The following is a 56801-nucleotide window of genomic DNA, read 5'->3' as shown; positions in this document are numbered from 1 at the left end:
GCCTAGGAACCAGGGAATCCGGATCGACCACCTTCTGCTGTCGCCCCAAGCGGCCGATCGCCTCGTCTCGGCCTCGGTCCAGCGCCACCTGCGCGGTCTCGAAAAGCCCTCCGACCATGTGCCCGTGACGGTCGAACTCAGCGACGGCTGACCCCCTTCGACCTCGCTTCGGGACAGGTCGGTTCGGCCGGCCTTAAAGGTCGATTCACGCAGAACCGTTCTACTCGTCTGCAGTAGCGTTCCGCGTAAACGAAGTGCCATGCCCGCATCGGTCTCCGCCGCGCCGGACCTGTCCGGCCTCATCGAGCTGTCGCGCGATCCCGCGCTCGACCTCAAGCCCGTGATCCTGCGGGTGCAGACCGACATGTTCGTCGCCGCCCCCAATCGCGACCGGGCGATGATCCACGCCTTCGAATCCCTGGCGGCGGGCCTGATCCCGACGGTGGACGACGCGACGGCCACGATCGTCGCCGACAAGCTCGGCGGCTGTCCCGACCTGCCGGACGCGGTCCGCGCCGCCCTCGCCGCCCGCGGTCTCGATGTCGCCCCGCCGCGTCCGCCCCAGGACCAGGCGGAGGCCGACCGCGAGCTCGCCGAGAATCCGGGCGTCCTGATCGGCACGCGGGTGCTGGAGCGTCTGCTGGCGCGGGCGCGCCGCGACGCGGATCTGGCGCGCATCCTGCTCGCCCGGCCCGATATTCCCGCCGCCGATCTCGCGCCGCTCTGGCTTCATGCCGATGCGGATGGCCGCCGGGCGATCGGCGAGGCGGTGGAAGCCACCGCGGCCCTGCGCCCCTGCCCTCACGCTCCCCGGGCTCTCGCCTCGGCGTTGGTGCAGCTCTCCCATGCCCGAGACGTGAACGGCTTTGTCACGGCCCTCGGCGAAGGCCTCGGCCTGCCCCAGGATTATCTGACCGCTGCCCCCGACCCGGCGTCCCGCTACGACCTGCTGACGCTGGCCTTGCGCGCCGCCGACCTCAGCGAGGGCGAGGCGGTCTTCGTGTTCCTCACCCTCAACGACACCGTGGCGCGCTCGGTGGACCGGGTCTTCTCCCTCGTCACGCTGTTTCGCGAGACCAGCCGGGCCGGCGCCCGCGATCTCCTCGTGGCCATCCTGGGCGCACCGGTCCTGGAGCGCGGCGCCCAGGCCGAGCATCGGCCGTTCCACGGCCCGGAGGCCGCCAAGTCCCGCAGCGCCGCGACCGCCGTGCGCCCGGCCCTGCCGTCCCGGCTGCGCCGCACGAGCTGACCCGCTGAGGACCTGAAGCGCGGGTACGACCCCGCAGAGGCCGCCCCCTGTCGATCCTGGCCTCCCCGGTCAGAGCGACTCGGCGAGGGGGAGCGCGTGGCGATCCTGGGCATCGTCGATCTCCACGATCCAGAGATCGGAATCGAAGCGCATCTCGCGGGTCAGGCGCTCCTCCACCTCGAAGGAGGGCACGGCCGCCAGAAGCGGGCTGAACCGGCGGTCACCGTCGTCTTCCGCGTCGATCAGGGATTGCGGAGCCGGGCCGAACAGGTCGGCGGTGCCGTCGAGCCGATCGACCTTGATGAAGATCGCCCCCGCCTCCGCGGCGCCGCGCCGACGCAGCACCGCGGGCACGCCCTCGCCGTTCAGGCGACGCAGATGGGCCGAGACCCAGAAATCGGAGCGCAGGCGTGCCATGGGGGCCTGATAGGCCCCCTCCCCCGCCCCGTCGAGGCGGATATCAGCCCTGGGCGGCGGAAGCCTTGGCGGTCAGCTCGCGGAGGGTGCGGCCCGCGGCCTCGCCCTTGACCGGCAATTTGCGATCGCGCTCGAACCGCTCGATCGCCGCCTTGGTGCCGGGCCCCATCATCCCGTCGTCCTTCAGGGGGCCGTAGCCGAGCTTGGCCAGGGCGCGCTGAACGCGGGCGACCTGGGGATCGGGCTTCGCGGGATCGGGCTTCGCGGGATCGGGCTTCGCCGCATCGGATTTGGCCGCTTCGAGCTTTGCCGGATCCGGCTTCGTCACCGCCGGCCGGGCATTCTCGCGGACGGACGGCTTCGGCGTGACCGAGGCGGTGGTCTCGCTCGAACGGAGCATGTCGGCGATCGGATCGCGCGGTGCCGGCGCGGGTGCTTCCGTGCGGACCTCCCGCGGCGGGGCGGTCCGGGCCGGCACCGGCTTGGCCTCGGCCAGCTTCGGATCGCCGGCTCGGGCCGGAGCGGGTTTGGCCGCCTGAGTCTTGGCGTCGAGGGCTTTCGCCTCGACCGTCGGCAGGATCGGCGCCGGGTGACGGCCCTCCTGAAAGCCGACCGCGTTGAGACAGACGGTGAGCGCCGCACCGGCCCCGAGGACGGTTCCGAGCGCTCCGCCGGGATGGCGCAGGCAGAATTGCGCCGCCGTGCGGGCGAAGGTCATCACGGAGCCCAAGGCACCCTGGGGCGCCGTGGCTCGGGGCATCCGGCGCGGACCGGCCCTGCCGGAACGCCCGTCTCTCATGTCGCCCGGCACGACGATGTCCCGTCGATCCCGTCCGGCGGGTGTCTCCCGCATCATCCGACTCCTCGTTTGGTCGTCTTCAGGTCCGCTTTTGATCGCTTTCGCCCCTCACGGCCCGTTTCACCCGGCCCGCCGCATCGGCGGGTGGGCCGTGGAGACAGGCGCGGGATCGAACAGCCCGACCGGCAGGCGGATCGGCCCCGCGGCGATCTCCGGGACCGCACCCCGCACCGAGGTGCGGATCGGCGCGGGCTGGCTGCCGTTGCGGACGCGGCTGCAATCGAGCGGCAGCGTCACGGCCACCAGGGTGCCCTTGCCCGGCGCGCTCTCCACCGAGACCGAGCCGCCATGCAGCCCGGCGAGGCCACGCACCACGGAGAGACCGAGGCCGGTTCCCTCATGACTGCGGCCGTAGCCGCCGCCGACCTGGAAGAAGGGGTCGCCCAGCCGCGGCAGATCGGCCTCGCCGACGCCGATGCCGTTATCGGCCACGACGAAGTCGAGATAGCCGCCACCGCGGCGCACCAGAACCTCGACGTGCCCGCCCCGCGGCGTGAACTTCACGGCATTGGAGATCAGGTTGATGAGCATCTGACGGCAGGCGCGGGCATCGGCGATCAGGGCGCTGCCGGCCGGCACGGGCGCGAAGGTCAGCGCGACCCCCGAGGCATCGGCCTTGAGCCGCATCAGGTCGCAGCAGCCGCGGATCAGCGCCTCGACGTCGATCGGCTCCGGCTGGAAGTCGAAGTGACCGCTGCGAATGCGCGAGATGTCGAGCAGGGTGTTCACCACGTCGAGGAGGTGGCGACCGGAATGGCCGATGATGCCGGCATATTCCTGGGTCCGCTCCGGCGACAGGCTCATGGAGCCCTCGCCCGCCAGCACGTCGGAGAAGCCGATGATGGCATTCAGGGGCGTGCGCAGCTCGTGGCTGACGGTGGCGAGGAAGTGCGTCTTCACCTCGTCGGCCCGTTCGGCCTCGGCGCGGGCCCGGTCGAGTTCGGCCGCGTGGCGGCGATGCTCGGACACGTCGCGCGTCACCGCCACGACGGTGCCGCCATTGGCCCCGGCGAGCGCGGCCTCGATCCGGTGGGCGCGCATCTCGGCATGGATGGTACGGGCGCCGTCGGCACGGGCGGCGTCGAGATGAAGGCGGAAGGGCACGGTGGCCGGAACACCCGTGGCGGCCACGTCGCTGATCGCCTGGAGCAGAGCCGGACGGTCGCCGATATGGACGCGGTCGAGCAGGCCGTGCCCCCGCAGGCGGCCCGGATCGGCGCCGACGAAGCGGGCCGACGAGCCGCTGGCCTCGAGCACCCGGCCATTGGCATCGTGCCACGTCACGAGGTCGTCGATGGCCGAGAGCAGCAGGCGGTCGCGGGCCTCGTTGTCCCGCATGCGGGCGCGCCACTCGCCCTCGCGGCGGATATGCTCGATCGCCTGGGCGGTGATGTGGCCGATCGCCGTGATGGCGAAGACCGGGATCGCCACGGAATTGGGCCAATCGAGATCGGGGCCGCCGAGGGAAAGATGGCCGGAGAAGGCCACGGCGATGGCGCCGAGGCCCGCGATGATCGCGGCGGCGAGGGTCGCCCGGCGCGAGCCGGACACCATCGCCTCCAGCGGCACCGCCACGAGCCAGATCGCGGCGGCCGAACTCGGTCCCCCGGTGAGTGCGGCGAGGCAGACGAGAAGACCGGTGAGCCCCGCCGAGGACAGGGCATGGGCGACCCAGAGCGAGCCGGTGCGCGACAGCACGACGGCGGCGAGAACCGGCAGGAACAGGCTGGCGATGGCCAGGGCCTCGACGCCGCTCGGAACGCCGCGCCAGAGGAGGTAGGGCGGCATCGCCGCCATCATCACGGCCCCGGTGGCCAGACGCGAAACGAGGAAGCGCTCGTGGCGGAAGCGGATGCCGGGCTCCGCCAGGGCCGAGGCATGGACGAGACCGGCAAGCCGGGCGTCGAAGAGAGAGGCTAGGGTACCGTCGTTACGCAACACCACCACGCACAGCACAGGATCCAGGGCCTGAAGTCCCTCAGGACGCTGCCGTCGCGCCCTCCGTCCGAAGAAGGAAGGGCACCGCTCGGAAGCTTTCAGAGGCACTCTTACGCTGGCCGGATCTCGCGCCCCTCGACTGCTCGTTACAACGACGAGAACCGTCGCAGAGGCGGTTTAAGCGAGGATGAAAAGGGTCGGTCGCTTGCCGTCCATCGGGGCCTCGGACGGGCTCCGGCACACCCGTTTCGGGAGCGTTTTCCGCCCTTGTCCACAGAGCCTGGCAGAGCATCGTGAAGGGCGAACGGGGCAGAACAAGGCTTCGTTCACCACGTCCACGCATCGCCGCGCTTTCGTGCGCCGGCAACCTCGGTCCGTGCACCGGCCGGTGCCATTCTCAGGGCCGATCCCGAGGCGGCCGCGGCCGCGAGCCCGGACCGGACCCATGACCTTCCTCCTGCGCGCCGCCCTGGTGATCGGCGTCCTGTCCTACTTGGCCGCCACGCGGCAGGGCGCGACGCCCCCAGCGGTCGACACCGCCCAACTGCGCGCGACCGTGGAACGGACCACGCAGGGCCTCGCCCATCTCGCCACGGCCCTGCCGCCCGAAGCGCGGGCGGAAGCCCTGCGGATCGGCAGCGAGGCCCTGTCCAGCCGGATCACCGGCCACGCGACCTCCGCCGACACGCTCTCGGCCAGCGACCGGCTGCCGCCCTGGCGGGGGACGGGCGAAACGCGATGAGGATCCCGGCACCCATTCCAGGGCTGGTTACCCCCACAGCTCCGGCTCCGGCGGGTGCACCGTGCTTCCCTCGTAGAAGAGGGACGGCGCGCGATCCTGCGCCAGGAGAAGCGGCCCATCGAGATCGACATAGGCGGCGTGGTGGGCGATCAGCATCGCGGGGGCCATGGCGAGGGAAGTGCCGACCATGCAGCCCACCATGATCTCGAAGCCGCGGGCCCGGGCCTCGTGGGCCAGCCGGATCGCCTCGGTGAGGCCGCCGGCCTTGTCGAGCTTGATGTTGATCGCGTCGTAGCGCTTGGCCAGCGCATCGAGCCCGGCCCGGTCGTGCAGGCTCTCGTCGGCGCAGATCGGAATGGTGCGCGGGATCTCCGCCAGCAGGCCGTCCTCGTCGGCGGGCAACGGTTGCTCGATCAGCGCGACGCCCGCCGCCGCACAGGCGGCGAGATTGGCCTCGATCGTCTCCGCCCGCCACGCCTCGTTGGCATCGACGATGAGGCGGGACTCCGGCGCGCCGCGACGCACGGCGGCGATCCGCTCGGGATCGCCCTCGCCGCCGAGCTTCACCTTGAGCAGCGGCCGGTGCGCGGCGAGGCGGGCCGCCGCCTCCATCGCCTCCGGCGTGCCCAGGCTCAGCGTGTAGGCGGTGGTGACGGGACCGGGCTCCGACAGGCCGGCGATGGCCCAGGCCGGACGGCCCTGGTGCTTGGCCTCGTAATCCCACAGGGCACAGTCGAGGGCGTTGCGGGCCGCGCCCGGACCCAGGCGCTCGAACAGGTCCGAGCGGGTGCCGCTGCCGGCGAGCCATTCGGCCTGGGCCTCGATGGCGGCGACGACGCTCTCCACGCTCTCGCCGTAGCGGGCATAGGGCACGCACTCGCCCCGCCCGCGCGCGGCCCCGTCCTCGACGGTCGCGGTGACGACGACGGCCTCGGTGCGGCTGCCACGGGCGATGGTGAAGGCTCCGGCGATGGGGAAGCGCTCGACGGCGACGGTGAGGCGGCGGGGCATCGGGGTCTCCCCTCCTCAGGCCGGGAACTCGGTCGCGAGACGATCGAGGATCGCCTCGACACCGAAGCGCACCGGATCGGTCGCGGGCAGGCCGTGGGCCGCCTCCGCCTCTTGGAGCAGCGTGCGGGCCTGCGGCTCGGACAGGCTCTCGGTGTTGACGGCGATGCCGACGGCGCGGATCGACGGATTGGTGAGCCGGCCGCAGCGGATCGTCAGGTCGATCACCTCGCGGATCGAGGGCAAGGAGGCCTCGACGCCGCGCATCCGGGTGCGGGTCGGCTCGTGGCAGACCACGAAGGCGTCCGCCTGCGCCCCGTGCAGCAGACCGAGGCTGACCCCGGCGAAGGAGGGGTGGAACAGCGAGCCCTGACCCTCGATCAGGTCCCAGTGACCGGGATCGGCGGCGGGGGAGACCCACTCGACGGCACCGGAGATGAAATCGGCCACCACGGCGTCGATGGCCACGCCCCGGCCGGAGATGAAGACCCCGGTCTGGCCGGTGGCGCGGAAATCCGCGTCGAGCCCGCGGGCGCGCATGCCCTTCTCAAGGGCGAGCGCGGTGTACTTCTTGCCGACCGAGCAATCGGTGCCGACGGTGAGCAGGCGGCGGCCGGACCGCTTGGTACCCTTGCCGGTCGGGAAGGTCTCGGTGGTGTGGCGGACATCGTGCAGCGCCCGGCCGTTGCGCTCAGCGGCCTCGGCGATCCGCGGGATCGATCCGAGCCGCACGTGCAGGCCGCTCGCCACGTCGAGCCCCGCTTCCAGAGCCGAGACGATCTCCGCCACCCAATGCTCGGGCAGGACGCCGCCGGCATTGGCGACGCCGATCACCATGGTCTTGCAGCCGTGCTCGACGGCTTGGGCAAGCGTCAGGTCGGGGATGCCGAGATCGGCGGCACATCCCTCCGTGCGGACTTGCCCGACACACCATTCGGGCCGCCAATCATTGATGCCGTAGGCCGTCTTGGCAGCGAGGCGATCCGGCACGTCGCCGAGGAACATCAGGTAGGGCGTGGCGATCTGCATCGATTCGGTCCCGTCCGGCGTGTGAGGCCGCCCGATTCGTCTATGCGCGATCCGTGCCCGATGCGCGAGAGGCAGACGCGCCCGCGCAGAGCCGATCCGCCACCGCCTCGGCGAGCGACAGCGACGAGGTCAGTCCGGGACTCTCAATGCCGAAGAGTTGAACGAGGCCGGGCAGGCCGTGCTCGGCCGGGCCATCGATGACGAAATCGGCGGCGGCCTCGCCTGGACCCGAGAGCTTGGGGCGGATGCCCGCATAATCCGGCGTCAGCCGATCCTCGGCGAGGGCGGGCCAGTAGCGCCGGATCGCCGCCGCGAAGGCTGCCGCGCGGCCGGGCGCGACCGCGTAATCCTCCGTCTCTACCCACTCGACATCGGGGCCGAAGCGCATGCGGCCGGCCAGATCGAGGGTGAGATGGATGCCCAATCCCCCCTCGACCGGAGCGGGGTAGATCAGCCGTGAGAAGGCGGGGCGGCCGGTGCAGCCGAAATAGCTGCCCTTGGCCAGGACCTGGCGCGGCACCCGTTCCGGTGCCACCCCCGCGATCCGCCGGGCGAGCGCCTGCGCTCCGATCCCGGCGGCATTGACGAGGACGTCGACCGCCAGCGTGTCGGGCGCCTCGCCGCCGAAGCGCACGCGCCAGCGCCCGTCGCGGCGTTCCGCGGACAGGATCGGCGTGCGCAGCGCCAGCGCGCCGCCCGCATCCTCGATCTCGCCGAGCAGCGCCAGCATCAAGGCGTGGCTGTCGACGATGCCGGTGGCGGGGGAGTGCAGCGCCGCCACGCAGGACAGGGCCGGCTCCAAGGCCACCGCCGCATCGCGCTCCAGAAAGGCCAAGTCCTCGACCCCGTTGGCCTGCCCGCGGGTGAAGATCGTCTCGAGCGCGGCCCGCTCCGTCTCGGAGGTCGCGACGATCAGCTTGCCGCAGAGGCGGTAGGGCACGCCGTGGCTCTCGCAGAAGGCGACGAGACGGCGGCGTCCCTCGACGCAGTGGCGGGCGCGGAGCGAACCGGGGGGATAGTACATCCCGCCATGGATCACCTCGGAGCTGCGGGCGGAGACGCCGGTGCCGAACGCCTCGGCGGCCTCGGCGACGATGACCGAGGCTCCGCGTCGGGCGAGCTCCCGCCCGACCGCGAGACCGACCACCCCGGCTCCGACGACGAGCGCTTCCATGCTCAGCGGCTCCGTTGCGTGCGCCGGGTCCGTTGCGTGCGCCGGGTCCGTGGCCACGGACGGAGGCGCGTCGATCTCGGGCGCAATTCTGTCGGTCCCTTAACCCTTCTTGTCGAGGGGACGGCCGAGCAGGCGAGCGAATTCGGCCTCAATTTCCTCGACGGAGAAGGGACTCTGCCCGGGGGCTTCCGCGCTCGGCGCCGCGGCCTCGGGCCTCGACGGATCCGGCTTCGGCGATCCGGACGGGGGGACGGGCCGCGCCTCGGGTTCCGGCACCGTCCTCGGGGCCGGCGCCACGTCCGCAGGCCGCGCGGGCACGGGCACGGGCACGGGCACGGCGGGCGTGGCTCTGGCGGGTTCGGGCTTCACCTCCGGATCGGGCCGGGGCACCGGGGCACCTTGTCCCTCACCCGCCACCGGGTTGGCCGAGGCGGGCGGCGGCGGCGTGGGGGCAGCCGGGGGCAGCGGGTCGGCCTGGGCGGTCGCCATCGCCGCGGCGAGCGGATTGGGCTGGGCATCCGCCGCGACTGGCGCCGGCGATGCGGCGGCCTCCGCAGCGCCTGGTGGCGGCGTCACCGCGGAGGACGGGCGCTTGAGCGCGACCTGCAGCTGGCGGGCCATGTCGGACAGGACCGCCGGATCGACCGGGCGCGGCCCTCGGCCCGCGATGACCGGCGGGGTCTCGGGAACCGGCTCGGAGGCCGGTGGGGGCTCGGGCGTGGGGATCGGCGTGGGGGTCGGCGCAGCGATGATGGGCGCGGCGGAGGACGCAGCCTCGGGGGTCGCGCCGGCGAGGGGCGGCGCGGTGCGCCGGATCAGGCGCCCGACCGGCGAGGCCGGACGGGCGCGGGCGGGCGCGGATGGCGCAGGCGGGGGGACGACGTCCGGCTCGAAGAGGCCAGGATCGAGCGGCGGCGAGCGCTCCGGATGCGGCGGCTCGGCGCCGGGCACGGCGGGCGGCACCACCTCGGGCATCGCGAAGGCCGGCGGCGCCGGGCTGTCGAGGAATTTTTCCGTCCGCGCGGTCTCGTGCGTGGGATCGGCGGCGAGTTCGGGTTCCGGCGCGAAGCGTGGGCCGGAGCCGCGCTGGATATGGCGCTCGATGACCACATCGTTCGGCCCGCCGACCAGGAGCAGATGTTCCACGTTGTCCCGCCGCAGCAGGATCAGCTGACGCTGCCGGTCGAGTTCGTAGATGTCGACGATGCCGAGCCGCGGCTGGCGGCCGCGCCCGTTCGCCCCCCCGTTGAGGGACGTTCCCCGCCCGGACAGCCGCCGGAACAGCAGGACCGCCCCGACCAACAGAACCAGGATGATCAGGAAGATCACCAGGAACTGCACGACGAAGGAGCCGTCGGAACTGAAGAACGCTTGCAAGACCGCTGTCTTTCGCCGTCGATCGGGGTCTGGTTCGGACCCCTCGTGGGACCGCGTGATTATTGCTGCCGCGCGGTAGACCCGCAAGAAATCCGAATCATTCGTTAACAGCTGCTTGGAGGGTACGCCGCTTCGTTTTGGGACATCGGCGCCGGCCGCCAGGCAGGATTTGCCCGGTTAACGCGTCCTTAACCATCAGGACGGCAGATTCTGCCGGGTCCGGATCCCCTCCCCGTCCCACAGGGCAGGCCCCGGGCGCCTCGGCAAGGTCCCCTCATGTCCCTCACCGACCTGCCCATCCTCGGCATGCTGCGCACCCGGATGCACTGGCATCAGGCCCGGCAGGCGTTGCTCGCCGAGAACGTCGCCAACGCCGATCTGCCGGGCTTCCGCCCGCGCGACCTCGCCGAGCCGGCCGGCAACGGCACGGCGGCCGGGCTCGCCGCGCCCGTCGGCGCCTCGGTCGGCGGCGACGGCCTCGCCCGCACCGAGCCCGCCCATTTCGGCCTGTCGACGCAGGACGGCCCCAATGCCGACCCGCGCCGCTTCAAAGGCTTCGAGGTGCGTCCCTCGGGGAACGGCGTGAACTTGGAAGAAGAGATGATGAAGGCCGGCGACAATCAGTCGGACTATCAGCTCGTCGCCTCGCTCTACCAGAAGAGCCTCGACGCCCTGAAGATCGCCGTCGGCAAGCGCTGATCGAGGACCATCATGGATTTCCTGAAAAGCCTCGGCATCGCCGCGTCCGGCCTCAAGGCGCAATCGGGGCGGATGCGCATCATCGCCGAAAACATCGCCAACGCCGATTCCACCGCGACCACCGCCGGCGGCGAGCCCTATCGGCGCAAGATCCCGACCTTCTCCAGCCGGCTCGACCGGGAACTGAACGCCAACGTGATCGAAGCCGGGCGCGTCCGCCGCGATTCAGCGCCGTTCCGCACCAAGTACGATCCGGGCAACCCCGCTGCGGACGCCCGCGGCGAGGTACGGCTGCCCAACGTCAACGGGCTCATCGAGAACATGGATATGCGCGAGGCCCAGCGCTCCTACGAGGCCAACCTCAACATGGTCACCGCGACCCGGCGGATGATCTCCAAGACCCTCGAGATCCTGAAGGCCTGACCATGCCGACCTCCGCCTTCGCCGCGGGCGCCTACGCCGCCGCCCAGGGCATCGCCCGTCCGGGCGGGCCGAAGCCGGTCCAGGCGACGGGCGCCGGCAACGGCTTCACCGGCCTCCTGCAGCAGACCCTCGACGGGGTGGCGCAGTCCGGCGAGAAGGCCGACCGGGCCGCCCTCTCGGCCGCCGCCGGCAAGGCCAACGTGGTCGATGTCGTCACCGCCGTCGCCGAGAGCGAGACCGCCCTCCAGACCCTGGTGGCCGTCCGCGATCGCGTGATCTCGGCCTACGAAGAGATCATGCGGATGCCGATCTGATTTTTTTTGAGAACGTCCCCTCCCATCCATCCCCCTCATCCTGAGGTGCCGCGTCAGCGGCCTCGAAGGAGAGCTCCAGCACCCGCCGCGCTCCCTGGAGCCCTCCTTCGAGGCTCCGCCTTCGGCTTCGCACCTCAGCATGAGGGCACGGGTGAGAGCGGGGGCATCTCGAAAGATTCGCGCGTCATGACCGGCCTCGCCATCCTCGACATCGCCCGCGACGGCATCTTCGTCTTCCTGAAGGTGGCCGGGCCGCTCATGCTGGTCGCGCTCGTCGTCGGCCTCGTCGTCTCGCTGTTCCAGGCACTGACGCAGATCCAGGAGCAGACCCTGATCTACGTGCCCAAGATCGTGACGGTGTTCGGCGTGCTGCTCCTGATGCTGCCCTTCATGGGCGACGCGATGGCGTCCTACATGGCCCGCATCGCCGCCCGCATCGCGGCGGGCGGATGATGCGCCGCGCGGCGCAGTGTAGAACGGCCGGGAATGGCCGCTTCGCTCAATCTGCTGCTGCCCGGCCTCGCCGCGGCCTATCTCCTCACCTTCGCCCGGGTCGGCACGCTGATCATGCTGATGCCGGGCGTAGGGGAGCAGCTCGTCTCCGCGCGGCTGCGGCTCGCCCTGGCGCTTCTCGTCACGCTGGTGCTGTTCCCGGTGGTTCGGCCGATGCTGCCGGCGATCAACGGCGCGCTGGCCCCGCCCACCCTGATCGGCCTTCTGTTCAGCGAGATCCTGATTGGGCTGATGCTGGGTCTGTGCGTGCGCATGGTGCTCGCCGCGCTGACGACCGCCGGCAACGTCATCTCGCAGCAGCTCGGCCTGTCCTACGCCATGACGGTGGACCCGACGATGGGCGGGCAGCAGGCGGCGGTCGGCAACTTCCTCTCGCTCCTCGGCATCACCCTGGTGATGGCGACCGACCTGCATCACTTGGCGCTCGAAGGGATCGCCCGCAGCTACGTCGTGCTGCCCCCCACCGGCCTGCCGGCGATGGGAGATGCGGCCAAGCTCGCGCTCGACGCCTTCGCCCGCAGCTTCGCCCTCGGCGTGCGGATCGCCGGCCCGTTCATCGTCTTCGCGATCCTGTTCAATCTCGGGCTCGGCGTGCTGTCGCGGCTGATGCCGCAATTGCAGGTCTTCTTCCTCGCAGTGCCGGCCTCGGTCATTCTCGGCATGCTGATCCTGGTCGGCGCGCTGGGCCTGCTCATGAGCCTGTTCCTGGACGATCTCGGCCGCTATCTCGGCCAGCTCGTCGGGCGATGAGCCGACGCCATCACGCCGCGCCCATGGTCGGAGCCTGATCGATGGCCGAGGAAACCGACCAGGAAGACAAGACCGAAGAGCCGACCTTCCGACGCATCGAGCAGGCGATCGAACGCGGCGACGTGCCCAACAGCCCCGAGATCTACACCTTCTTCATCCTGGCGGCGCTGACGCTGGCGCTGATCCTGTCGGCCAAGCCCATGGCGGAGGGCCTGTCGCGCGACATGCGCGGCTTCCTCCTCCATGCGGGCGAATTGCCCGCCGATTCCGGCACCTATCTCGGCGTCGGGATGCGGGCAGCCTGGATCAGTCTGAAGGCGCTCGCGGTACCGCTCGGGCTCGCCCTGGTGGCCGCGATCGCCGCAGGTTTCCTCCAGCACCGGCCGATCCTGACCGCGCAGAGCCTGATGCCGCAGATCTCGCGCATCTCGCCGATGGCCGGAATGAAGCGGCTGTTCGGGATGGAGGCCTGGGTCAACTTCGGCAAGGGTCTGGCCAAGATCCTCCTCGTCGGCGTCGTGGCTGGGGCGATCCTGTGGGCCGAGCACGACCGCGCGGAGTCGTTCGCCCAGCTCGAACCCGGCGCCGCCCTGGCCGCGACGCTCTCGCTCGCCGTCAAGATGATGGGCGGGATGCTGGCGATCTACGCGGTGATCGCGCTCGGCGACGCGCTCTACCAGCGCCATCGCTGGCGGGCGCGCCTGCGCATGTCCAAGGAGGAGATGAAGCAGGAGCACAAGGAGAGCGAGGGCAGTCCCGAAGTGAAGGCCCGCCAGCGCCAGCTGCGCCAGGCGAAGGTGAAGAAGCGGATGATGGCCGCCGTGCCGACCGCCACCGTCGTGGTGACGAACCCGACCCACTTCGCCGTGGCCCTGCGCTACGAGGCTGGCATGGCCGCGCCCGTCTGCGTCGCCAAGGGCGTCGATTCCCTGGCGCTGCGCATCCGCGCGGTGGCGAAGGAGCACGGCGTGCCGGTGATGGAGAACCCGCCGCTGGCGCGCGCGCTCCACGCCACCGTCGAAGTCGACGACGAGATTCCCGCCGAGCATTATCGCGCGGTTGCGGAGGTGATCGGTTTCGTGCTTCGCCTGCGCCGCCGGGCCGCATGAGCGACCGGCGCACCGAAACCGGCGAAGTCCCTCAGACGCCACGGTTTATGCACCATTGTCGGGCAAATCTGATCCGACGGCGCGCCGAAGGCGGGCGTGAGGGGATGGGTAGGGCCTGATGGCTGAGGTCAGCGGACCAGCGGTGCCGGCGTCGGGCTCGATCGACCGCTCGGAGCGCCCGGGCCGGGTCGGGTTGCTGCTGATGCTGGCGGGCGTCCTCGTCGGCGCCGCCGTGGGACTGTCCTTCGTGGCGAACGAGCAGGCGCAGCCGCTCATCCTCGGCCTCCTGGCCCTCCTGGCCATGGCCGGGGTATTCTTCCTGTTCGCCCTCGCCATCGGGGCGATCCAGCTCGCCGGCCCGGCCTCGCGCGACGACATCACCCGCGCCATCGTCGACGCCGCCCCGGAGAGCAAGCTCGTCGTCGAGGACGGCGGCCGGATGATCTACGCCAACGAAGCCTATATGCGGCTCGCCGGCGGCGACAACTTCTCGAACCTGCGCCCCATCGAGCGCATCTTCGTCGGTGCGCCGGAGGTGTCGGAGGCCGTCTACCGCCTCGCCCAGGCCGCGCGGGACGAGCGCGCCTATACCGAGGAGATCCGGATGTCGCCGCCCCCCGGCGGGGCGGCGGAGCGCGATTTCGCGTGGTACCGCATCGCCGTGCGGCCGATCCCGCGCCCGCGCGGCGCGGCGGCGCTCTGGACGGTGAGCGACGTCACCCACGAGCGCGAGCGCCAGGAGAACGTCTTCCAGGAACTCCAGCACGCGATCGACTACCTCGACCACGCCCCCGCGGGCTTCCTCTCGATCGATGCCGCGGGCGCGATCGTCTACATGAACGCGACGCTCGCCTCCTGGCTCGGCTACGATCTCGCCACCGTCGGCTCGGGTGGCCTCAAGCTTCTCGAGATCGCGCCCGGCGCCGACGTGCTGTCCGCCGCGCCCGGCCTGCCGGGCGAAGTGCGCACCGACCGCTTCGACATCGACCTGCGCCGCCGCAACGGCCAGCCCCTGCCGACCCGGCTCTACCACCGCGTGGCCTATGGCCAGGACGGGGCGCCGGGCCCCTCGCGCACCTTCGTGCTCAACCGCTCGGCCGGCTCGGATTCCGACGAGCCGCAGCGGGCGGCGGAGGTGCGGCTCGCCCGCTTCCTGAACACCAGCCCGATCGCCATCGCCACCCTCGACGGCGAGGGCCGGGTCATCCGCGCCAACGCCTCCTTCGTGCGCCTGTTCTCCGGCATGCCGCGTCAGCCCGCCGCCGAATCCGGCCGCGAGGCACAGGAGCCGCTGATGCGCGACGCCGTGCTGGAGCGCGACCGTCAGGGGATCGAGGCGGTGCTGGCACGGGCCGCCAACGGCTTCGGCGGCCTCGACCCGATCGAGGTCGGCCTCTTGGGCGAGGGCGAGCGCTCGGCGCGCGTCTGGATGAGCCCGGCCGATGCCGACGGCACCCAGCGCGCCGAATCCGATGCCGACCGCGAACGGGTGATCCTCTACGCGCTGGACACCACGGCCCAGAGGCAGCTGGAGCAGCAGATCGCCCAGACCCAGAAGATGGACACCGTCGGGCAGCTCGCGGGCGGCATCGCCCACGACTTCAACAACGTCCTCCAGGCGATCATCGGCTACTCGGACCTGCTGCTCGCCAGCCACCGGCCGACCGACCACGCCTTCCAGGACATCATGCAGATCAAGCAGAACGCGAACCGGGCCGCGAGCCTGGTGCGCCAGCTGCTGGCCTTCTCCCGTCGCCAGACCCTGCGGCCGGAGGTGATGGATGTCGGCGAGGCCCTGTCCGACCTGACGCTGCTGCTCAAGCGCCTGCTCGGCGAGCGGGTGCAGCTCGATTTCCGCCACGGGCGCGACATCTGGCCGATCAAGGCCGACGTGAACCAGTTCGAGCAGGTGATCGTGAACCTCGCGGTCAATGCCCGCGACGCGATGCCCGGCGGCGGGCGCCTGCTGATCCGCACCACCAACTGCGCGGTGGATGCCGAGCGCCCGGTCGGCATCCCGGCGGGCGACCACGTGATGATCGAAGTCACCGATACCGGCGAGGGCATCCCGCCCGCGGTGCTCCAGAAGATCTTCGAGCCGTTCTTCACCACGAAGGAGATCGGCAAGGGCACGGGGCTCGGCCTCTCGACGGTGTTCGGCATCGTCAACCAGTCGGGCGGGGCCATCGACGTGCAATCGACCGTGGGCGAAGGCACCACGTTCCGCATCTACCTGCCGCGCCACGAGCCCGGCGCCGAGGCCCTGCCGGAGCCCGAACCCGCCCACGCGCTGCCCAAACCCGAGCGGACCGCCTCCGAGCCGAGCGAGGCGACGCCGACCGTCGGCGAGACGGCGGCTTCGCTCGAGGCCAAATCGGACGCGAAGCCGGCCCCGAAGCCCGCGCCGGAGCCGCAGAAACCCGCCGCCGACCATACCGGCCAGGGTACGGTGCTGCTGGTCGAGGACGAGGATCCGGTGCGCGCGGTCAATTCCCGCGCGCTCTCGGCCCGCGGCTACACGGTGCTGGAGGCCGCCTCCGGGGTCGAGGCCCTGCGCCTGATCGAGGAGCATGCCGACGGCATCGACGTCGTCGTCTCCGACGTGGTGATGCCCGAGATGGACGGCCCGACCCTGCTGCGCGAACTGCGCAAGCATCGGCCCGACCTCAAGGTGATCTTCGTCTCGGGCTACGCGGAGGATGCCTTCCGCAAGAACCTCCCGGAAGGCGAAGCCTTCAACTTCCTGCCGAAGCCGTTCAGCCTCAAGCAATTGGTCGAGACGGTGAAGACCACGATGGCAGGGTAGGACGGAACGCCTCTTCCCATACGCGCCCTCATCCCGAGAGACCCGCGCCCGCGGGCTTCAGGATGAGGGGGTGGGACGGCTGACGGTGCCTCACACGCGTCCGTGCACCAAACCGTGGATGAAGCCCAGCTTGCGCATCACCGGCGGGGCGATCACGAAGGGGTAGAGGTCGCCCTCGCCCATCGCCCGGTTCATGCTGTTGAGGGCGAACACCAGGGGCAGCCACGCATCCACGATCTGCTCGATGGTCTCGGCCGCGTAGGGGTCGAATCCGATCTTGGCGGTGATCTCGCCGGAGCGATCGACCTCGGGCTTCACCTCCAGGCCGAAGGCGCTCGCCATCTCCAGCGTGTCGACGATGTGGAGGTAATGCGCCCAGGTCTCGGCGAAATCCTCCCAGGGATGGGTGGTGGCGTAGGCGGAGACGAAGTTCTCCTGCCAGTCGGCCGGCGGGCCCTGGTTGTAATGGCGTTGGAGCGCCTCGCCGTAATCCTGAGAATCGTCGCCGAACACCGCCCGGCAGGCATCGAGCTTGCCCGCGTCCCGCACCAGCAGATCCCAGTAATGGTGTCCGACCTCGTGGCGGAAATGGCCGAGCAGGGTCCGGTAAGGTTCGCCCATGCTGGAGCGGCGCTTCTCGCGCTCGGCCGGATCCGCCTCGACGAGGGCGATGGTGATCACGCCGTTCTCGTGACCGGTCATCACCTTGGGGCCATCGGCGGAGGGCGGGTCGGCCAGGAAGTGGAAGATCAGGCCGTGCTCCGGATCCTCCGCGCGGGTCTTCAGCGGCAGGTTCCAGCGCAGCAGGGTGTAGAACAGCCGGTGCTTGGCCAGCTCCATCTCCTGCCAGCGCTGCAGGTTCATCGGGTCGGACACGTCCGGCACCGTGCCGTTGTGGCGGCAGGCGAGGCAGAACGCGTCGGTCGAGCCCGGCGGCACCATCCAGTTGCAGGTGTCGTGCGCCGCGTTGGTGCAGAGGAAGCTGGGGTTCTCAGGGATCGCCAGCGGGGTCCATGAATTGTTGTCGCCCGCCGGCGCCAAAGCCGAGAGCGTGCCGGCCTGGGGCAGGTAGCCGAGGCGGTGGCCGCAGCGCTGGCAGGTTCGGTTCTCGAAATACAGGATGTTGTCGCAGGACTGGCAGCGGAAGAGCTTCATCGGATCACGGGTGTCCTGAAGGCGTTGGGACGCCTTCCGTGCAACGGGCGTGCAAGTCCAGGACGCCGAGGAAGCGGGCAGTCAGTCCGGCCAAGCACGGGTGGGAGCGCGGCCAGACAAGCCGCGACTCCCTTCACCGTTCCGTGAGCGAAACCCTTTTTGTGTCTCCGCCCTTCGCGGGGCGCATCAGGCCGCCGCCAGTGCCTCGGCGATGGCGGCGAGCGCTGCGTCCGCCCCCTTGCCGTCGGGACCGCCGGCCTGGGCCATGTCCCGGCGTCCGCCGCCGCCCTTGCCACCGAGATGGCCCGCGCCCGCCCGCACGAGGCCGACCGCGTCGTAGCGCTCCGTCAGATCCTCGGTGACCCCGACGACGAGTCCGGCCTTGCCGTCCGGGGCGACGCCGACGATGGCGACGATGCCCGATCCAAGACGGGTCTTGCCCTCGTCGGCGAGGCCCTTCAGGTCGCGCATCTCGACGCCCTCGACCACCCGGGCCATCAGCTTCACGCCGTTGACCTCGCGCGCCTCGTCGCCCCCGCCCGAGCCGCCGCCCATGGCGATCTTTTTCCGCGCATCCGCCAGCTCCTTCTCGAGCCGGCGGCGCTCCTCGATGAGCGAGGCGAGGCGGTCCGGCACGTCGGCGACGGGCGCCTTGATCAGGCCGGCGAGCTGGCTCAGCGTGCGGCTCTCGGCCTGCCGGTGGCGGCGCGCCGCGTTGCCGGTCATCGCCTCGATGCGGCGCACGCCCGCGCCCACCGCACTCTCGCCGAGCACGGTGATCTGGCCGATCTGGCCCAGATGCGACACGTGGGTGCCGCCGCACAGCTCGATCGAGAAGTTCGGCAGGCGCCCGCCCTCGACCTCGCGGCCTTCGTCGTCCACGGGTCGGCCCATGGAGACGACGCGCACCTCGTCGCCGTACTTCTCGCCGAACAGCGCGCGGGCGCCGGACTCGATCGCCTCGTCCACCGCCATCAGCTTGGTGACGACCGGGGCATTCTGGAGCAGCACCGCGTTGGCGATCTCCTCGACGCGGGTCAGCTCCGTCTCGTCGATGGGCTTGGGATGGCTGATATCGAAGCGCAGGCGCTCGGGGGCGACGAGCGAGCCCTTCTGCGCCACGTGATCGCCGAGCACCTGCCGCAGGGCCTCGTGCAGCAGGTGGGTCGCCGAGTGATTGGCGCGGATCGCGGCGCGGCGGGCGTGGTCCACCTTCAGCTCGACCGCCGCCCCCATCGCGAGCGTGCCCTCGTCCACCGTGACGTGGTGGACGAACAGGTCGCCGAGCTTCTTCTCGGTGCCGGAGACGCGGGCCTTGAGGCCCGGTCCGGTGATCGTGCCGGTGTCGCCGACCTGACCGCCGGATTCGCCGTAGAACGGCGTCTGGTTGACGACGACGAGGCCGGTTTCGCCGGCCTTGAGAGCCTCGACCTCGGCTCCCTCGCGCAACACGGCGCCGACGACCGCTTCCGCCGCCTCGGAATCGTAGCCGAGGAACTCGGTGGCGCCGGTGCGCTCCTTGATGCCGAACCAGACGGTCTCGGTCGCGGCCTCGCCCGACCCCTGCCACGCGGCCCGCGCCGCCTGCTTCTGGCGCTGCATGGCGGCGGAGAACGCCTCCGTATCGACGCCGATGCCGCGGGATTTCAGGGCGTCCTGCGTCAGGTCGAGGGGGAAGCCATAGGTGTCGTAGAGCGTGAAGGCGGTCTCGCCCGAGAGGTTTTGCCCATCGCCGAGATCGCGGGTCTCGGCGTCGAGAATGGCAAGGCCCCGCTCCAGGGTCTTGCGGAATCGGCCCTCCTCCAGACGCAGGGTCTCCGAGATCAGCGCCTCGCTGCGGGTCAGTTCGGGGAAAGCCTGGCCCATCTCGCGCACCAGCGCGGGGACGAGGCGGTACATCACCGGCTCGCGGGCGCCGAGCAGTTCGAGATGGCGCATGGCGCGGCGCATGATCCGGCGCAGCACGTAGCCGCGACCCTCGTTCGAGGGCAGGACGCCGTCCGCGATGAGGAAGGAGGTCGAGCGCAGATGGTCGGCGATCACCCGGTACGAGGCGCGCGTCGCCGGCTCCGGCGCCTTCGACACGGCATGCGCCACGGTGTCGATCAGCGCGCGAAACAGGTCGGTGTCGTAGTTCGAGTGGACGCCCTGAAGGATCGCCGCCATGCGCTCCAGGCCCATGCCGGTGTCGATCGAGGGCCGCGGCAGCGGATTGCGCACCCCCGGCTCGATCTGCTCGTATTGCATGAACACGAGATTCCAGAACTCGAGGAAGCGGTCGCCGTCCTCGTCCGGGGAGCCGGGCGGGCCGCCGGCGAGCGCCGGGCCCTGATCGATGAAGATCTCGGAGCACGGGCCGCAGGGGCCGGTGTCGCCCATCTGCCAGAAATTGTCCGATGTCCCGATCCGGATGATCTTCTCGTCACCGAACCCGGCAATCTTCTTCCAGAGGCCGGCCGCCTCGTCGTCGTCGGCATAGACCGTCACGAGGAGCTTCTCGGGCGAGAGGCCGAACTCCTTGGTGATCAGGGTCCAGGCGAGTTCGATCGCGTCGGCCTTGAAGTAATCTCCGAACGAGAAATTGCCGAGCATCTCGAAGAAGGTGTGGTGCCGGGCGGTGTAGCCGACATTATCCAGATCGTTGTGCTTGCCGCCGGCCCGGACGCACTTCTGCGAGGAGGTCGCCTTCACATACGGGCGCTTCTCGACGCCGGTGAAGACGTTCTTGAACTGCACCATGCCGGCGTTCGTGAACATCAGCGTCGGGTCGTTCTTGGGCACGAGCGAGGACGACGGCACCACCGCGTGCCCGGCATCCCTGAAGTAGTCCAGGAAGGTCGATCGGATCTCGTTGACGCCGCTCATCGGATAGGCTCGGAAATCAAGTCGCGTCGGGGGACCGGCTCGGAAGAGCGCGGCCGCATCCGGCCCTCATACGGTCCGCCGCCCTGCGAGTCACGTCGGCAGGTGAGCTCGGCGGTTTACCGAGATCCGTCCCCTCGTCTCTCCTGCGGATCGGCGCTCGCCGCGCGGGTCGCGCCGGCGCGGCGCAGTTCGGCGAGATAGTCGCGCAGCAGGGCCGCCCGTCGCGGCCGGAAGCTGATGCCCGTGGCCGCGACCGCGCGGATACGATCGAGGCGGAACATGCGGAACGCCTCCCGCAAGGTGCACCACGCCAGCAGGGTCATCTGGCTGTCGAGATAGACGATGGAGAGCGGCAGGATGGTCCGCTCCGTCGGGGCGCCGTCCTTGTCGGCGTAGCGGATGGCAAGCGCTTCCTCGCGCCAGCAGCCGGACCGGATCGTCGCCATGAATCCCACGATGTCGGGCATCGCGGGAAAGCGCGCGGCGAAGCGACGGGCTTGGCTGACCGCGTGAAGCAGATGCTGCTCGGCCCGGTCGGGCAGGGTCGCGGCGACCTTGGCCAGCACCGAGGCCGCGGCCTCCGCCAGCGCCGGGTCGCCCATCTGGCGCACCTCGGACAGGCCGAGCACCAGCGCTTCGATCTCGATGCGCTCGAAGGTCTGCGGCGGCAGGGCCACGTCCTCGATCAGGCGGTAGCCGTAGCCGCGCTCGCCCTCGATCCGGGCACCGGCGGCGCGCAATGCGTCGATGTCGCGATAGAGCGAGCGCAGGGACACACCGGTCTCCTCGGCGAGCCGGGCCGCCGTGACCGGGGCGGGCAGGACCCGCATGGCATGCAGCAGGCGGAAGAGCCGGTCGGTGCGGGCCATCGCGCTCCTGACGGAAACTGGCAGGTGGGGTGGCGTACATCATCGTCGGCTGCCCGGCCACAGGCGCCGACCCGCAGGAGCCCTTCCATGATCACGCTCTACCACTCGCCCAACAGCCGCTCGACCCGCATCGTCGCGCTCCTGAAGGATCTCGACGCCCTGGACACCGTCGGCATCGAGGTCGTCACCATTCCCCGCATGGACGGCACCGGCGCCCGCGACCCGCGCAACCCCCATCCCGACGGCAAGGTCCCGCTGCTCGACCATGACGGTGTGCTGGTGTGGGAATCGAGCGCCATCGTTCAACACCTCGCCGAGCTGTTCCCCGATGCGGGTTTGAGCGTTCCGGCCGGCGATCCGCGGCGGGGGGCCTATCTCAGCTGGCTCGCCTGGTATGCCGGCGTGGTCGAGCCGGTGCTGACGCTCCAGGCGCTCGGGATCGATCATCCGGGCCTATCCCGGACCTTCCGCACTGCGGACCATGTCAAAGCCCGGCTCGCCGCGGCGCTGGCGGACCGGCCCTATCTCTTGGGCGAGCACTACACGGCAGCCGACCTGCTGCTGCACTCGCCCTATGCGTGGTTCGGCAAACCCGGCCTTCCGGCGATCGACGCCTGGGTGGACCGCTGCACGGACAGCCCCGGCGCCCGCTTCGCGGCGGAGTTCGACGCGGCACAGGGACGCTGAGCGTCGGGCTGAGCGCGCGTCGGCCCACCCTTTCCCTCATCCTGAGGTGGCGCTGCGAAGCGGCGCCCTCGAAGGAGGGCTCGAGCGCGTCGCGCGATCCCTAAAGCTCTCCGTCGAGGCTCAGCCTTCGGCTGAGCACCTCAGGATGAGGGGGCTGGGTGGGACGGGGCGAAGAAAAGGCCATCAATAATTGACCTGCAGCTGCGCCCGGAACAGATCGCCCTCCGCCTGTCCGAGGCGGCGCTCGTCGGCCTCGCGGCGGTTCATGCGAGCATAGGCGAGAGTGATCTCGATCGGCTTGATCGGCTGGAACTCGATGCCGATCTCGACCTCGTCGGTTTCGAGGCGCGGCGCGTTGGTGGCGACCTTCCAGCCGCCGCGATAGGTCTGCCAGCGGGCATAGGGCATGAACGGGCCGACCCACGAATGGTCGATCCGGACCATCGCCTGGACGTAGCCACCCTCCAGCGGTTTCGTCGTGATTGCTTGGGCGACCGGATCGAATTCCGGCCCCCGGCCCCAATTCCACTCGGCCTGGAGACCGAAGGGTTGGGGATAGAGGATGGCGTGGATGCCGACGCGGCTATCGTCGAAGCTCGTCGCAGTGACGCCGCCGGCACGGGTCTCGGGTTGGAACTGGTTGTGGTAGGCCGAGCCCCCGACCTCGACGACTTGATCCTTGAACGCGGCGCCCAGCCCATCGAGCAGGAAGGGCCACGTGACCATTCCGGCGACCATCACGCCGTTGTTGCGCTCGATCCGGTTGATGGTCTGGCCGTTATAGACCCCCAGCCCGAAGGCGCCGTAATTGCCGAACAGCTTCTGCCCACCCTTGGCCAGTCGATCCCAGATCCGCTGCACGTGCCAGGGGGTGTAGTAATAGGTGATGCCGATATCGCGCTCGCCGGGGATGGCGCTGTTGATCGCGTCCGAGCGGTCGAGCGTCAGACGGTTCTGCGAGGATTGCAGGTTCTCCCAGCCATAGGGCACCTTCTGCTGACCCAGGCGCAGCTTCGAGCGGCGATCCTCGTCGAGGAACACATCGGCGAAGGCATCGCGCAATTGCGCGAAATGCTGGCGCGGCTCGGGCCCCGCCTGATTGTTCACGCTCACGGCGAAGTCCGGCTGGATGTAGAGGAAGACCCGCTCGTGAATGTCGCCCTGGATGACGAGGCGCACCCGCCGGAAGGTGAAGTTGTTGGCCTGAGTGATGCCGCTGTCGTGGACCGAGCGCAGCCGTGAGACGCCGGACGGCGCAGTGTCGTCGCCGGACAGGAACTCGTTGACGCGCAGCTGCGTGTAGCCGCGCAGGGACAGGCGCTCGAACCAGGTCTTGGGCCGCTTCGGCTTGTCGGGATCGTCTTCCAGCAACTCGGGCGGCGGCGGCAGCAACGCCCGCCACCACGTATCGGGCTCGTCGGCGAGGATGGCCTGACGCTCGGCCCGAGCCCCCGGCTTCGGGTCGAGCGCCGATTCCACCGGCCGTCCCGCCGCCGGCAGCGTGCCGGCATCGCTGCGCCCGGCGAGGCGGGCCGGCTTGGGACGGGGTCCGACTCCACCCGTTCTGCGCAGGTCCCGTTCGGCGGCCTGCGCCCGGATCATCGCCTTCAACTCATCGATCTGCCGCTGCAGTTCGGCCACGGTCTGAGCCTCGGCCGGCGAGAAGGGCAGCATCAGCGCCCCCAATCCCAGCTTGGTCGCAAGCAGGCATCGCTTCATCGATCGGGCTCTCCGCGCCGCGCGAGCCTCCTGTGAGATCGGTGGATCCCCGCAACGGCTGCGCGTTCTGCGGCGCGGCCATAACATTCGATCAATATTATTGGAATAACCTAGAGATATTTTACTCGCAATATTGCTCACTTTATAAATAACGCTCACATTCGTTCGCGTAATCCCTCAGAATACGAGACAAATTACGTCATATATCCTTCATAGATCTATGATCTTATACACAGGTGGGTTGCCATGGCATGTGGGCAGCGGCGCAGCTCATGGCGATGGGAACGGCCTTTTGGGAACTGAAGCTGCGCGCCGCCGCTGAGCGCCCCCGCACCCGAAGCATCGCTCGGCCCCGTGACGCTGCGGATCCTTCGATCGCGTGAGAACGCCGCGCGGACATGCATCGAACGCAGAGCCCATGCACCGATGCCCTGTCGTCGTCGGCTCACGGCGAGACAGCCGAGACTTGGCCGCATCGCCTCAAGCGGTGGTCGGTTCTGCACCGGACCAAGCGCTGATCGCTGTCGGTCTGTCAGCAACGCTGCATCGCGGCTCAGAAGCGGCGGCCCGATAGGGCCGTGACGGTCCCGGCCCACGCGACTCCGCTCACACGAGCGGGCTCACGGCGCGACCCTGCATGGTGATCCGATAATGGTCGGCATTCGCCGAAGAGCGTATGGCGAGACCGCGGCGGACGAGGGCGTTGAGGGTGGTGCGACAGGGGCCGTGGTCGCAGACCGGTATCCACCGATGCTCCTCCTGATCCGCCAGCCATTGTAGGGCTCGCATCTGCCTCTGATTCAGCGTGGCCATCGTCACATGCATCTCGGATTGCACAGAAAGAGGCCCGCCGCCGAAGGCGGGCCAAGTCATTTCTGGAGTCGCTGCGTGGTAGGCAGCTACTATGACGGACGAGATAGGGAGAAATTTATTCCAGGAAAGTATTACTGCGATGAGATGACCACCACTGGAATAATCTACGAGAGCGATGTTCTGCCTTTAATCCTTGTATACATAATACCATAAGGGCCATCTTGCACCGATGTGCGCTATCGCAAGCCGCGCCCCGATCCGGTCTTGCGCGGGGATCAACGAGAACCAACCGCTGAAGGCGGCGCGATCCTGAGAAGCGAACATGAAAAAGGGCGGGAGGATGAACCTCCCGCCCCATGATGGACGATGCGAAGATCGGGGAAGCGTCAGGCTTCGCCTTCGTCGAGATCGTCTGCCGTCGGCTTGGCGTTCTCGAGGATGCGGTCGGCCACCAGACCCGAGTTTTGCCGGATCGAGCCCTCGATCTTGGCAGCGATGTCGGGATTGTCGCGCAGGAAGCCCTTCGCGTTCTCGCGGCCCTGGCCGAGGCGCTGGCTATCGTAGGAGAACCACGCGCCCGCCTTCTCGACGATGCCGGCCTTGACGCCGAGATCGATCAGCTCGCCGACCTTGGAGACGCCCTCGCCGAACATGATGTCGAATTCGACCTGCTTGAAGGGCGGAGCGACCTTGTTCTTGACGACCTTGACGCGGACCTGATTGCCGATCGCCTCATCGCGATCCTTCAGGGTCGAGACGCGGCGGATATCGAGGCGCACCGATGCGTAGAACTTCAGCGCGTTGCCGCCCGTCGTGGTCTCGGGCGAACCGTACATCACGCCGATCTTCATCCGGATCTGGTTGATGAAGATGACCATGCAGTTCGAGCGCGAGATCGAACCGGTGAGCTTGCGAAGGGCTTGGCTCATCAGGCGGGCCTGAAGGCCGGGCTGGCTCTCGCCCATCTCACCCTCGATCTCCGCTCGCGGGGTCAGCGCGGCGACGGAGTCGACCACCAGCACGTCGATCGCGCCCGAGCGCACCAGCGTGTCGGTGATCTCCAGCGCCTGCTCGCCGGTATCGGGCTGCGAGATCAGCAGATCGTCGAGATGGACGCCGAGCTTGCGCGCGTAGACCGGATCGAGGGCATGCTCGGCATCGACGAAGGCGCAGACGCCGCCCTTCTTCTGGGCTTCGGCGATGGTGTGCAGCGCGAGCGTCGTTTTGCCCGAGGATTCCGGCCCGTAAATCTCGATGACCCGGCCGCGCGGCAGACCGCCAACGCCCAGCGCGATATCGAGACCCAGCGAGCCGGTGGAGACCGTCTCGACCTCCTGCACCTTGTCGGACTTGCCGAGGCGCATGATCGAGCCCTTGCCGAAGGCCCGCTCGATCTGCGTCAGCGCCGCATCGATCGCCTTCGCCTTGTCCTTGTCCGCAGCAGCCATCGTCGTGGATTCCACCATCTTCAGCGCAGGCTGGGCCATCGCGTGAGGCTCCTTATGCATGGGAGGGGCGCAAGGCTCAATGCGCCCGGGCCGATGCATTTCGTACCTGTTTTGTTCTCATTGTGCAAGGGCGAGTGCAGACGAACGCTCCGCGAATGCGTGCGCTCTTACAGGACGGCGACCTGCACCTTCCCGTAGAACGGGCGACCTTTTCCGGATCGAAACACGAGCGCCGCGACAGGAGGTGGCAAGTCCTTCGAGGGCGAGCGCGACGCTCGGGCGAGGATCGTCCCCTCGCCCTCGGCTCATCTCGATCGTGCGGTATTCCCCGTGCGAGCGCCGATCGCGTCGCCGCCCGACCGACGCCGTTTACTGCGCCGTCTTCCACAAGCTGATCACCCGGGCGCCGGTGCCCGTCTCGGCCCGGGCCTGCCGGGTCAGCGTCTCGATCTCCTCCTGCGGCGCGAGGCGGCGGGCTTTGGCCAGTGCCTTGCGGGCCTCCTCCGCCGGCATGGCGCCGTGGGGGACCATCATGGCGAGCAGCTGCTTGCGGGTCTTGGAGTCGAGGGAGCGCGAGGACCGAACGTCCTCGAAATCGGTCATCCGGTGGCGCGCCGCCTTGCTGCCGCGTCCGCGATCCTCGCGGCCGAGAAACACCTTCGGACCGCCGGGCATCACCACGATGTCGCCGGGACGCAGGGTGTCGTCGCGAAGGAGGGCGGCGGTCGGGTTGGCTGCGATCGCCTTCTGATCGACCGGCTGCTTGCCGCTGACGCCGGACACGTCCTCATCCTTCGGCAAGGCGGCGTAGCGCACCTTGGGCTTCGCACGGTCGGCCCCGCGGCTGTGGCGGCGCCAGCGGTAGCGCTCGTTCACCTCGCCCCCGCCATAGGACGGCACGGCCTGCACGGGCGCGGGCGGAGCCTCGACCTGCCGCGGTGTCCCACCGAAGAGATGCCCGAAGAGGCCGCCGAGGCCGGCCTCCTGAGCGTGGACGCCCGCGATCGTCGAGAACACAAGGGCGGAAGAGGCGAGAACGAGCGCGATGCGCCGTCCGGAGCGAGGCAGGGTCGAAGGCATCGGCGGCTCCTGAAGCTACCTCACGACGCTCCTGATACGCAGGAGCCGGCTTTCCGCGTGGGCGGAACAATCGTGAGAAACACTCGTCGAGGTTGGTCGCGTTCGACCGATGCGCACTCAACATGGGGCCGAGCTTCAGGGTTCCGGCAGAAGGGTGTTTGAATTGTGAATTTTCAAGGGCAGAACGCGCGGCCCCTCACGCCGATGTGAACCGAGTACGGTGCCCGGCGGTTGCCCATGGTGCCGCTTTCCCGCGGTGACCGGAGCCGACCGAGACGATGCCGACGAACGACCCGTCCCCGTCCCTTCCCGTGATCCATCCCGAACCGCGCCACCCCACGCTGTGGACGCTCGCCCTGTCGGCGGCCCTTCTCGGGCTCGTCGCCCTGCCGCGCCGGGCTCCTTCCCGCTCTGGCGGCGTCCCGCGAGAGCCGAACGGGGACGCGGCCCGCCAGGAATCGCCCTCGCACGAGGGTGCGGATGCGCATCGGGTGGCGCGGACGGAGCGGGATCGCGGCCGGGCGGCCGAGAGCCCCGAGAAGATCCCTGCTGCGGGCTGGTGGGACATCCTCAAGCGCGCCTACCACGACGTCGGCGAGAACCGGCTGATGCTGGTCTCGGCGGGGGTGACCTTCTTCGTACTGCTGGCGATCTTCCCGGCCATCGCCGCCCTGGTCTCAGTCTACGGCCTGATCGCCGACATCGCGACGATCAACCAGCAGATCGAGGCATTGCGCGGGATCCTGCCCTCGGGCGGGCTCGACATCGTCAGCGAACAGGTCAAGCGCGTGGCCGAGAAGGGTGACACGACCCTGGGCCTCACCGCGCTCACCGGCATCGCCCTCTCGGTCTGGAGCGCCAATGGCGGGGTCAAGCACGTCTTCGACGCGCTCAACCTCGTCTACAACGAGCGCGAGCGGCGCGGCTTCTTTCGGCTCAACCTCGTCTCGCTCGCCTTCACGGCCGGCGCCCTGCTCTTCATCGTGCTGGCCTTGGCCGGCATCGTCGCCGTGCCGGTGGCGATCCAGACCCTGGGCCTGAGCACGGAGGGATGGTGGCTCGCGCTGCTGCGCTGGCCGGCGCTGTTCCTCGTCGTGCTGGGAATGCTCGCCGTGCTCTATCGCTACGGCCCGAGCCGAGACGCGCCGCGCTGGCGCTGGGTGACCCCCGGCGGCGTGCTCGCCGCCTTCCTGTGGCTGGCCGGTTCGCTGCTATTCTCGTGGTACGTCGCGAATTTCGGCTCGTACGACAAGACCTACGGGTCGCTCGGGGCCGCCATCGGCTTCATGACCTGGATCTGGATCTCGACCACGATCGTGCTGCTCGGCGCCCAGATCAATGCCGAGACCGAGCACCAGACCGCGGAGGACACGACGGTCGGTGCGCCGAAGCCCCTCGGCGACCGCGATGCCCGAATGGCGGACACGGTCGGCGCCTCACCGTGAGGCCAGAGGTTTCAACAAGTCGAAGGTGGCGATCAAGACTGATTTTCCCTGAGATCGTCAATCGAGTTTCGTGGATCGGCGGGCATGCACGGATCTCACCTTGACCTCAAAAATTAACAATTGTTAGGAAGATAGGCCCGACTGACGGATCGGCCCGCCTTCCGCGGGCGCCGGTTGGGGCGGACGACCCGACTGCATGCCCCCACAATCTCCTTCCGCGACCGTGCTCCTGCTCGGCGCGCTGCTCGCCGCATCCGAAGCGCAGGCGCAGGGAGCGAGCGATCCCGTCGTCGCCCTCGACGAATTGTCGGTGACCGGTGACGGCAAGGCGATCTCCCGGGGCTACCAGCCCGTGCGTTCCTCCGTGGCCACGATCACCGAGACCCCGCTGATCAAGGTGCCGCAATCCATCGCCGTGGTCACCGAGCAGGTGCTGCAGGATCAGGCCGTGCGCAGCCTCGACGAAGCGCTCGTCAACGTATCGGGCATCACCCAGACCAACACCCTCGGCGGTACGCAGGACGCCTTCCTCCGCCGCGGCTTCGGCGAGCGAGCGGACGGCTCGATCCTGCGCGACGGTCTGCGCACGGCCCTGCCGCGCTCGTTCATGCCGACGACGCAGCGCGTCGAGGTGCTGAAGGGACCGGCCTCGGCGCTCTACGGCATCCTCGATCCGGGCGGGCTCATCAACATCGTCACCAAGAAGCCGCGCTTCGTTCAAGCGGGCTATCTCGAAGTGTTCGGCACCAGCTTCAACGGTGGCGGTATCGAGCTGGACCAGACCGGTCCGATCGAGGGGACGAACCTCGCCTACCGGTTCATCGCCGAGCACCGCAACCGGGAATACTGGCGCAACTTCGGCACCGAGAATCGCCAAGTGGTCGCCCCGTCCGTGACATGGCAGGGCGACGCCACGCGGGTGACGCTGGGCTATGAATGGTCGCGTTACCACGAACCGTTCGACCGCGGCACGGTGTTCGATCCGCTCACCGGCAAGGCGGTGCGGGTGCCGTCCAGCCGGCGCTTCGACGAGCGCTACAACATCACCAGGGGTGAGAGCCACGTCGCCACGCTCTCGGCCGAGCACAACTTCAACGAACGGTGGAAGGCGAACCTCAACTACGCCTTCAGCCACGATTTCTACGCGGACAACCAAGCCCGGGTGATGGGCTACAACCCGGCCACCGGCATCCTGACCCGCCGGGTCGACGCGACCCAGGGCTCCAGCACCTCCGTACATTCGGGCCGGATCGACCTCGTCGGCAAAGAGACCATCCTCGGCTTCGACCACGAGATCCTGATCGGTGCCTCCTACGATCAGTGGAATGGGCACCGGCAGAACATGATCCGAAGCCAGCAGCGCGCCGGCTTCAACATCTACAACCCCGTCTACGGGACGCTTCCGCAAAGCTTCGCGGTGTCCAACTCGGAGAGCGACCAGCGCGAGATCCTCGACACCACCTCGGTCTACATTCAGGATACCGTAGCCCTGACCGACCGCCTCACGGCCGTCGCGGGCCTGCGCTATCAGGATTACGATCAGATCGCCGGCAAGGGACGCCCGTTCAACCGGAACACCGACGTCTCCGGCAACCGCACCGTGCCGCGCCTCGGCCTCGTCTACATGCTGACGCCGAACCTGTCGGTCTACGGTTCCTACAGCGAGACCTTCCGGCCGAATTCCTCGATTGCGAGCCGGATCGGCGCGCTGCCGCCGGAATTGGGCCGCGCCTACGAGGTCGGACTGAAGGCCGAGCTGTTCGGCGGCATCACGGCGACCGCCGCGCTCTACGACATCCTCAAATCGAACGTGCAATTCGTTGAGCAGGTCACGCGGGCGGCCACGCAGGCGGAGCTTGCGGCACGGCCGTCGGAAAAGACCATCACGGAGACCCTGGCCCGCGTCGCAGGCCGCGTCCGCTCCCGCGGGTTCGAGTTCGACATTGCCGGGCAGATCGCGCCGGATTGGAGCCTCATCGGCACCTATGCCTACAACGATGCGCGGGTCGAACAGGACCCGGATCCGACGATCAACGGCAAGCGGCTCGCCAATGCCGCGATCCACACCGCCTCGCTGTTCCTCACCCACGATTTCGGGCTGGTGCCCGGCCTCTTCGGCGAGGGCCGACTGCGGGCGGGCATCGGCGGGCGCTATGTCGGCGAGCGGGCCGGCTCCGCGACGAACCGGTTCCCATCACCCTACACGAATGCCCGCTTCTTCCTGCCGGAATATGCGGTCGCCGATGCCTTCCTGGCCTACGACACCCAGGTGGCGGGCCGGCCAGCGACATTCCAGCTCAACCTGCGCAACCTGACCAACGCCACGACCTACACCTCGTCCATCGGGTCGAACAATTACGCCGTCACGATCGGCGAGCCGTTCCAGGCCATCGTCACCGCGCGCACCTTCTGGTGATCGACGGGGCTGGTGCATGGCGGCGACCCTCCGCACCTTCGTGCTGCGCTTGCACTGGGCGCTCGGCCTCGGCGCCGGTCTGGCCCTCGTGCTGACGGGTGTGACCGGCGCGATCGCGCGTTACGAGGCCGCGCTCCAAGAATGGATCGACACGGCCTCGCGATGGTGACACGAGCCGTCCCCCCGACCTCGATCGACGCCCGCTGCCCGACATGGCAGCGGGCATGCCGTTTCCCATCGTCATCACCGCGCATCGTCCGGTGGTCCATCGGGATTTCCACATGACGGTGACCGTCCGCACGGTTCTGTTCCGACTCCATTGGGCCCTCGGCCTCACCGCCGGTTTCGCGCTGATGCTGATCGGCGTGACCGGCGCGATGATGAGCTACGAGGAGGCGATCCACGAGTGGATCGATGCGGATCTCGCTTTCTTCGCGGCCCCGGTCCAGGATCGGCCGCGGCTCGGGCCGGACGCGCTGGTCGCGCGGGCCGAGGCGCAACGGCCGGGCCTCTCGGTCGATGCCCTGACCCTGGCGGGCGACCCCGCGCGGGTGCCCCGCGCCCGCTTCGCCCGGCAGGACGGCCATCGCCCCGCCTCCGCCTATCTCGATCCATATGACGGCACGCTGCGCGGACTCGCCCGGGCGGAGGGCGCGTTCGCGACGATCCGGGCGCTGCACCGCTACCTTCTGCTCCCCGGAGACGGCGGGGGTTGGGGCCGGACGGCGACGGGCACCTGCGCCCTGACCCTTCTCGTCTTCCTCGGAACCGGCGTGTATCTGCGCTGGCCCAAGATCCACCGCTGGAAGATCTGGCTCAAGCCCACCCTCGCCAGGCCAGGGCGGGCCCGCTGGTGGTCCCTGCACGCGGTGCTCGGCACATGGCTCGTGCCGATCTATCTCGTGCTGGTCCTCTCCGGCCTGTGGTGGTCGTACGACTGGTATCGCAGCGGCGCGACTTGGCTCCTCACCGGCACCGTCCCGCCCGGGAAGGAAGCGGCGGCGAACCGCAATACCGAACGCCCCGCCGCGCCCGAGCGACCTTTCGCCCTCGACGCCGCCTGGGCCACCTTCATGGAAGCCGAGGGTCGCGATGCGACGCAGGCCACGCTCACCCTCCCGGGGCCGGAGCTGCGGGTGATCCGCATCCGCTGGCTGCGGGCCGGGCAAAGGCCGGAGGACCGGGACGAGATGACCTTCGATGCCCGGACCGGATCGCTCCTCACGCTCAAGCGGGCGGCCGACAAGCCCCTCGGCCGCCGGATCGCCGACAACATGTTCGAGGTGCATCGAGGCCGCTTCTTCGGCGAGGCGGTCGGCCTCCTGTTCTTCGTCGCCGCCCTGGCGCTACCGCTCTTCGCGGCCACCGGGCTGACGCTCTACATCCTGCGGCGACGCGCGGGCCGCCGACGAAACGCGGCACCCGGCGGCGTCGCCGCACGCCCCCTCGTTCCCGGGCGTCAGTTCTGGGCGCGGCTCGGGTCGTCGGCCGGATTGAGGTAATCGACCCCGAACGGTCCGCTGCCGTTGACCTGAAGAATCACCTCTTCGTCGGTGGTCCAGAGGGAATGGGGCATGGCCTCGGGCAGGTAGACGAAGCCTCCGGCCTTGAGCGGCTCGCCCTTGCTCTTATCCACGGTCTTGCCGTGCTGATGGTAGATCGAGCCGGTCAGGATCGTCAGCGTCTCATCCTTGGAATGGGTGTGCGGCGCGATCACGGTGTTGGCCGGAAACTTCACCCTCAGAACGAAGGGGCCGGGTTTAGTGGGATCGCCGGCCAAGGCGACGATCTGCGTGCCCTTGGGCAGGTTCGGCGGCCCCGGCTGCCACTGGACGGCGCTTCCCTCCGGGAGGGTCACAGCGGCAGGGTGAGCGTGGTCACCGGCCGCAAGGGCGGGTGCGGCGAGCAGCGCGGACAGGGCCGCGACGGTCAGAACGGTTCGAATAGGCATCCTCATCCTCGGAGCAAGTCGCTGGAGCAGCTCCGCTGCCCAACGTCCTTTGCAGTGCATCGTTGCCCTAGGATGCATCCAGGCGCGGCCCGATCACGCAAAAGGGAACGGCGGGGCTCTCACCCCGCCGCTCCCCTTCAGACGATGCGCTCGACTTAGTAGGCCGGGCCGCCGCTCACGCGGCCATACTGCGGCACGGTGCGGTCGAGCTGCTCGGCGTTACCACCGCGCGCCGAGAAATCGACGGTGCCGCCGCGACGCGGAGCGACCGACCCGGTGACGATGTCGTCCGCTGCGCCGACGGTGCCGCCGACCACACCGCCCACGATGGTGCCGGCCGCGCCGACGGTGCCGCCGACGATGTTGCCGACGCCGCCGATGATACCGCCCTGACGGTTCGGCTCGATATGGGCGCCCCATACGTTGAGGGTGCCGTCACGGTTGTAGCTGGCGCTGTCCGTGTCGAAGGTCTGTGCAAGGCTCGGGGTCGCGGCAAGGCCGAGCGACAGAGCAACGGCGGCGGCGATCTGGGTGATCTTCATGATTGATCCTACATCTCGAAGCTTCGGCAGCGCGGGTGAGACACAAAGAGCGTATTCGCCGCTTCGGTCGTCGCTGCCCGTTTGCGATGGACCAAATCTGGTGCGTCTCATCTAGACGGCAATGCCTGCTTTGTCGCACCGCACCATCACTATTTTTCAAATTAGTCTGAGAACGATGCAATTTGGTGCCGCGACAGGATGCGCTCAAAAATTTCATGAACTTAAGCAATGGGTTCCAGCGTTTGTGCGGCGCAAACCTGGGACGTGCGTCGGCGCACTGGGCTCGGGTCGCCGCGAATTTTTTCTCTGCCGCGACGATCGATGCGGGCCCGGGCGCTCGATCAACGGTGATTGGCGGCATTTCCCCTCTCGGTGGCGATGGCCCGGGACGGCGAAAATGCTCTATGGCTTCGCCTTCCGTGTTCGTCCCGCCGATGGTGGCCCGAAAGATGACCGACGAGACAACAGCCCATCCGGCCCGAGCCGCTGCGGCGAAGCCGGTCGGTGCCGATGACCGGGTGATCCTGGTCGACGGCTCGTCCTTCATCTTCCGTGCGTATTTCCAGTCGATCAACCAGGATCAGAAGTACAACACGCGGCCATCCGACGGTCTGCCCACGGGCGCCGTGCGCCTCTTCTGCACGAAGATCGCGCAATTTCTCCAAGACGGGGCCGCCGGGGTGAAGCCGACGCATCTCGGCATCGTCTTCGACAAGTCCGAGGGCTCGTTCCGTAAGGAGCTGTTCCCGGACTACAAGGGTCACCGCCCCGATGCGCCCGACGACCTCAAGCGGCAGATGCCGCTGATGCGCGACGCGGTGCGCGCCTTCGGCCTGCACGCGGTCGAGCTGATCCGCTTCGAGGCCGATGATCTGATCGCCACCTATGCGCGGCAGGCCGAGGCCCGGGGCGCCGAGGTCATCATCGTGTCCTCCGACAAGGACCTGATGCAGCTCGTCTCGGACAAGATCCGGTTCTACGATTTCGAGTCGGGAGCCAAGGGCAAGCCCGGCTACCGGCCCGAGCGCAATCTCGATCGCGACGCGATCATCGCGAAGTGGGAGGGCCTATCGCCGGAGCAGATCGGCGACGCGCTGGCGCTCATTGGCGACACGTCGGACAACGTGCCGGGCGTACCCGGCATCGGGCTGAAGACCGCCGCCGCGCTCATCAAGGAATATGGCAGCCTCGAGCAGTTGCTGGAGCGGGCCGCCGAGATCAAGCAGCCCAAGCGCCGCGAGACGCTGCTGGCCAATATCGACCAGGCCAAACTCTCCCGCCGCCTCGTGGCCCTGGAAGAGAACGTGCCGGTGCCGGTGCCGCTGGACGAGCTCGGCGTGCCGGAGCCGAACCCGGAGAAGCTGGTCGGCTTCCTCAAGGCCATGGAGTTCAACACCCTGACGCGGCGCATCGCGCAGATGCTCCACGTCGATCCGGAGGCGGTGAAACCCGACCCCGCCCTGCTGCCGGGGGCGCAGCCCCACGCCTACACCAATGCCGCCGGCGGCTCGGACGCGGTGCCGTTCTTCGACGATTCCGTGCCCGTCGATCCCGAGACGGAAGCGGCCCCCGAGCGCACGGACGGGGCGGCGCCCCCCGAGGCCGGCGAGGTCGATCCCTTCGCCGATCTCGACCTGCCCGACGCCGCGCCGAAGAAGCGGGGACCATCCGAGCCCACACCCTCGACATTGGTCGCCGCCCGCGCGGCGGAAGCGGTCAAGCCGTTCGACACCGCGGCCTACGAGACCGTCACCACCGTCGCGCAGCTGGAGGCCTGGATCGCCGAAAGCTACGAGGCCGGCGTGGTCGCGGTCGATACAGAGACCGACGCCCTCGACGCCGCCAAGGCGGGCTTGGTCGGCGTCTCGCTCGCCACCGCCCCGGGGCGGGCCTGCTACATCCCACTCGCCCATGTCGCACCGGAAACGAAGGGCGGCGACCTGTTCGGCGAGGGAGGCGAGGCCGTCAAGGCACCGGCGCAGATCGATCTCGACGAAGCCCTGAGGCTCTTGAAGCCCCTGCTCGAAGATCCGGGCACGCTCAAAATCGGTCAGAACCTGAAATACGACCTCTCGGTGCTGTACCGTTACGGCATCGACGTGACCCCGTTCGACGATACGATGCTGATCTCCTACGTGCTCGATGCCGGCAAGGGCGGGCATGGCATGGACGAATTGGCGCGCCGCCATCTCGGCCACCAGCCGATCACCTTCGCGGACGTCGCCGGAACCGGGCGCAACAAGGTCACCTTCGACCGGGTGCCCCTCGACAAGGCGACCGCCTACGCGGCCGAGGATGCCGACGTGACGCTTCGGCTGTGGCGGATGATGAAGCCGCGCCTCGTCGCGGAGCGGCGGGTCACGGTCTACGAGACGCTGGAGCGCCCCCTCGTGCCGGTGCTCGCCCGGATGGAGCGGGCGGGCATCCGCATCGATCGCGGCATGCTGAGCCGCCTCTCGGGGGATTTCTCGCAGATCCTCGCGCGGCTCGAAGAGGAAATTCAGGAGGATGCCGGCGAGAAGTTCCAGGTGTCCTCGCCGAAGCAGATCGGCGACGTGCTGTTCGGCAAGATGGGTCTGCCCGGCGCCAAGAAGACGCCGTCCGGCCAATGGGCCACGCCCGCGACCTTGCTCGAAGAGCTGGCGCAGGCCGGCCACGACCTGCCGAAGAAGATCCTGAACTGGCGCCAGCTCTCCAAGCTGAAATCGACCTACACCGACTCGCTGCAGGAACATGCCGACCGGGAGACCAACCGGGTCCACACCTCGTTCTCCCTGGCCGCCACCACCACGGGACGGCTCTCCTCCTCCGATCCCAATCTGCAGAACATCCCGATCCGCACCGAGGAGGGCCGCCGCATCCGCCGCGCCTTCGTGGCGCCGGAGGGCAAGAAGCTGATCTCGGCGGATTACTCGCAGATCGAGCTGCGGCTCCTCGCCCACATCGCCGACATCCCGCAGCTGCGCGAGGCGTTCGAGCAGGGGCTCGACATCCACGCGGCCACCGCTTCGGCCATGTTCGGCGTGCCGCTCGACCAGATGACCGGCGATCTGCGCCGCCGGGCCAAGACCATCAATTTCGGCATCATCTACGGCATCTCGGCCTTCGGGCTGGCCGACCGCCTCGGCATCGGCCGCGAGGAGGCCTCCGCCTTCATCAAGCAGTATTTCGAGCGCTTTCCCGGCATCCGCGACTACATCGATACGACGAAGCGCTCCTGCCGCGACAAGGGCTACGTCACGACCCTGTTCGGGCGCGTCTGCCACTATCCGCAGATCCGCTCCAACAACCCCTCCGAGCGGGCGAGCGTGGAGCGCCAGGCCATCAACGCCCCGATCCAGGGCACCGCCGCCGATATCATCCGCCGCGCCATGACGCGGATGGAGGACGCGCTCGTGGCCGAGAAGCTCGACGTGCGGATGCTGCTGCAGGTGCACGACGAACTGGTGTTCGAGGCGCACGACGAGGAGGTCGAGCGGGCGATCCCGGTGATCGCCCGGGTGATGGAGGAGGCGCCGGCTCCCGCGCTCACCTTACGCGTGCCGCTGGTGGTGGAAGCGCGGGCGGCGGGGAACTGGGAGGAGGCGCATTGACCGCTTCTCCGCCGCCCTCATCCTGAAATGCCGTGTGAGCGGCCTCGAAGGAGGGCTTCAGGGATCGCGAGCAGACTGGAGGTCTCCTTCGAGGCCCGCCGGGGCGGGCACCTCAGGATGAGAGGTATGGGTGGGGGAAGACAAGGCGCCCGAGGCACCTTGTGCAGTGGGCCGCTTGGCGGCTTTCACGAGCCCATCCCAATCACCGTGGATGAGCGCCTCTTTCTTCGCCCGGCTCCAACCCTTCAACCGGCGCTCGTAAGCGACCGCCTCATCGAAACGCTCGAACGGTTCCGACCAGACGAGCGTGACCGGCCGCCGCCGGCTGGTGTAGCCGGCATAGGTTCCGGCCTGATGCTCACCGAGGCGCTTGTCCAGCGACTCGCCGCGCGACGAGCCGACGTAATAGCTGCCGTCGGCGCAGCGGAGGATGTAGACGAAGGTGGGCATGGACGGAGCGGCATCTCCGAGTCGATCCGCCTTGTCCTACCAAATCCCCTCATCCTGAGGTGCTGCGAAGCAGCCTCGAAGGAGGCCTCCAGACGCCTCGGCGATCTCTGGATCCCTCCTTCGAGGCCTTCGCTTCGCTGCGGCACCTCAGGATGAGGGAACTGGGTGGGACAGGCGAGATTGGATCGGCTCGCTCGATGCGAAGCTGAAACCTCACGCCCCCGCAAACTCCCCCCGATACGCGAACAACCCCGGCACGCCGCCGGTCATCACGAACAGGACCGCCGCCCCCGCCGGATAGGCCCCCGCGCGCACATCGTGCAGCAATCCCGCAAAGGCCTTGCCGCTATAGACCGGGTCGAGCAGAAGCCCTTCCGTCCGCGCCATCAGGCGCACGGCCTCGCGCATGCCCTCCGTCGGGATGCCGTAGCCGGGGCCGCGATGGGCGCCGTCGATTCCGATGGCGTCGTCGGGCAGCGTGAGGCCGGGATCGATCAGCGCAACGGTGTCGCGCGCCCGGGCGACGGTGGCGCTGCGGGCCTGCTCCTCCGGCGCGAGCACGGTGTAGGACAGGACGCATCTCGGATCGCGCCCCAGGGCCAAAAATCCGGCGGCGAGGCCGGCATGGGTGCCGGCGCTGCCGTTCGGGACGACGATACGGGCGAAGTCGAGCCCGATCAACGCGGCCTGTTCGGCGATCTCGGCGGCGCAAGCGGCGTAGCCGAGGCAGCCGAGCGGACTCGAGCCGCCGGAGGGGAAGACGGAGACCCGCCGCCCCTCGCCTCGCAGGACTTCCGCCCGCGCTTCGGCCTCCGCCAACGAATCCGCCTCCCCCGGCAGGAGATGGATGCGCGCGCCGAACAAGTCCTGCAGCAGGCGGTTGCCGTTGCCGGTGTAGTCGGCATCCTCCCGCGGCACGCTGCGGGTGAGGAACAGCTCGCAGGCGAGCCCGAGGCGGGCCGCCGCCGCCGCGGTCAGCCGCGCGTGGTTCGATTGCAGCGCCCCGACGGTGATGACGGTGTCGGCCCCCTCCGCCAGCGCTTGGCCCAGCAGGAATTCGAGCTTGCGCAGCTTGTTGCCGCCCCCACCCACGGGCCCGACATCGTCGCGCTTCACGAACAGGCGCACGCCGTTGAGCTCGGCCCCAAGATGGGTCGAGAGCCGGTCCAGCGAGCGGATCGGGGTCGGGCCGTCGGTGAGCGCCGCGCGCGGGAAGCGGGTGAGGTCCAAGGCGCCCTACTCCGCGGCGACCTTCGGGCCGGGATCGCGGGCGCGAGCGCTCTCGTCGAAGGCGTCGGTGAATTGCAGGCTCGCGAGTTGCGCGTAGAGGCGCCCTTCCGCCAGCAGGCTCTCGTGGGTGCCTTCCTCGACGATGCGGCCGCCGTCGAACACGAGGATGCGGTCGGCGGCGCGGATCGTGGCCAGCCGATGGGCGATGACGAGGGTGGTACGCCCCTGCATCAGCCGGTCGAGGGCGGTCTGGACCGCGCGCTCGCTCTCGGCATCGAGCGCCGAGGTCGCCTCGTCGAGGAGCAGGACCGGGGCATCCTTGAGGATCGCGCGGGCGATGGCGATCCGCTGGCGCTGGCCGCCGGAGAGCGTGGTGCCGCGCTCGCCCAGCAGCGTCGCGTAGCCCTGCGGCAGGGCGCGGACGAACCCGTCCGCATTGGCGAGCCGCGCCGCCTCCTCGATCTGCGCATCGCTCGCCTCCGGCCGGCCGTAGCGGATATTCTCCGTGACCGTCCCGGAGAACACCACCGGGTCCTGCGGCACCAGCGACAGGCGGGCGCGCAAGGCGTCGAGATCGGCCTCGGGCAGGCGCACGCCGTCGAGACGCACCGCGCCCTCGTCCGGATCGTAGAACCGCAGCAGCAATTGCAGCACCGTGGTCTTGCCGGCCCCCGAGGGACCGACGAGCGCCACCCGCTCGCCGGGGGCCACCGTCAGGGAGACGCCGTCGAGCGCCGCGTGTTCGGGCCGGGTCGGGTAGCGGAAGCGCACATTCTCGAAACTGAGCGCACCGCGGGCCGGGCTCGGCAGCGGGGTCGGCGTCTTCGGCGACTGGATCACCGGCTCGGTGGCGAGAATCTCGCCGAGACGCTCGGCGGCACCTGCGGCCTGGGCGAGTTCGCCATAGACTTCCGAGAGCTGGCCGAGCGCGCTCGCGCCGAACACCGCGTAGAGCACGAATTGCGAGAGCTGGCCGGCGGAGGTGGTGCCCGCCAGCACGCCCTTGGCGCCGTACCACATCACGCCGACGACCGAGGCCGAGATCAGGAAGATCGCCACGCCGGTCAGCAAGGCGCGGGCCGTGATCGAGGCACGCGCCGCCCCGTAGGCGTTCTCGGAAGCCGCGGCGAAGCGCTCCGCGGTGGTGCGACCCATGCCGAAGGCCTGCATCGTGCGGATCGCCCCGACCGCCTCCGCGGCATAGGCCGAGGCGTCGGCGAGGCGATCCTGCGCGGCCCGCGAGCGGCGGCGCACGCCGCGTCCGGACACGATCAGGGGGAACACGATGAGCGGGATCGCCGCCAGCACGAGGATCGACAGGCCGGGGCTCGTCCACACCATCATCACGACGGCGCCGACGAACAGGAACAGGTTGCGCAGCAGGATCGAGATCGAGACGCCGAACACCGCCTTGACCTGGGTGGCGTCCGCCGTCAGCCGCGAGACGATCTCGCCCGATTGCGATTTGTCGAAGAAGGTCGGGTCGAGACTCGTCAGCCGGGCGAACACCGCCGAGCGCAGATCCGCGACGACCCGCTCGCCCAGGGTCACCACCGAGTAGTAGCGGCCCGCGCTCGACACCGCGAGCACCGCCACGACCCCGAGCAGGGCCAGGAAATAGGAATTGATGAAGACCTGGCCTTCCGGCGAGAAGCCGTGATCGATCACCCGCCGGATCGCCACGGGCACCACCAGCGTCGCGCCCGAGGCCGCGATCAGCGAGATCAAGGCCGCCAGGATGCGGCCGCGGTAGCGGGCAGCGAACGGGACCAGGGGTCTCAGCGCGCCGAGCGGCGCTTTTCCTCGACCGGTCGCGTCCGCGGCTCCGGACATCCCCTCACGCGCGCGGGCCATCGTTCCTCGTCATCGTTTCTTCTCTTCGTGCCATGTCGTCGTGCCATGTCATACGCCGCAGCGTGTCTCGGCGTCTCTTGTCCACCCTCAGGCGCTGAGGTATAGGCGCGCCCTCAACCGAATGCGCGCGATCTTTTGCCCTAGGCCGGTTTCCTCGGCGGCGAGGCCGGACGGCGTGCTACCTCAGGAATGCGTCATGGCAAAGAATGCGGCCGATAAGGCCAAGGGGACCGAACACCCCGACTACCACTTCATCAAGGTCGTGATGACCGACGGCACCGAGTACCGGACCCGCTCCACCTACGGCAAGGAAGGCGACGTCCTCAACCTCGACATCGATCCGACGACGCACCCGGCCTGGACCGGCGGCGAGCAGAAGATGCTCGATCGCGGCGGCCGCGTGTCGCGCTTCAACAACCGCTTCGCCGGCCTCGGCTTCGGCAAGAAGTGATTCTCGTGCGATCGGGCCGCTGCCCGATTCGCTGAAACGGCGCCGCTTGCGGCGCCGTTTTCGTTTGTCGGCCCTGTCCGATCAGGGTCGAGGTCAGGCCGCAGCGGAGGCTACTCGCCCCCGAACGCCGCGCGCAGGCGCCCGAACTGTGCCGTCACCGGGCTCTCCAGCGGCGCCGGCGCCGGCCGATCCTCGCTGATCAGTTGATCGAGATGCAGGATGCGGGTGTGGAGGCGACGGGAGCGCCGCACCAGATCCTGAAGCCGCAGGGGCAGAGCCGCGAAGGTCGCGCTCGATTCGGCGGGGATCCGCTCGGGCTCGTTGAGCTTCACCCGGGTCTTCTCTTCCTGCGCCTGCACCAGGGTCAATTCCCCTTCCGAGACCGCGCGCTGCACGAGGAGCCAGGACGCGATCTGCATCAAGCGGGTCGTCAGGCGCATGCTCTCGCTGGCATAGGCGAGCGTCGCATCGCGGGAGATCAGGCGCGATTCGGCGCGGCCCTCGCCATCGAGATAGGCCGCCGTCTCCTCGACCAGCAGCATGCCCTCGCGGAACAGCGTACGGAACCCCTCCGAGGCCACGTAGGACTCGCCGAAGCTCACCCAATGGCGCTCGTCCCGGAACGTGACGTCGAACTCGGTCATCCTGCCTCCTGTGCCGCGCTGCTCACGGTTTCGTCCCGAAACGGGACGGGTTCTGTGCGGCTGCGGCCATCGGCGCAACTGTAGCGCCGTTTGGGGCCAGCGAGGGGCTTCACGAAGTTTTAACGTTAACAGGCCGGCGTCGACCGGCCGCTCCCGGCCTGCGAAAGGCCAAAAAAAAGCCGCTCCACGGAGCGGCTTGTCGTGAGTCTACAGGGAGGCTTCAAACAGAGCGGATGGAAGACCCACTCAGGATCCAGACAATCTGGATGTGCCTCTTGATATCCTGGAAAGGTTAATTGCCGGTTAAGCGACGGGGACCGGTCCGGGCTCGGCATTCCGAGATGCCGCATGCGCACCGAGGGCGAGACAAAGCCGGGCATCCACCACCTCGGCGAGGATCGAAGGCCCCAGGTTCCCGCGCAAACCGGATCGGACTCGCAGGCGCGGGTTCGCATCCGACATGCCCCTCGACATTGACTTGGGGCGCCCCCTCCTCCATAAGCCGCGCCATTGCGATGCGGCGCCCCGTCCGGGCGCCCTTCGCGTTTGCAGATCCCATTTCGAGGCTCGACGCCGGTCCGCGCGCTTCCAGCGCCGCCGGGCCGTTACCTCGGCCGCCGGAGACCCGCCATGAAGAGAACTTACCAGCCCAGCAAGCTTGTCCGGAAGCGCCGTCACGGCTTCCGCGCGCGCATGGCCACCGCCGGCGGCCGCAAGGTCATTGCCGCCCGCCGCGCGCACGGCCGCAAGCGCCTCTCCGCCTGATCGATGGACCGGCGCCGCCCCTCGGGCGGTGCCGCATCGCCGTCCCGCCCGCCCGGCGGGACCGGCCTCGGAGCGCCCGTGTCGACGATCCGCCGACTCCGGCGGCGCCCGGACTTCCTGGCCGCTGCCGGGGGCCGGCGCTTCCACACCGAGCGCCTCAGTGCGCAAGGGCGCTTGCGCGAGCCGGATGAGGAGCGCGACGGCGCCCGCGCCGAGGGCCTGTTCCTCGGCTTCACCATCACCAAGCGCGTGGGCCATGCGACCGAACGCAACCGGATTCGCCGCCGCCTGCGCAGCGCGCTCGTCCTCGTGGCCGATGATGCGCCCGAGATCGGTGCCGACGTGGTCGTGATCGCCCGCCGCCCCGCCCTCGATGCTCCCTTCGAGAGCCTCGTCGAGGATCTGCGCCGAGCCCTGCGCACGGTGACGCGGCCGCCCGGCCCCAAGCCTGCCGGTGCTAAGCCCACCCACTCTCCCGACCGTCCGAATCCGGTCCGTGGCCCCCGCCGCGGCCGAAATCGGGCTGCCGGCCCCTCCCCCCTTCCCGTATCGATGGCGCCTGACGGATCGACCGATGGGTAACGACAAGACGAACATGTTCGTCGCGATCGCCTTGTCTCTGGTGGTCCTGCTCGGCTGGCACTACTTCGTGACCGGCCCGGCGACCGAGAGGCAGCGGCAGGCGGCGGCCCAGAGCCAGAGCACCCAGCCGGGCGCTCCGACCGCCGACGGCGTGCCGGCCCCGAGCCCGCGCGAGGGCGGCCCCTCGGCCCCCGTGCCCGGCACGCTGCCGACTCCGGCCGGTCCGGTCTCGCGCGAGGACGCCCTCGCCCGCTCGGCTCGGCTGCGGATCGACACGCCCGCGCTCTACGGTTCGGTCGCCCTGAAGGGCGCCCGCATCGACGACGTGAGCCTCAAGAATTACCACGAGACCGTGAGCGACGAGAGCCCGCGCATCGTCCTGCTCTCGCCGACGGGAAGCCCGAATCCCTATTATGCCGAGTTCGGCTGGGTCGGCCAGAACGCCGGTCCCCTGCCGAATGCCGAGACGGTGTGGACGGCCGACGGCGATCTGCTGGCGCCCGGCAAGCCGGTGACGCTGAGCTGGGAGAACGGCCAGGGCCTGACCTTCAAGCGCATCCTCGCGGTCGACGACAAGTTCATGTTCACGGTCCGCGACGAGGTCGAGAACAAGTCGGCCAACGCGGTCACGCTCTATCCCTACAGCCTCGTCTCCCGCTGGGGTAAGCCGCACACCCAGGGCTACTACGTGCTGCACGAGGGCCTGATCGGCTGGCTCGGCGACGACCGCCTGCAGGAATACAGCTACGACGCCCTCGCCAAGGAGCCCGCCTATGGCGGCCCCAACACCCGCGGCAAGGCGTGGTCGAACGTGACCGGCGGCTGGGTCGGCATCACCGACAAGTACTGGGCGGCGGCGGCGATCCCCGAGCAGGACAAGCCCTTCACCGGCGCTTATACCGAGCGCACCGACGGAGCCACCAAGGTCTACCAGACCAGCGTGCGCGGCGACGCCGTTTCGGTGGCGCCGGGGGCCTCCTCGGCCACCACCCAGCGCCTGTTCGCCGGGGCCAAGGAAGTCAACCAGATCAACGAGTACAAGCGCGATCTTGGCATCCGCGAGTTCGACTCGATGATCGATTGGGGCTGGTTCTGGTTCCTGACCAAGCCGATGTTCCGCGCGCTCGACTTCTTCTTCCATCTCGCGGGCAATTTCGGCGTCTCGATCCTGCTCGTGACCCTGATCCTGAAGATCTTCTTCCTGCCGATCGCCAACCGCTCCTACGTCTCCATGGCCAAGATGAAGGCCGTGCAGCCCGAGATGACCTCCATCCGGGAGCGGTACAAAGACGACAAGATGAAGCAACAACAGGCGATGATGGAGCTGTACAAGAAGGAGAAGATCAATCCGGTCGCCGGCTGCTGGCCGGTGCTGATCCAGATCCCGGTCTTCTTCGCGCTGTACAAGGTCCTGTTCATCACCATCGAGATGCGGCACGCGCCGTTCTTCGGCTGGATTCAGGACCTCGCCGCGCCCGATCCGACGAGCCTGCTGAACCTGTTCGGTCTGCTGCCGTTCGCGGCGCCCGACTTCGTCCATATCGGCGTGTGGCCGATCATCATGGGCGTGACGATGTTCGTCCAGATGAAGATGAACCCCGCGCCGCCGGACCCGGTCCAGGCGCAGGTCTTCACCTTCATGCCGATCATCTTCACCTTCATGCTCGGCTCGTTCCCGGCCGGCCTGGTGATCTACTGGGCCTGGAACAACCTGCTCTCGGTGATCCAGCAATACGTCATCATGCGCCGCAACGGCGTGAAGGTGGAATTGTGGGACAACCTCAGAGGCACGTTCAAGCGCAACAAGGGCGCCCCGGCCAAGAGCTGACGCCCACCGGCGTGACGGCCCGCCCGCTCGAACGCGGCGCGGGCCTCGCGCTCTCGGATCTCGGGTCTGCCCGAGATCCAAATCCGGTCCACCCCGCTTGACGAAGCCCATCCGAGGGGTGCGGCGGCAGGAGGTGGTCGGTCCGCGAGAGGGCACTGCGGCGCCTCCCGCACCATCCTGACGCCTCATCCCTCCCCACGAAGGAGAGGGACATCAGCGGCCCCGATCCCATGACTGACGCCGCAACCGACGACCCCACCCCGGAGCTGCTCGAAGCCGGCCGCCTGCTCTTCGCCGGCTCGGCCGATTTCACCTCGGCCGCCCCCGCGCTCGGTGCGCTGCCGCCGATGGATGGCGTCGAGATCGCCTTTGCCGGCCGTTCGAATGTCGGCAAGTCGAGCCTCGTCAACGCCCTGACTGGGCGCAACACCCTAGCGCGCACCTCGCACACGCCGGGCCGCACCCAGCAGCTCAACTTCTTCCGGATCGGCGAGCGGTTCACCCTGGTCGACATGCCGGGCTACGGCTACGCCCAGGTCGAGAAGGCCAAGGTCGAGGCCTGGACCAAGCTGATCCACGCCTATCTCAAGGGCCGCTCGAACCTCGCCCGCGTCTACGTGCTGATCGATTCGCGCCACGGGCTGAAGGAGATCGATACCGCCCTCCTCGACGGGCTCGACAAGGCCGCAGTCTCCTACCAGCTCGTCCTGACCAAGGGCGATGCCCTCAAGAAGTCCGAGATCGACAAGCGCATCGAGGGCATCCGCACGGCGCTGGCCCGTCGCCCGGCGGCCTATCCTGAAGTACTGCTGACCTCGAGCCGCGACGACCGCGGCGTGGCGGAGCTGCGCGCCAGCATCGCCCGCCTGCTGCAGGAGCGCGGCGCGTGACCGGCCTCGATCGCGCGCTCGCGGCCCTGGCCGCGCTGACGGGCCTCCTCGGCGTCGCCGCCAGCGCGGCCGCCGCGCATACGAGCGGCGGCGAGACGCTGAAGACCGCCGCACAGTTCCTGCTGTTCCACGCCCCCGCCATCCTGGCGCTCGTCGGGTTCGCCGCCGCGGGCGTGACCCGTGGCGCCCTCACCCGCGCCGCCGCGGGCGCGCTGGTGCTCGGGCTCGCGCTGTTCTCCGGCGACCTCGCCATGCGGGCGCTGGTCGGTCAGCCGCTCTTCCCGATGGCGGCACCGACGGGCGGAGTCGTGCTGATGGCGGGCTGGCTCCTCGCCGCCGTGGCTGTCCTAATTCCGTAACGAGTTCCCAGAGGGCGAGCCCTCTGGCGGGGCGCCGGGGCAGCGCCCCGGTTTCCCTTCACCAGGGCTCGGTCCTGGACCTGCGAGAGGACTTGTCCTTTCGAAACCCGGATCAGGGCGCGCCCTACGGAATGACCGGCGGGTGGTAGGTCAGCGTGAAGGCGAGCGCCCAGAGCAGGAACAACACCAGCGGCAGGTGGACGATAAGCTGCAGGAAGCTGAAGCCGACGATGTCGCGCGCCTTCAGACCGAGGATGCCGAGCAACGGCAGCATGAAGAACGGATTGATGAGGTTCGGCAGCGCTTCGGCCGCGTTGTAGACCTGCACCGCCCAGCCGAGGTGGACCTTCAGCTCGTTCGCCGCCTGCATCACGTAGGGCGCTTCCAACAGCCACTTGCCGCCGCCGGAGGGAATGAAGAAGCCGAGCAGCGCCGAGTAGACGCCCATGGCGAGCGGGAACGAGCCCTGCGTGTTCAGCGCCACGAAGGCGTGGGCGATGACGTCCGAGAGGCTGTGGCCGGCGGCATTCTTGGCGCCCGTCAGGATCGCCGCGATGGCGGCGTAGAACGGGAACTGGATCAGGATACCGGCGGTGGCCGGCACCGCCTTGCCGAGCGCCACCAGGAAGCGCTTGGGTCGCCAGTGCAGCACGAAGCCGGTCATCAGGAACAGGAAATTGTAGGTGTTGAGGCTGGAGATCGCGATCATCCAGTCCTGCCGCGAGAATTCCTGGATCAGCCAGCCGGCGGCCAACAGACCGATCAGCACCGTCAGGATCGGCGCGTGCTCGAGCCACTCGCCGGGCTGCTTCGGCGGCTCGACCGTCTGCTCCTCCTTCGTCACGTCGACGCCGAGATCCTGGGCCGTCACCGCCGTGTCCGGCCCCGGCGCCGAGGCGATCGCGATCACCGCCGAGATGACCACGAGGATCACGGTGATCAGCATCGATTGCCAGAGGAAGATGGTCTCGCTGAACGGGATTACGCCGGTGATCTGCAGCAGGCCCGGTGGCAGGCTTTTGGGGTTCGCCTGAAGCTGCGCGGCGGACGAGGAGAGGCCCATCGCCCAAGTGGCGCCCAAGCCTAGATAGGCGGCGGCGCCCGCCGCGCGGTAATCCATCCGCAGGTCGGTGCGGCGGGCCAGGGCGCGGGCCAGCAGGCCGCCGAAGATCAGGCTCAGGCCCCAGCTGAGGAGCGAGGACAGCATGGTGGCGAGCGCCACGTAGCCGATGGCGCCGCGGCCGGTCTTCGGCACCAGCGCCATCCGCTCGATCAGCGCTTGCACGGGGGCGGAGGTCGCCACCACGTAGCCGCCGATGGTGACGAACACCATCTGCATGGTGAAGGGGATCAGGCTCCAGAAACCGTCGCCGAAGCTCTTCGTCACCGCCTGGACCGGCGCCCCGTTGAGGAGTGCTGCGCCCGCCACGATCACCACCGCGATCGCCACGAAGACGAAGGCGTCGGGGAACCACTTCTCCGCCCAGTCGGTGAAGCGAAGCGCGAGGCGGGCGAGCGCGCTGTCCTCGCGGCGTCGGCTGTCCGGCGTCATGGTCGTTTCGTCCGCATCCCCGGCACTCTCCGTTGCCGTCGGCCAAGGTATGCAGCGGAAGCGGAGCCAGTCTCAAGGGCGCGGGGGTTTCACCGGGCCGGAACACTCAAGATTTCGGTAGGACCGTCCTGCCCCGGCGTGAAGATGCCGGCCGTGAGGGCGTTGCCGTAGACGGCACCGGTGTCGAGATTGGTGCGGAACCGCAGCCGCTCCGGTCCGCCGCGCGTCTGCGGCGTGTGGCCGTGGACGACGTGGCGGCCGAAATCGTGATCCGCCGAGAGGAACGGCTCGCGCATCCACAGATGCACCTCGGGATCGGGATCCGGCACCTCGGCATCGGGCCGGAAGCCGGCATGGACGTACCAGCGCCGGGCATCCGAGTGGAGCGTCGGCAGCGCCTCGATCCAATCGAGCACGTCGCCGGGAATTTCCTCCGGCCCGGCGACGTCGAAGGAGGTCAGCGTCGCCGCCCCGCCATTGGCCCGCCAGAGGTCGAGGGCGCCGGGCTCGTGCAGCGTCTTCAGCAGCATCGCCTCGTGGTTGCCCATCAGGCAGACCACGGCGTCGGGCTCGCGCCATTGGAGCTTGCGCAACGTCTCGATCACCCGGGCGCTGTCCGGCCCGCGGTCGATATAGTCGCCGAGGAAGACGAGCTTGCGGGTACGGCCCGCGGCATGCGCGTCGATACGGTCGAGCAGCGTGTCGAGGAGGTCGGCACAGCCATGGATGTCGCCGATGGCGTAGGTGAGCGTCTCGGCGGTCATGGGCTCGTTGTCGGTGGAATCATGGGCCGGGGCAAGGGTGCCCTCGGAGGAGCGGCGGAGGATGCGGCTCGCCCAGTCCCTGCGCCCGATCGGACCGGGCGCAGCAGGGGTAGTCCGGATGCTCCGGGAGCGGCGCCACCGGCCCAGACGTTTCAACCCTATCAACCATCCCCGGCACCGAGGGCGACGTTCGACGAACCCGGATCGTGCGCGTGCCCCGACACGCCCGGTCGGCGAGCCCGGGATCTTGAGAGAGGGTACGACCATGCAAATCGTACGCGTCGCCTTCCTCGTTGCCGCCGCGCTGCCGGCGGCTCAGGCCGCCGCCCAAGACGGGGGCAGGAGCATGCTGGACAAGCTGAGGGCCGCCCCCGCTCCGGAGCAGCAGCGGGATCTCGACACCATGACCCTCGCCTCGGCCCATCGCGAGCGGGCGGAATCGATCGAGCAGCGAACCTCGGGCTTGTGGCAGTCCTGGCTCGTCTCGGTCTGCGAAGGCTGCGGCCCTGAACGCCGCTCCTACTCGGACCGCGACGCACAGGAACTCATGCGCCGGGCCGCTGACGACTCGGCGAAGCGGCAAGGTGAAAAGAAGTACCTGTACTCCCCGCCCATCCGCCCGGCCCGCGCCAGCGCGTCGGGCAGTATCTATAGCGATCTCTCGACGAACAACATCGAGCAGATCCGGCGCGACCCGAACCGGTAGACGGTCGGGCCCCGGGCCCGCCCTGACCGGGGGACGCAGGCCCCCGCGTCGTCCGGGCCGACCGGCCGATGACGTGCCGCTCGGCCCTTATTGGTTCAGTTCAGCAGCACGCCCGCCGGGCGGCGGGTGCCGCCGACCGGGACGCCGCCGACCGTGAGCCCTTCGGGCCCGACCCGCACCGGCACCGCCTCGCCGTCATGGACGCGGCCGGCGAGCAGGGCTTCGGCGAGCGGATCCTGCACGCTCTTCTGGATCACCCGCTTGAGCGGACGCGCCCCGTAGGCCGGGTCGTAGCCCTTGTCGGCGAGCCAGGTGCGCGCCTCCTCGTCCACGTCGAGGGCGATCTTGCGATCCTCCAAGAGCTTGCCGAGGCGGCCGAGCTGGATGTCGACGATCGCGCCCATCTCCGACCGCGCGAGGCGGTGGAACAGGATGATCTCGTCGACCCGGTTCAGGAATTCGGGCCGGAAGTGACTCCGCACCACGCCCATCACCTCGTCCCGGACGGCGTCGGTGTCCTGGCCCGCGGGCTGGTTCACCAGATACTCCGCCCCGAGATTCGAGGTCATGATGAGGAGCGTGTTGCGGAAATCGACCGTGCGGCCCTGCCCGTCCGTCAGGCGCCCGTCGTCGAGCACCTGCAGCAGGACGTTGAACACGTCCGGATGCGCCTTCTCCACCTCGTCGAACAGCACGACCTGATAGGGCCGACGCCGCACGGCCTCGGTGAGCGCACCGCCCTCCTCGTAGCCGACATAGCCCGGAGGCGCGCCGATGAGGCGGGCGACCGCGTGCTTCTCCATGTACTCGGACATGTCGATGCGCACCAACGCCGTGTCGTCGTCGAACAGGAAGCCGGCCAACGCCTTGGTCAGCTCGGTCTTGCCGACGCCGGTCGGCCCCAGGAACATGAACGAGCCGATCGGCCGGTTCGGATCCTGCAGGCCGGCGCGCGCCCGGCGGACCGCGGTCGAGACCGCCTCCACCGCCTCGCGCTGACCGACGACGCGCCGGGCGAGGGTGTCCTCCATCGCCAGCAGCTTCTCGCGCTCGCCCTCCAGCATCTTGTCGACGGGCACGCCGGTCCAGCGCGAGACGACGCCCGCGATATGGGCCGGCGTCACCGCCTCCTCGACCATGCCGTCGCGGTCGGAGCCGCCATCGGCCGCCGCCTCGATCTCGGAAAGCCGCTTCTCGAGGCCGGGAATCACGCCGTAGGCGAGCTCACCCGCCCGCTGATACTGGCCCTGGCGCTGCGCGGCGGCGAGATCGTTGCGGGCCTCGTCGAGCTTCTTCTTCAGCTCGGCGGCGGCGCCCAACTTGTCCTTCTCGGCCTTCCAGCGGGCCGTGATCGAGGCGGATTGCTCCTCCAGATTGGCGAGCTCGCCCTCCAGCCGCACGAGACGGTCGCGGGAGGCGGAATCCGTCTCCTTCTTGAGGGCCTCGGCCTCGATCTTCAGGCGCACGATCTCCCGATCGATCGAGTCGAGTTCCTCCGGCTTCGAATCGACCTGCATGCGCAGGCGCGAGCCGGCCTCGTCGACGAGGTCGATCGCCTTGTCGGGCAGGAAGCGGTCGGTGATGTAGCGGTTCGACAAGGTGGCCGCCGCGACCAGGGCCGAATCCTGGATGCGCACGCCGTGATGCTGCTCGTACTTCTCCTTGATGCCGCGCAGGATCGACACCGTGTCCTCCACGGTGGGCTCGGATACGAAGACGGGCTGGAAGCGCCGCGCCAGCGCCGCGTCCTTCTCGACATGCTTGCGGTACTCGTCGAGCGTGGTGGCGCCGACGCAGTGCAGCTCGCCACGGGCGAGCGCGGGCTTCAGGAGGTTCGACGCGTCCATGGCGCCGTCGGCCTTCCCGGCGCCGACCAGCGTGTGCATCTCGTCGATGAACAGGATGATGCGGCCTTCCGCTGAGGTCACCTCGGACAGCACGCCCTTGAGCCGCTCCTCGAACTCGCCGCGATACTTCGCTCCGGCGATGAGGGCGCCCATGTCGAGGGCGAGCAGGCTCTTCTCCTTCAGGCTCTCCGGCACGTCGCCGTTGACGATGCGCAGGGCCAAGCCCTCGACGATGGCGGTCTTGCCGACGCCGGGCTCACCGATCAGCACGGGGTTGTTCTTGGTGCGGCGCGACAGGACCTGGATCGTGCGGCGGATTTCCTCGTCGCGGCCGATCACCGGATCGAGCTTGCCCTCGCGGGCGGCCTCGGTGAGATCGCGGGCATATTTCTTCAGCGCGTCGTAGGCGTTCTCGGCGCTCGCATTGTCCGCGGTGCGGCCCTTGCGGAGCGCGTTGATCGCGCCGTTGAGCGAGGCTGCGGTGACGCCCGCCGCGGCCAGGATGCGGCCGGCCTCCGAGTCCTTCTCGACCGCGAAGGCGAGCAAGAGCCGCTCGACGGTGACGTAGGAATCGCCCGCCTTCTCGGCCGCCTTCTCGGCGGTGTCGAACAGGCGCACGAGATCGCGCGTCGCCTGGGGCTGGGCGGAATTGCCGGAGACCTTCGGCTGCTTGGCCAGCCATTGCTCGATCTGCGCGTGCGCGACCCGGGACTGGCCGCCGGCACGGTCGATGAGACCGGCGCAGAGCCCTTCGGAATCGTCGAGCAGTACCTTCAGGAGATGGCCGGGCGCGAGCTGCGGATTGCCCTCGCGGACGGCGAGATTCTGCGCTGCCTGGACGAAGCCGCGGGCGCGCTCGGTGTATTTTTCGAAATTCATGCGTGTGTCCTTCCCCGGATCGAATCTTATCCGCCCACTTTTCGCGGCGCGGATCGCTCGATGCTTTGCCCCGCGGGGTCGGCCCCGCCGGAGCGCCGACGCTTCGGAAAGCCGTCGACAGGGGTGAAGTGGGTGTTGCCTTTTCGTAACACAAGGGGGGACGAGGACCCGTAGGCGGGTCCCGTCTGCGGCGTCCTCAAGCCAGGCAATCCGTGGCGCGCGCCGGCCCCATATTCCCCGCCGCGAGGATGGTCTCAGGCAGCGCCGGAGATCGGCGCCGGTGTGCTGACGCGATCGCCGGTGCGCACCTCGCCGTCCCCGAGCACTTCGAGATAGATGCCCAGATCGACATGGCCGAAATGGCGCTTCAGGTCGCGGGGAAGCGTGGTGTCGCGCTCGGCCGTCACCGGGTCGACATCGACGGCGGCGCAGCGCGGCGTCCGGGCCAGGGCCCGGAACCGCAGGCCACCGATGTCGATCTCCTGGCCGACCCAATCCAGTTCGGACCAGGGCGCGAGCCCATCGACATAGATGTTGGCCCGGAAGCGCAGGGGATGAAGAGACCCGCCGTTCCGCTCCTCCAAGGCGCGCACCGAGGCGAGATTGACGAAGGAGACGGCCCGCATGAAGGCCGGGGAGATGACGCTGCCATCGGTGAACTTGTGCCCGTCCGCCCTGACCAGCCGGGGACGGCCTTTGGCGGCGGGGCCGATATAATCCTCGAAGAATCGCTCGACGGCGTCGCGGCCTTCCTCCGTCGAGAGGTCCGCGCGGAGCACGTCATGTCCATCACGGACCACGCTGAGCCATCCGGTCTCGGGGTCGAAGCGCGTGCTGAGCGCCGCCAGGGTCGTATTGCTCCGCAGCATCAGGAAGTAGCCCTTGTCGAGCGGCTCCGGTGCCTGGGGATCGAACGTGGTCGTGCCCAGGGCGAGGGCGTATTCCCGATCATGAGCGAGACCGGCGGCCTGGCTGAGGCCGAGCACGGGCAGCGGCTCGGCGGAGAGGCCCTTGACGGGATAGCGGTACAGAGCGGTGACCTGGGCCATGCGAGCGGAGGCTCCTTCCAGAAGCCAACAGGCTCGCGGATGCGGGCCGCGGACGCCATCCGTAGTTCGTCGTAGGTCTCCCGCGAACGAGAGCGATGGGCGGGACGCTTGCCAAGCCCGGGCGACCGGTTCTAGCCAAGGGCCATGACGACCGACCTCGTGCGCATCGCCGGCCTCTACCGCTACCCCGTGAAGGGCCTCTCGCCGGAGGCTCTGGAGAGCGCGCATCTGGAGACCAGCGGCTATTTTCCCGGTGATCGCCTCTACGCGATCGAGAACGGGCCGTCGGGCTTCAACGAGGTGGCGCCGCGACACCTGCCCAAGGTCGCCTACCTGATGCTGATGCGCAACGAGGCGCTGGCGCGGCTGCGCACCCGCTTCGACGCGACGACGCATCGCTTGGAGATCGAGGAGAACGGGCGGGAGGCCGTCTCGGCCGACCTGGGCACCGAGGAGGGTCGGCAGGCGGTGGCCGACTTCATGAAGGGGTTCGTGCCGCACGAACTGCGCGGCGCGCCGCGGGTGCTGGCCTCTCCGCCCGGATACCGCTTCACCGATGCCCGCGACGGCTACGTCTCCCTCGTCAACCGGGCGAGCGTGCAGGCGGTCGAGGATCTCGTCGGCGCCCCCGTCGACCCCTTGCGCTTCCGCGCCAATCTCTACCTCGACGGGCTGGAGCCCTGGGCGGAGAATGACCTTCTCGGCCGCGTTCTGGAGACGCCGGACGGGCTGCGGCTGAAGCTGGCGCGGCGGACGGTGCGCTGCGCGGCGGTCAACGTCGATCCGGAGACCGGCATCCGCGACCTCGCGATCCCCCTGGCCCTCGACCGCCATCTCGGCCACAGCGATTGCGGCGTCTACGCCGAGGTTCTGAACGGCGGCACCGTGCGGCTGGGCGAGGTTTTGCGCGTGGTCGGCTGAGAGGCGGGTCGACGCGGCGGTATTCCCACTCTCATCCTGAGCCCGGTGCGCTCAGCCCCGGCGGCTTTGGCCGGCGCGGGCGGTGAGCCAGAGCGGTTCCGGCTCGGCGCAGGGGAGGAGCGCGGCGACCGCGTCGAGATCGACCGCGTAGGACTCGGTCAGCTTGCGCCAGATATCGGCTGAGGAGCCGGTGCCCTGACCGAGGCGCTCGACGACGCGGGCGATCAGGCCGGGATGGGTGAGGCTGGGACGCGGTTCGGGAAGATCGGCGTTGAACATGCGAGTCGCCCCCTGGACGTCTTCGAATCATCGCCGAAACAGGGTTAACGAACTGTTGCAGACGCGCCTTATCGGTTCGCGCCTTCGCGTCCGGGTCGCGGCGTATCTGGGCAAGCCGGCGGCTTCGCGTCGCGGCCAGGCTGCGCTAGAAGCCGGGCGCGAATCCGACTGAACCGAGGCGAACGAGCTCTTCGATGACCGATCCGCTGCCGAACGTGCACGTGCGCGCCGAGATCCTGACCCAGGCGCTGCCCCACATGCAGCGCTACGATCAGGAAATCGTCGTCATCAAGTACGGCGGCCACGCCATGGGCGACCCGGCGGCGGCGGAGGATTTCGCCGAGGACATCGTGCTGCTCGAGCAATCCGGGCTGAAGCCCATCGTCGTTCACGGCGGCGGGCCGCAGATCGGCAAGATGCTGGCGCGGCTCGGCATCGAGTCCGAGTTCAAGGGCGGTCTGCGGGTCACCGACGAGGCCACCGTCGAGGTGGTCGAGATGGTTCTGGCCGGTTCGATCAACAAGCAGATCGTCGGCTGGATCGCCGCCGAGGGGGGGCGGGCGATCGGCCTCTGCGGCAAGGATGGCAACATGGTCCGGGCCAAGCGGGCCCTGCGCACGATCAAGGATCCCGACAGCAACATCGAGCAGGCGGTCGATCTCGGCCTCGTCGGCGAGCCGGAGCATGTCGAGCGCGGGGTTCTGGACGCGGTGCTGAAGGCCGAGCTGATCCCGGTGCTCGCTCCCGTGGCCTACGGCGCGGACGGCAAGACCTACAACGTCAACGCCGACACCTTCGCGGGCGCCATCGCCGGTGCGCTGCGGGCCAAGCGCCTGCTGCTGCTCACCGACGTGCCGGGCGTGCTCGACAAGGACAAGAACCTGATCCCCGAACTCTCGGTGGAGGATTGTCGCCGGCTGATCGCCGACGGCACCATCACGGGGGGCATGATCCCGAAGGTCGAGACCTGCATCTACGCCATCGAGCAGGGCGTCGAGGCGGTGGTCATCCTCAACGGCAAGGTGGCCCATGCGGCGCTCCTGGAGCTGTTCACCGATTTCGGTGCCGGCACCCTGATCCGGCGGACCTGAGCGGCGACCCGTGCGGGCCGCATCGGCTTCGTGAAAGCCGGCCGCCATCGTTCGGGCCGATGCTCGCCGCGACGGGCGTGGCGGTGTTCCGCCGCGCTCGGCTTCCTACATCATGGATGGGGCGCCCCCGCCCCATTCTCAGCAGGCTCCGCCTCGTGCTTCTGTCTCCCGAGACCCACTTCACCACCCCGGACGCGCGGGGCTTCTCTCACGTCGACACCTGGGTGTTCGACCTCGACAACACGCTCTACCCGAGCGACGCGCGGGTCTGGCCGCAGGTCGACGAGCGCATCACCCTCTACGTGATGGGGCTCTATGGGCTGGACGGGCTCTCGGCGCGGGCGCTGCAGAAGTATTACTATCACCGCTACGGCACGACCCTGAAGGCGCTGATGGTCGAGGACGGCATCGATCCGCACGCCTTCCTCGATTTCGCCCACGACATCGACCATTCGACCATCCTCCTGGACGAGGCGCTCGGGACGGCCATCGAACAATTGCCGGGCCGGAAACTGATCCTCACCAACGGCTCGCGTCGCCATGCCGAGCGGGTGGCGGACAAGCTCGGCATCCTCGACCATTTCGAGGACGTGTTCGACATCGCGGCGGCCGACTTCGTGCCGAAGCCCGAGAGGATCACCTACGAGCGCTTCCTCGACCGGCACGGGGTCGATCCCCGCCGCGCGGCGCTGTTCGAGGACATCGCCCGCAACCTCGTGGTGCCGCATGATCTCGGCATGGCCACCGTGCTGGTGGTCCCGCCGACGCCGGATCCGTTCCGCGAGCAGTTCGAACAGGAGGCGGTCAAGGAGCCGCATATCGACCACATCACCAGCGACCTCGCGGCCTTCCTGCGCAGCTGCGTGCTCCCGGTCGCGCGGGAGCCGGAGGCGTGAGCCCCTCCGCCGATTGGGCGAGCGCGAAGGCGCCGGATCTCGCCGAGATCGAGGCTCTGGCCGACGCCGCCTTCGCCGCCTTGCCGGACGCGTTCCGGCGCCTCTGCACCGGGGTGCGCATCCATGTCGACGACTTCCCCGACGAGGAGACGCTGACCGAGATGGGATGCGAGACCGCGTTCGATCTCCTCGGGCTGTTCCGCGGCGTCGGCCTCGCACAGGCGGGCGAGGTCGCCACGGGTCAGATGCCGAACGCGGTCTGGCTCTATCGCCGGCCGCTTCTCGACTATTGGGCCGAGCACGACGAGAGCCTGGGCCATCTCGTGACCCACGTCCTCGTCCACGAGATCGGGCACCATTTCGGATTGTCCGACGATGACATGGCGGCGATCGAGGCCGCCGCCGACACGATCCGCGAGCCCTGACCGGCGGCAATCCGGAACCGCGCGACCGGGGCGGCGCCTCAGCCCTGGGCGGGCAAGCGCGGAATCAGCCCGACCTTCGGACGCTTGTGGCGGAACTGTCCGCGCTCGACCGCCACGAAGGTGAAGATCGTCAGCGCCAGCGTCGTCAGCCACCACCCGACGGTGAGGCCGACGCCGACGCAGCCGACCACGAAGGCGGCTGCGAAGGCCGCCATCGCGCAGGGCACCAGGGCGGTCGCGTCGCGGCCCGCCCGGCGGATCGCGCCATGAAGCATGAAGGCGATGGCGAAGGCGCCGACGATGCCGAGCTCGTACCAGACCTCGAACAGCATCGTGGTCGGCGCGTTGG

General features: G+C 69.2%; 53 protein-coding genes (2 of these 53 running past the window's edge). 27 read left to right on the top strand and 26 right to left on the bottom strand.

Annotation, left to right across the window (positions count from 1 at the left end):
• Positions 1–151: the final stretch of an exodeoxyribonuclease III gene (xth, locus tag OWC43_RS05470; protein WP_393958499.1), read on the top strand. Its footprint begins 644 nt before the window's first position; the window shows 151 of its 795 coding nt (coding positions 645–795); its start codon lies beyond the left edge, outside the window; its stop codon occupies positions 149–151.
• Positions 152–259: 108 nt separating this feature from the next.
• A complete protein-coding gene (locus OWC43_RS05465) occupies positions 260–1249 on the top strand; it encodes a hypothetical protein (RefSeq protein WP_393955978.1) in 990 nt (329 codons plus the stop codon).
• Positions 1250–1318: 69 nt separating this feature from the next.
• Here the strand turns inward: OWC43_RS05465 and OWC43_RS05460 are convergent, their stop codons facing one another.
• From OWC43_RS05460 to OWC43_RS05450, 3 genes are all read right to left on the bottom strand, one after another.
• Positions 1319–1666, bottom strand: coding sequence for a DUF1491 family protein (locus OWC43_RS05460; RefSeq protein ID WP_137827516.1), 348 nt, complete (start codon positions 1664–1666; stop codon positions 1319–1321).
• Positions 1667–1709: 43 nt separating this feature from the next.
• A complete protein-coding gene (locus OWC43_RS05455; RefSeq protein WP_393955977.1) occupies positions 1710–2519 on the bottom strand; it encodes a peptidoglycan-binding protein in 810 nt (269 codons plus the stop codon).
• A 66-nt stretch (positions 2520–2585) separates the two neighbouring features.
• A complete protein-coding gene (locus OWC43_RS05450) occupies positions 2586–4472 on the bottom strand; it encodes an ATP-binding protein (RefSeq protein WP_393955976.1) in 1887 nt (628 codons plus the stop codon).
• A gap of 436 nt (positions 4473–4908) precedes the next feature.
• Here OWC43_RS05450 and OWC43_RS05445 point away from each other — a divergent pair, with 436 nt between their 5' ends.
• Positions 4909–5205 (top strand): hypothetical protein, encoded by a 297-nt coding sequence (locus OWC43_RS05445; protein WP_393955975.1) that lies wholly within the window; start codon positions 4909–4911, stop codon positions 5203–5205.
• Positions 5206–5232: 27 nt separating this feature from the next.
• Here OWC43_RS05445 and dgcA read toward each other — a convergent pair whose 3' ends face one another.
• The 4 genes from dgcA to OWC43_RS05425 all read right to left on the bottom strand — a co-directional run bounded on the left by dgcA (position 5233) and on the right by OWC43_RS05425 (position 9793).
• Positions 5233–6216, bottom strand: a complete 984-nt coding sequence (dgcA, locus tag OWC43_RS05440; protein WP_393955974.1) for an N-acetyl-D-Glu racemase DgcA — start codon at positions 6214–6216, stop codon at positions 5233–5235.
• A 15-nt stretch (positions 6217–6231) separates the two neighbouring features.
• Positions 6232–7242, bottom strand: coding sequence for an N-acetyltransferase DgcN (dgcN, locus tag OWC43_RS05435; RefSeq protein ID WP_393955973.1), 1011 nt, complete (start codon positions 7240–7242; stop codon positions 6232–6234).
• A 40-nt stretch (positions 7243–7282) separates the two neighbouring features.
• Entirely contained in the window at positions 7283–8416 is a 1134-nt protein-coding gene (locus tag OWC43_RS05430; protein WP_393955972.1) for an NAD(P)/FAD-dependent oxidoreductase, read from the bottom strand.
• 99 nt (positions 8417–8515) lie between these two features.
• The gene (locus OWC43_RS05425; protein ID WP_393955971.1) at positions 8516–9793 is read right to left on the bottom strand and encodes a hypothetical protein; all 1278 of its coding nucleotides are present in this window, start codon (positions 9791–9793) and stop codon (positions 8516–8518) included.
• A 276-nt stretch (positions 9794–10069) separates the two neighbouring features.
• Between OWC43_RS05425 and flgB the strand changes: the two genes are divergently transcribed.
• From flgB to cckA, 7 genes are all read left to right on the top strand, one after another.
• Positions 10070–10492: a flagellar basal body rod protein FlgB gene (flgB, locus tag OWC43_RS05420; RefSeq protein WP_393955970.1), complete on the top strand. Its 423-nt coding sequence runs from the start codon at positions 10070–10072 to the stop codon at positions 10490–10492.
• 12 nt (positions 10493–10504) lie between these two features.
• Positions 10505–10915, top strand: coding sequence for a flagellar basal body rod protein FlgC (gene flgC, locus OWC43_RS05415; protein ID WP_137827525.1), 411 nt, complete (start codon positions 10505–10507; stop codon positions 10913–10915).
• Between the two features lie 2 nt (positions 10916–10917).
• Positions 10918–11229 carry a flagellar hook-basal body complex protein FliE gene (gene fliE, locus OWC43_RS05410; RefSeq protein ID WP_137827526.1) on the top strand — a complete coding sequence of 104 codons (312 nt, stop codon included), beginning with the start codon at positions 10918–10920 and terminating at the stop codon, positions 11227–11229.
• A 186-nt stretch (positions 11230–11415) separates the two neighbouring features.
• Positions 11416–11682, top strand: coding sequence for a flagellar biosynthesis protein FliQ (fliQ, locus tag OWC43_RS05405; RefSeq protein WP_137827527.1), 267 nt, complete (start codon positions 11416–11418; stop codon positions 11680–11682).
• Positions 11683–11715: 33 nt separating this feature from the next.
• Complete coding sequence (gene fliR, locus OWC43_RS05400; protein WP_137827528.1) at positions 11716–12492, top strand: flagellar biosynthetic protein FliR; 777 nt, start codon at positions 11716–11718, stop codon at positions 12490–12492.
• 41 nt (positions 12493–12533) lie between these two features.
• Entirely contained in the window at positions 12534–13601 is a 1068-nt protein-coding gene (gene flhB / locus OWC43_RS05395) for a flagellar biosynthesis protein FlhB (protein WP_393955969.1), read from the top strand.
• A gap of 118 nt (positions 13602–13719) precedes the next feature.
• A complete protein-coding gene (gene cckA / locus OWC43_RS05390; RefSeq protein ID WP_137827530.1) occupies positions 13720–16407 on the top strand; it encodes a cell cycle histidine kinase CckA in 2688 nt (895 codons plus the stop codon).
• Between the two features lie 90 nt (positions 16408–16497).
• On the opposite strand, the gene OWC43_RS05385 is transcribed toward cckA, so the two are convergent.
• The 3 genes from OWC43_RS05385 to OWC43_RS05375 all read right to left on the bottom strand — a co-directional run bounded on the left by OWC43_RS05385 (position 16498) and on the right by OWC43_RS05375 (position 21296).
• Positions 16498–17562, bottom strand: a complete 1065-nt coding sequence (locus tag OWC43_RS05385) for a putative zinc-binding metallopeptidase (RefSeq protein WP_137827531.1) — start codon at positions 17560–17562, stop codon at positions 16498–16500.
• Positions 17563–17748: 186 nt separating this feature from the next.
• Entirely contained in the window at positions 17749–20427 is a 2679-nt protein-coding gene (gene alaS / locus OWC43_RS05380) for an alanine--tRNA ligase (protein ID WP_393955968.1), read from the bottom strand.
• A gap of 116 nt (positions 20428–20543) precedes the next feature.
• Positions 20544–21296 carry a helix-turn-helix transcriptional regulator gene (locus OWC43_RS05375; protein ID WP_393955967.1) on the bottom strand — a complete coding sequence of 251 codons (753 nt, stop codon included), beginning with the start codon at positions 21294–21296 and terminating at the stop codon, positions 20544–20546.
• Positions 21297–21383: 87 nt separating this feature from the next.
• Here OWC43_RS05375 and OWC43_RS05370 point away from each other — a divergent pair, with 87 nt between their 5' ends.
• Positions 21384–21983 (top strand): glutathione S-transferase family protein, encoded by a 600-nt coding sequence (locus OWC43_RS05370; RefSeq protein WP_393955966.1) that lies wholly within the window; start codon positions 21384–21386, stop codon positions 21981–21983.
• A 183-nt stretch (positions 21984–22166) separates the two neighbouring features.
• Here the strand turns inward: OWC43_RS05370 and OWC43_RS05365 are convergent, their stop codons facing one another.
• The 4 genes from OWC43_RS05365 to OWC43_RS05350 form a co-directional block, all read right to left on the bottom strand.
• Positions 22167–23702: a porin gene (locus OWC43_RS05365; RefSeq protein WP_393955965.1), complete on the bottom strand. Its 1536-nt coding sequence runs from the start codon at positions 23700–23702 to the stop codon at positions 22167–22169.
• Between the two features lie 606 nt (positions 23703–24308).
• On the bottom strand, positions 24309–24491 hold the full coding sequence (locus OWC43_RS05360; RefSeq protein ID WP_393955964.1) for a hypothetical protein: 183 nt from the start codon (positions 24489–24491) through the stop codon (positions 24309–24311).
• Positions 24492–24901: 410 nt separating this feature from the next.
• The gene (gene recA / locus OWC43_RS05355) at positions 24902–25981 is read right to left on the bottom strand and encodes a recombinase RecA (RefSeq protein ID WP_373324438.1); all 1080 of its coding nucleotides are present in this window, start codon (positions 25979–25981) and stop codon (positions 24902–24904) included.
• A 351-nt stretch (positions 25982–26332) separates the two neighbouring features.
• On the bottom strand, positions 26333–27043 hold the full coding sequence (locus OWC43_RS05350) for a hypothetical protein (RefSeq protein WP_137827538.1): 711 nt from the start codon (positions 27041–27043) through the stop codon (positions 26333–26335).
• A 278-nt stretch (positions 27044–27321) separates the two neighbouring features.
• On the opposite strand from OWC43_RS05350, the gene OWC43_RS05345 reads away from it, so the two are divergent.
• The 4 genes from OWC43_RS05345 to OWC43_RS05330 all read left to right on the top strand — a co-directional run bounded on the left by OWC43_RS05345 (position 27322) and on the right by OWC43_RS05330 (position 32406).
• On the top strand, positions 27322–28488 hold the full coding sequence (locus OWC43_RS05345; RefSeq protein WP_393955963.1) for a YihY/virulence factor BrkB family protein: 1167 nt from the start codon (positions 27322–27324) through the stop codon (positions 28486–28488).
• Positions 28489–28684: 196 nt separating this feature from the next.
• On the top strand, positions 28685–30904 hold the full coding sequence (locus OWC43_RS05340; protein WP_393955962.1) for a TonB-dependent siderophore receptor: 2220 nt from the start codon (positions 28685–28687) through the stop codon (positions 30902–30904).
• Between the two features lie 16 nt (positions 30905–30920).
• Positions 30921–31073: a hypothetical protein gene (locus tag OWC43_RS05335; protein WP_171015378.1), complete on the top strand. Its 153-nt coding sequence runs from the start codon at positions 30921–30923 to the stop codon at positions 31071–31073.
• Positions 31074–31185: 112 nt separating this feature from the next.
• Complete coding sequence (locus OWC43_RS05330; RefSeq protein ID WP_393958498.1) at positions 31186–32406, top strand: PepSY-associated TM helix domain-containing protein; 1221 nt, start codon at positions 31186–31188, stop codon at positions 32404–32406.
• Here OWC43_RS05330 and OWC43_RS05325 read toward each other — a convergent pair.
• Together OWC43_RS05325 and OWC43_RS05320 are read right to left on the bottom strand one after the other, a co-directional pair.
• Positions 32364–32855: a cupin domain-containing protein gene (locus OWC43_RS05325; RefSeq protein WP_393955961.1), complete on the bottom strand. Its 492-nt coding sequence runs from the start codon at positions 32853–32855 to the stop codon at positions 32364–32366. The two genes, OWC43_RS05330 and OWC43_RS05325, sit on opposite strands and share 43 nt — an antisense overlap.
• A 155-nt stretch (positions 32856–33010) precedes the next feature.
• A complete protein-coding gene (locus OWC43_RS05320) occupies positions 33011–33397 on the bottom strand; it encodes a hypothetical protein (protein ID WP_393955960.1) in 387 nt (128 codons plus the stop codon).
• 449 nt (positions 33398–33846) lie between these two features.
• Between OWC43_RS05320 and polA the strand changes: the two genes are divergently transcribed.
• The gene (gene polA, locus OWC43_RS05315) at positions 33847–36990 is read left to right on the top strand and encodes a DNA polymerase I (protein ID WP_393958497.1); all 3144 of its coding nucleotides are present in this window, start codon (positions 33847–33849) and stop codon (positions 36988–36990) included.
• A 57-nt stretch (positions 36991–37047) separates the two neighbouring features.
• Here the strand turns inward: polA and OWC43_RS05310 are convergent, their stop codons facing one another.
• From OWC43_RS05310 to OWC43_RS05300, 3 genes are all read right to left on the bottom strand, one after another.
• Positions 37048–37440: a GIY-YIG nuclease family protein gene (locus OWC43_RS05310; protein WP_393955959.1), complete on the bottom strand. Its 393-nt coding sequence runs from the start codon at positions 37438–37440 to the stop codon at positions 37048–37050.
• A 213-nt stretch (positions 37441–37653) separates the two neighbouring features.
• Positions 37654–38670, bottom strand: a complete 1017-nt coding sequence (locus tag OWC43_RS05305) for a D-cysteine desulfhydrase family protein (RefSeq protein WP_393955958.1) — start codon at positions 38668–38670, stop codon at positions 37654–37656.
• A gap of 6 nt (positions 38671–38676) precedes the next feature.
• On the bottom strand, positions 38677–40524 hold the full coding sequence (locus tag OWC43_RS05300) for an ABC transporter transmembrane domain-containing protein (RefSeq protein WP_393955957.1): 1848 nt from the start codon (positions 40522–40524) through the stop codon (positions 38677–38679).
• A gap of 196 nt (positions 40525–40720) precedes the next feature.
• Between OWC43_RS05300 and rpmE the strand changes: the two genes are divergently transcribed.
• Entirely contained in the window at positions 40721–40975 is a 255-nt protein-coding gene (rpmE, locus tag OWC43_RS05295) for a 50S ribosomal protein L31 (RefSeq protein ID WP_137827546.1), read from the top strand.
• Positions 40976–41085: 110 nt separating this feature from the next.
• Here the strand turns inward: rpmE and OWC43_RS05290 are convergent, their stop codons facing one another.
• Positions 41086–41619, bottom strand: coding sequence for a DUF1465 family protein (locus OWC43_RS05290; RefSeq protein ID WP_137827547.1), 534 nt, complete (start codon positions 41617–41619; stop codon positions 41086–41088).
• A 630-nt stretch (positions 41620–42249) separates the two neighbouring features.
• Here OWC43_RS05290 and rpmH point away from each other — a divergent pair.
• From rpmH to OWC43_RS05265, 5 genes are all read left to right on the top strand, one after another.
• Entirely contained in the window at positions 42250–42384 is a 135-nt protein-coding gene (gene rpmH, locus OWC43_RS05285) for a 50S ribosomal protein L34 (RefSeq protein ID WP_012253788.1), read from the top strand.
• Between the two features lie 78 nt (positions 42385–42462).
• The gene (gene rnpA, locus OWC43_RS05280) at positions 42463–42966 is read left to right on the top strand and encodes a ribonuclease P protein component (RefSeq protein ID WP_393955956.1); all 504 of its coding nucleotides are present in this window, start codon (positions 42463–42465) and stop codon (positions 42964–42966) included.
• Positions 42959–44794, top strand: a complete 1836-nt coding sequence (yidC, locus tag OWC43_RS05275) for a membrane protein insertase YidC (RefSeq protein WP_238307919.1) — start codon at positions 42959–42961, stop codon at positions 44792–44794. The genes rnpA and yidC overlap by 8 nt, the downstream gene beginning before the upstream one ends.
• 230 nt (positions 44795–45024) lie before the next feature.
• Positions 45025–45684, top strand: a complete 660-nt coding sequence (yihA, locus tag OWC43_RS05270) for a ribosome biogenesis GTP-binding protein YihA/YsxC (protein ID WP_393955955.1) — start codon at positions 45025–45027, stop codon at positions 45682–45684.
• A complete protein-coding gene (locus OWC43_RS05265; RefSeq protein WP_393955954.1) occupies positions 45681–46043 on the top strand; it encodes a DUF423 domain-containing protein in 363 nt (120 codons plus the stop codon). Before yihA ends, OWC43_RS05265 begins: the two co-directional genes overlap by 4 nt.
• Before the next feature lie 124 nt (positions 46044–46167).
• Here OWC43_RS05265 and OWC43_RS05260 read toward each other — a convergent pair whose 3' ends face one another.
• Positions 46168–47595 (bottom strand): short-chain fatty acid transporter, encoded by a 1428-nt coding sequence (locus OWC43_RS05260; protein WP_137827552.1) that lies wholly within the window; start codon positions 47593–47595, stop codon positions 46168–46170.
• An 89-nt stretch (positions 47596–47684) separates the two neighbouring features.
• On the bottom strand, positions 47685–48359 hold the full coding sequence (locus OWC43_RS05255; protein ID WP_137827553.1) for a metallophosphoesterase family protein: 675 nt from the start codon (positions 48357–48359) through the stop codon (positions 47685–47687).
• A gap of 265 nt (positions 48360–48624) precedes the next feature.
• Here OWC43_RS05255 and OWC43_RS05250 point away from each other — a divergent pair, with 265 nt between their 5' ends.
• Positions 48625–49065: a hypothetical protein gene (locus tag OWC43_RS05250; RefSeq protein WP_393955953.1), complete on the top strand. Its 441-nt coding sequence runs from the start codon at positions 48625–48627 to the stop codon at positions 49063–49065.
• Positions 49066–49160: 95 nt separating this feature from the next.
• Here OWC43_RS05250 and clpB read toward each other — a convergent pair whose 3' ends face one another.
• Positions 49161–51791: an ATP-dependent chaperone ClpB gene (gene clpB / locus OWC43_RS05245; RefSeq protein ID WP_393955952.1), complete on the bottom strand. Its 2631-nt coding sequence runs from the start codon at positions 51789–51791 to the stop codon at positions 49161–49163.
• A 254-nt stretch (positions 51792–52045) separates the two neighbouring features.
• Entirely contained in the window at positions 52046–52840 is a 795-nt protein-coding gene (locus OWC43_RS05240; protein WP_393955951.1) for an MOSC domain-containing protein, read from the bottom strand.
• 144 nt (positions 52841–52984) lie between these two features.
• On the opposite strand from OWC43_RS05240, the gene OWC43_RS05235 reads away from it, so the two are divergent.
• Positions 52985–53761 (top strand): MOSC domain-containing protein, encoded by a 777-nt coding sequence (locus tag OWC43_RS05235; RefSeq protein ID WP_393955950.1) that lies wholly within the window; start codon positions 52985–52987, stop codon positions 53759–53761.
• Positions 53762–53812: 51 nt separating this feature from the next.
• Here OWC43_RS05235 and OWC43_RS05230 read toward each other — a convergent pair whose 3' ends face one another.
• On the bottom strand, positions 53813–54040 hold the full coding sequence (locus tag OWC43_RS05230; RefSeq protein ID WP_393955949.1) for a hypothetical protein: 228 nt from the start codon (positions 54038–54040) through the stop codon (positions 53813–53815).
• A gap of 194 nt (positions 54041–54234) precedes the next feature.
• Here OWC43_RS05230 and argB point away from each other — a divergent pair, with 194 nt between their 5' ends.
• The 3 genes from argB to OWC43_RS05215 all read left to right on the top strand — a co-directional run bounded on the left by argB (position 54235) and on the right by OWC43_RS05215 (position 56452).
• Positions 54235–55131: an acetylglutamate kinase gene (gene argB, locus OWC43_RS05225; protein WP_137827559.1), complete on the top strand. Its 897-nt coding sequence runs from the start codon at positions 54235–54237 to the stop codon at positions 55129–55131.
• A gap of 155 nt (positions 55132–55286) precedes the next feature.
• Positions 55287–56027, top strand: coding sequence for a pyrimidine 5'-nucleotidase (locus tag OWC43_RS05220; RefSeq protein ID WP_393955948.1), 741 nt, complete (start codon positions 55287–55289; stop codon positions 56025–56027).
• On the top strand, positions 56024–56452 hold the full coding sequence (locus tag OWC43_RS05215; protein ID WP_137827561.1) for a metallopeptidase family protein: 429 nt from the start codon (positions 56024–56026) through the stop codon (positions 56450–56452). Before OWC43_RS05220 ends, OWC43_RS05215 begins: the two co-directional genes overlap by 4 nt.
• Before the next feature lie 38 nt (positions 56453–56490).
• On the opposite strand, the gene OWC43_RS05210 is transcribed toward OWC43_RS05215, so the two are convergent.
• Positions 56491–56801: the 3' end of a peptide ABC transporter permease gene (locus OWC43_RS05210; RefSeq protein ID WP_137827562.1), read on the bottom strand. Its footprint extends 922 nt past the window's final position; the window shows 311 of its 1233 coding nt (coding positions 923–1233); the start codon falls outside the window, past its right edge — the gene reads right to left on this strand; it ends in the stop codon at positions 56491–56493.

This window comes from Methylorubrum sp. POS3, assembly GCF_043352485.1.
Classification (GTDB): Bacteria; Pseudomonadota; Alphaproteobacteria; order Rhizobiales; family Beijerinckiaceae; genus Methylobacterium; species Methylobacterium suomiense.
The sequence above is the reverse complement of the archived record's forward strand: the minus strand, read 5'-3'. Positions and strand labels throughout refer to the sequence as shown.

Bases quoted from the DNA above. Each gene is read 5' to 3' on its own strand.
- OWC43_RS05235 (WP_393955950.1), top strand. From the start codon at position 52,985: ATGACGACCGACCTCGTGCGCATCGCCGGCCTCTACCGCTACCCCGTG.
- OWC43_RS05375 (WP_393955967.1), bottom strand. From the start codon at position 21,296: ATGGCCCGCACCGACCGGCTCTTCCGCCTGCTGCATGCCATGCGGGTC.
- OWC43_RS05465 (WP_393955978.1), top strand. From the start codon at position 260: ATGCCCGCATCGGTCTCCGCCGCGCCGGACCTGTCCGGCCTCATCGAG.
- OWC43_RS05385 (WP_137827531.1), bottom strand. From the start codon at position 17,562: ATGAAGCTCTTCCGCTGCCAGTCCTGCGACAACATCCTGTATTTCGAG.
- fliQ (WP_137827527.1), top strand. From the start codon at position 11,416: ATGACCGGCCTCGCCATCCTCGACATCGCCCGCGACGGCATCTTCGTC.
- alaS (WP_393955968.1), bottom strand. From the start codon at position 20,427: ATGAGCGGCGTCAACGAGATCCGATCGACCTTCCTGGACTACTTCAGG.
- OWC43_RS05370 (WP_393955966.1), top strand. From the start codon at position 21,384: ATGATCACGCTCTACCACTCGCCCAACAGCCGCTCGACCCGCATCGTC.
- OWC43_RS05335 (WP_171015378.1), top strand. From the start codon at position 30,921: ATGGCGGCGACCCTCCGCACCTTCGTGCTGCGCTTGCACTGGGCGCTC.
- OWC43_RS05300 (WP_393955957.1), bottom strand. From the start codon at position 40,524: ATGGCCCGCGCGCGTGAGGGGATGTCCGGAGCCGCGGACGCGACCGGT.
- argB (WP_137827559.1), top strand. From the start codon at position 54,235: ATGACCGATCCGCTGCCGAACGTGCACGTGCGCGCCGAGATCCTGACC.
- OWC43_RS05430 (WP_393955972.1), bottom strand. From the start codon at position 8,416: ATGGAAGCGCTCGTCGTCGGAGCCGGGGTGGTCGGTCTCGCGGTCGGG.
- dgcA (WP_393955974.1), bottom strand. From the start codon at position 6,216: ATGCCCCGCCGCCTCACCGTCGCCGTCGAGCGCTTCCCCATCGCCGGA.
- OWC43_RS05460 (WP_137827516.1), bottom strand. From the start codon at position 1,666: ATGGCACGCCTGCGCTCCGATTTCTGGGTCTCGGCCCATCTGCGTCGC.
- yihA (WP_393955955.1), top strand. From the start codon at position 45,025: ATGACTGACGCCGCAACCGACGACCCCACCCCGGAGCTGCTCGAAGCC.
- OWC43_RS05340 (WP_393955962.1), top strand. From the start codon at position 28,685: ATGCCCCCACAATCTCCTTCCGCGACCGTGCTCCTGCTCGGCGCGCTG.
- OWC43_RS05290 (WP_137827547.1), bottom strand. From the start codon at position 41,619: ATGACCGAGTTCGACGTCACGTTCCGGGACGAGCGCCATTGGGTGAGC.
- yidC (WP_238307919.1), top strand. From the start codon at position 42,959: ATGGGTAACGACAAGACGAACATGTTCGTCGCGATCGCCTTGTCTCTG.
- flgB (WP_393955970.1), top strand. From the start codon at position 10,070: ATGTCCCTCACCGACCTGCCCATCCTCGGCATGCTGCGCACCCGGATG.
- OWC43_RS05230 (WP_393955949.1), bottom strand. From the start codon at position 54,040: ATGTTCAACGCCGATCTTCCCGAACCGCGTCCCAGCCTCACCCATCCC.
- OWC43_RS05350 (WP_137827538.1), bottom strand. From the start codon at position 27,043: ATGCCTTCGACCCTGCCTCGCTCCGGACGGCGCATCGCGCTCGTTCTC.
- OWC43_RS05360 (WP_393955964.1), bottom strand. From the start codon at position 24,491: ATGCGAGCCCTACAATGGCTGGCGGATCAGGAGGAGCATCGGTGGATA.
- rpmH (WP_012253788.1), top strand. From the start codon at position 42,250: ATGAAGAGAACTTACCAGCCCAGCAAGCTTGTCCGGAAGCGCCGTCAC.
- flgC (WP_137827525.1), top strand. From the start codon at position 10,505: ATGGATTTCCTGAAAAGCCTCGGCATCGCCGCGTCCGGCCTCAAGGCG.
- cckA (WP_137827530.1), top strand. From the start codon at position 13,720: ATGGCTGAGGTCAGCGGACCAGCGGTGCCGGCGTCGGGCTCGATCGAC.
- recA (WP_373324438.1), bottom strand. From the start codon at position 25,981: ATGGTGGAATCCACGACGATGGCTGCTGCGGACAAGGACAAGGCGAAG.
- OWC43_RS05445 (WP_393955975.1), top strand. From the start codon at position 4,909: ATGACCTTCCTCCTGCGCGCCGCCCTGGTGATCGGCGTCCTGTCCTAC.
- polA (WP_393958497.1), top strand. From the start codon at position 33,847: ATGACCGACGAGACAACAGCCCATCCGGCCCGAGCCGCTGCGGCGAAG.
- OWC43_RS05330 (WP_393958498.1), top strand. From the start codon at position 31,186: ATGACGGTGACCGTCCGCACGGTTCTGTTCCGACTCCATTGGGCCCTC.
- OWC43_RS05310 (WP_393955959.1), bottom strand. From the start codon at position 37,440: ATGCCCACCTTCGTCTACATCCTCCGCTGCGCCGACGGCAGCTATTAC.
- OWC43_RS05255 (WP_137827553.1), bottom strand. From the start codon at position 48,359: ATGACCGCCGAGACGCTCACCTACGCCATCGGCGACATCCATGGCTGT.
- OWC43_RS05260 (WP_137827552.1), bottom strand. From the start codon at position 47,595: ATGACGCCGGACAGCCGACGCCGCGAGGACAGCGCGCTCGCCCGCCTC.
- OWC43_RS05320 (WP_393955960.1), bottom strand. From the start codon at position 33,397: ATGAAGATCACCCAGATCGCCGCCGCCGTTGCTCTGTCGCTCGGCCTT.
- OWC43_RS05365 (WP_393955965.1), bottom strand. From the start codon at position 23,702: ATGAAGCGATGCCTGCTTGCGACCAAGCTGGGATTGGGGGCGCTGATG.
- clpB (WP_393955952.1), bottom strand. From the start codon at position 51,791: ATGAATTTCGAAAAATACACCGAGCGCGCCCGCGGCTTCGTCCAGGCA.
- rpmE (WP_137827546.1), top strand. From the start codon at position 40,721: ATGGCAAAGAATGCGGCCGATAAGGCCAAGGGGACCGAACACCCCGAC.
- OWC43_RS05240 (WP_393955951.1), bottom strand. From the start codon at position 52,840: ATGGCCCAGGTCACCGCTCTGTACCGCTATCCCGTCAAGGGCCTCTCC.
- flhB (WP_393955969.1), top strand. From the start codon at position 12,534: ATGGCCGAGGAAACCGACCAGGAAGACAAGACCGAAGAGCCGACCTTC.
- fliR (WP_137827528.1), top strand. From the start codon at position 11,716: ATGGCCGCTTCGCTCAATCTGCTGCTGCCCGGCCTCGCCGCGGCCTAT.
- OWC43_RS05325 (WP_393955961.1), bottom strand. From the start codon at position 32,855: ATGCCTATTCGAACCGTTCTGACCGTCGCGGCCCTGTCCGCGCTGCTC.
- fliE (WP_137827526.1), top strand. From the start codon at position 10,918: ATGCCGACCTCCGCCTTCGCCGCGGGCGCCTACGCCGCCGCCCAGGGC.
- OWC43_RS05455 (WP_393955977.1), bottom strand. From the start codon at position 2,519: ATGCGGGAGACACCCGCCGGACGGGATCGACGGGACATCGTCGTGCCG.
- OWC43_RS05250 (WP_393955953.1), top strand. From the start codon at position 48,625: ATGCAAATCGTACGCGTCGCCTTCCTCGTTGCCGCCGCGCTGCCGGCG.
- dgcN (WP_393955973.1), bottom strand. From the start codon at position 7,242: ATGCAGATCGCCACGCCCTACCTGATGTTCCTCGGCGACGTGCCGGAT.
- OWC43_RS05345 (WP_393955963.1), top strand. From the start codon at position 27,322: ATGCCGACGAACGACCCGTCCCCGTCCCTTCCCGTGATCCATCCCGAA.